A 51,487-nucleotide genomic window follows, 5' to 3' on the forward strand; every position below is an offset into this window, starting at 1 on the left:
GAGCTAACATAGGCCAAAAATACCACGCAATTATTCACCGTTACTTATGCGTGGCCACTTAAGTAGCACTTATACTGAGTGTGAGGCAGCACCGCTGCTACCGCTGTGATATGCCACGAAAAAGGCCCTGCTGTCGAGCAGGGCCTTTTTCGTGGCATATCACAGCGGTTGGGCCACATGCACGACCCAACCCCCGGAGCTATCTATTTTCTGGTTTCCGGCTTCTTTGCATCCAGCCCGGTAATCCAATCCCGTATGACTTCCTGGGCAACTGGTGAAAACACCGGTTTCATCTCGCCGTTCATCAGCACCCATTCCGTCTTAATGGGTTGAAACAGGTGGTTGACTCCGGGCAGGCGCTTGGCCGTCGTGTTACGGTTGACGCTTTTCAGTTCTTTCTCCAAGACGGTGAGGTGCAACTCGGCGGGGGCTTCCACATCGTCGGTACCGTTGAGCAACAGCACCGGGCAGCGCACCTGGTCAAGGTCGGCCACTGGGTCGAAGGCCAGGAAGTAGCGGCGCCAGGGCGTGAGGAGGGTAACGGCGGCGGCCTGGGCTTGCTCCGCGGTCAGGCCGGGCTGGTCCTGGCGCAGCATGTTGCTCACAATGGCTTTGGCCTGCGGCGGATTGGTTAGCCGGATGATGTCGTACATCGTGCGCTGCCGTTCATAGGCGGCTTGCACGGCCACTGGGTCTACTTTCTGGACCCGCTGCTGGGCCACATGTTGCTGCAGCAGCGTTTGCGCCCCCGTGAGGCCATAGCCGGCCAGCGATATCACGAAGGCGGGCGGCAGGGGCTGGCCAGCGGTCAGCAGGGCCACATTGGCTCCTTCGCCGTGCCCCACCACCCCAATCCGACCGATATTAACTTCCAGGCGAGAACGCAGAAAGTTCAGGCCGGCCTGCACATCCGTCACCAGCATTTCGGTGGTGGCCGTGGCCGTGCTGCCGCCCGATTGCCCCACGCCCCGGTCGTCGTAGCGCAGCACCGCCACGCCGCGCCGGGTGAGGTAGTCGGCCAGTGCGCCCAGCAGATGGTAGCCGCCGTCCATGGTGCCGTCGCGGTCGTGTGGGCCAAGGTCGCTCACGAGCAGCACGGCCGGAAACGGGCCTTTGCCCGGAGGCACGGTGAGGGTACCACTCAGGGTAAGCCGTGAGGTGGGGTTACTGAATACGACATCTTCTTCCCGGTAGGGTGGGGCCAGGCGCGTGCCGCCATTGCCCGTAGTGGGCATGGGTGAGTACTGCAGCCGCAACGCCGAATGCACGCCGGACTGCGTCCAGGTACCGGTCATTTCCCGTTTGGCGGCATCAAAGCGGGCCGCATAGCGGCTGCCGGCGGCCGGCATCCACAGCAGCACCGAATCGCCGTGGACGGTCACCTCCGTCACCATGCGGCTCACTTTCTGCGCGGGCACATCGAGGGCCGCAAAATAGCCGCCGCCCGACAGCGCTACCATGCTGATTGTTAAATCTAATTGCCCACCCAATACGGGCAGTTTCCCTTTCCACAATCCTCCCAATGGCAATGTTTCTGCGGCGGTGGTGCAAGGCGCGGCCCAGGCAGCCTTGGCGCCTGAGACACACAATAGCAACGCAGCCCAAATCAAGTGCCTTTTCATTGTCTAGTAACTGAAATCAACCTACGGAACCCGAAAGGTAACTGCGGCGAATGGTATATAGCGGATTGGTATAAGGACCGTTTGAAACCTAACTGTCGAGCCTTTGCACAAAGTAAGGTTTTATAGATGATATGTAGTACAATTATTTTATTTATTTGTGTTAAATAATTAAAGCAATAGCTTCACTAAGCATTAAACGATGTGCCGGACCCGCTGATTTTCAACAAAAAGCCCCGTACAGAAGACTGCACGGAGCTTTTTGTTGAAACAAGACAATGATTCAGCGAATCAATCCGCTACTTGGTGCGGACGGCAATTTCAACGCGGCGGTTTTCTTGCCGGCCGGTGGCAGTCGCGTTCGTTGCTACGGGCATGGTTTCACCCATGGGTTCTACGCTCACGCGGGCCGCATCAATTTTGCCGTTACTCACCAAGTAGTTTTTCACGGCCTCGGCGCGCTTTTCGCTGAGCTCCCGGTTGTAGCTTTTGTCGCCGCGCGAATCGGCAAAGCCCATCACGCGTACCTGGCTGGTGCCGTAGCGCTGGCCAATAGAGCCTGTGATTTGCTGCAGCGCCTCCGCGGCGCCGGGCTTAATTTCAGCCTTTTCGGTGTCAAACAGCACCCTTTCCTCTACGCTGTAAATGTTGTAGGTGCTGTCGCCGCGGACGATGACGCCGGAAGAAGTGATTTCACTGAACTTCACGTCGTTCAGCTTAGCCGTGGTCATGTCCCAGTTGTCATAGGCCATGGTGCTAGCCGAGCGGCTATCGCGGGCCATAACGGCCGTGTCCTGACCGGCTTCTGCCAGCTGGTCTTTGGTTTCAGAACGCTTGGTTTCGCAGCTAGTCAACAAGATGGTGACGGCGAGCAAAGAAAGAAGAGTAGTTTTCATAGGAAAAATGGTCAATTTGAAAGGTGATACCGAAACCCATTACGGATTCTGCTTAAAGTATGTTAATTTTTTTAGCAGCGTTTTTTTTAGTTCATCACCAGGCAGAAGCGCCTGCATCGGGTGGAATTGCTTACCCTGGCAATAAATTTGGCTTAAATCCGTCGCCGGGCCGTGAAAAAAAATCAACTAAACCAGATATAGACGCTCATCATTGACCGATAATGATATGAGAGTGAATCAGAATTTGTAAATTTGTCAGCCTACCATTCATTTATAATTATTTCGGCGATGATAAAACGCATACCTTTTCTCGCACTGTTTATTCTAATGCTATTCCCGGCATTAAGCCAGGCACAGGAAAACCGCATTACGGGTCGTATTGTAGATGCTAAAACCAAAGACCCCGTACCGTTTGCTTCTATTGGCTTGCGCGAAGAAGGCACGGGGGCGCTCACCAACGAATACGGTTATTTCCAGTTGGCCGGCCTGGAGAAAACCAGCCAGGACTCCCTTATCGTGATGACGCTGGGCTACGAGCGCAGCGCTATTTTCATCAAGCGCGGCAGCACCGAAGACCTGATTATTGAACTGAAAAAGCGGGAGATTAAACTGGGCGAAGTGGTAGTGAAGAGCGGCAAGGTGAAGAACCTGGAGCTGGGCTCGAACTCCAACAGTCCCGGCGAAGGCATGATTCAGGGCCTGCCCGGCAGCCAGTACGCCTTCTTCGTGAAGAACGAGAAGCAGAAAAAGCTGGGCAACGTGCGCACGGTGTCCTTCTACATCGGCGAGAACGGTTTCCCCCGCGAACCCTTCCGCGTCCGCATTTACAAGGCCGATGGCAACTACAACGCCCCCAACACCGACTTGCTCACCGAAAACGTGGTGGTATCGGCAGCACGCGGCGGCGATTGGTACACCATCGACCTGAGCACGTACAACATCGCGGCCCCCGAAGAGGGCTTCTTCGTGGCCATGGAGTGGATTGTGGGCGGCGACAAGTTCTACACCACCAACTTCATGGACAACTACACGCCCTACGGCCAGATTATGCGCCCCACTTTCGAGTTTAAGGAAAGCCGCACCTGGAGCTACACCATCGGCAAGGGCTGGAACCTGCTCACGCTGGCCAACAGCCAGGGCCGTCGCTACAACGCCATGATTAAGGCTGAAGTAGATATGATAAAGTAAGCACTAATTATCACGGATTAACCGTGATTTCGCGGACAGTAAAAAGGCCCTGACTTGAGAAAGTCAGGGCCTTTTTACTGTCCGGATGAAACAGTATCCGTGCTTACTTCTTGGTTTGGGCCACAATCCACTCGCGAATGGTTTCCTGGGCTTCGGGCGAGAAATTGGGCTGCTGCTGGCCGTTCACGATGGGCCACTTGGTGGGGTCGGGCTGAAAGAGGTGGTTGGCCCCGGATATCTTCTTCACGGTGACATTTTTATTCAGCTTCAGGCCCTTCGATAAGGCATTCAGGTTGGCCTCGGCGTTGATGGTGAGGTCGGACGTGCCGTTGAGCAGCAGCACCGGGCAATTGACGCCCGTGAGCTTTTCAATGGGATTGAAGGCCAGGAAATAGCGGTAGTGGGTCGACGTCATCTCCGATGCACTCGACTGAGCCGTGACGTTGTCGATGGCGGCGTTGTTCTGCTTCAGCATGTTGGCCACAATGGCCTGCGCCTGCGCATTATCAGTGGTCTGCCGAATGATTTCGAGCATGGCCATCTGACGCTTGGTGGCAGCTTCAATCTGGTTGTTTTCGGTGCCCAGCGTGCGCAGCGTGGTTGCCTGCTGCTGCACCACAATGTCGCGGCCCGGTAGGCCGTAGGCAGCCAGGGCCACCACAAAAGCTGGGGGCAGCGGTTGCGCAGCGGCCAGCAGGGCCACGTTGCCGCCCTCGCCGTGGCCAACCAGGCCCAGGTGCGAAAGGTCAATTTCGGGGCGGGTGCGCAGGTAGTTCAGGCCAGCCTGGGCATCACTCACCAAATCGGCGGTGGTGGTGGCGGGGGTACCGCCGGATTTGCCCACGCCCCGGTCGTCGAAACGTAATACGGCTACCCCGCGGCGGGTGAGGTAATCGGCCAGTAAGCCCAGGGTAGCAAAGTCGCCCACGGCACCGTCGCGGTCCTGCGGGCCACTGTCGCTGATAAGCACCACGGCCGGGAAGGGGCCCGCGCCGGCCGGTACGGTGAGCGTGCCGCTAAGGCGGGTATTCACCGTAAGGTTACTGAAGGTCGCTTCTTCCTCGCGGTACGGCGGGGTGAGGCGCACGTTTTTGGCCGTCATGGACTGTATGGGGCTGAAGTTGAGCACCAATGGCACCTTATAGCCGGGCGCTTGCCAGATACCGCTCATCTGCTTGCTATCGGCCGAGACGCGGCCCACGAAACGGGTAGCCGCTTCTTCGGCAAACAGGCGCACGGTGTCGCCTTTCACATCGGCTTTCACATTCATGCGGCTCACCTTTTGCAGCGGCACGTCAAGCACACTGAAATACTCGCCACCAGCCAGTTTTTGCAGTCGAAAAATAACTTCAAGCTGGCCCCCAGGCACTTTCAGCTGGCCTTTCCAAAGACCATCGAGGGTCGGCGCGGGCGTATTGGCCGCCGCCGAAACGGCGGGCTGCTGCCGCTGACCGGCCCACGCGGCACCGGGCAGCATGAGGCAAGCGACCATTCCACTAAGCAGAATAAAAGAACGAAACATGCTGATTTTTATACAGAATAAAGGATTCATGCGGCACCAATTTGCCCCAAAGTTATTCGGGAGACAGCAGGCCAACTGTAAAGTAGCAAAATAAATACCTTGCCAACATTAGACATACTGACAATTAAATAAAAAAACGCTTTCCTCAACAATCAAATCCCAGCTTCCGGCTATCGAAGTACAGGCGCAAACGAAACTTCGCTGTTGAGCTTACCAGTAAGTCTCAATGGCTGAGGCCAGAGTTGAGCCAGCGTTACGCTGCCCCTCATTAGCAGTAGTCGGGGCTGAGATGCAAAGTGCCAAGGAGACTCATTCGCTCACAAATACGCGCTTCACCCGCTCGCTCACGTTGGTAAGCAGCTCGTAGGCAATGGTGCCGATGCGGCTGGCCAGCTCGGGCAGCGGCAGGCCCTCGCCGAAAATGAGGGCCACATCGCCCGCCCGGGCCTGGGGAATATTTGTGACGTCGGCCATGCACATATCCATGCACACCGAGCCCACCAGCGGCGCCGCTTGCCCGTGAATGAGCACCGCGCCCGCGCCGTTGCCGAAGCGGCGGTCGTAGCCATCGGCGTAGCCAATGGCCAGGGTGGCAATGCGGCGCTCGCCGGTTGTGGCGGTGCCGCGGCGGCCGTAGCCCACGGTGTAGCCCGCGGGCAGGGTTTTTATTTGGGAGATGGTGGTACGCAGCTGGCTCACCGGCCGCAGGGCGGCGGGCGCAACGGTGTTGCTAGCATCTACTCCGTAGAGGCCGATGCCGAGGCGTACCATGTCGAACTGCGCGTCCGGGAAACGCAGGATGCCCGCCGAATTGAGGGCGTGCTTGAGCACAGAGTGCCCCAACGCCTCTTCCAGCGTTGCGGCCATGCGGCGGAAGGTCGCCAGCTGCTCCTGGGTAAAGTCGTCGTGGTCGGAATCATCGGCGGCGGCCAAGTGCGTCATGATACTGGCCACGGGCAAGTGGGCGGCGTGCTCCCGCAGCAGCTTGACCAAGGCGGGTAAGTCGGCTTCGTCGAAGCCGAGGCGACGCATGCCAGTGTCGAGCTTGAGGTGAATTCTGGGCGCGGGGAGAAACGGTTGGGTAGGTTGGGGAGCCTCAGTCGCATAGAATGTGGCCAAGTACTCGGCCAGCATTTCGAAGGAATAGATTTCAGGCTCGAGACGGTAGCGCCGCAGGGTGTCGAATGAGTCTGGAGCGGCGTTCATCACCATGATGGGCAGGCTGATGCCGGCTTCGCGCAGGGCCACGCCTTCGTCGGCGTAGGCCACGGCCAGGTAGTCGGCGCGCTGAAATTCGAGCAGGCCCGCTACTTCGTAGGAACCCGCGCCGTAGGCAAAGGCCTTCACCATCACCATGAGCTTGGTGCCGGGGCGCAGCTGGCGGCGGTAGTGCTGCAGGTTGTGGCTGAGGGCGTCGAGGTTGACTTCGAGCACGGTACCGTGCTGCTGCGCTTGCAGCGCGGCCACGATGCGCTCGAAACCAAAGCGGCGCGCACCTTTAATAAGTACGGTTTCGTGCGCGAAATCAGCGGAGCTGAGCTGCGCGAGAAAGGCTTCGGTGGTGGGGTAGGTTTGAATTAAAAATTGAGAATTAAAAATTAAGAGCGGGTTGGAAACAGTAGTCGAAGCGGCTGCATCGTCCTGTCCTTTTAATTCTTCATTTTTAATTTTTAATTGTGATAACTGCTCCGAAATCTCCTCCCCAATGCCCACCACCCGGCTCACTCCGGCAGCCGGCAGCAGCCCGGCCACGCGGGCGTACAAGTCGGCTGCGTTCAAACCCGATTCCAATACGTCGCTCAGAATCAGGGTGCGGCGGCCGGGGCGGCTCTGACGGGCCAGGGCATTGAGCGCCAGGGCTAAGCCGGCGAGGTCGTTATTATAAGTGTCGTCGAGTAGGTAGGAGCCGTGGCGGCCCAGCTTCATTTCGAGGCGCATGGCCACGGGATGCAGGCGGGCCAGCCGGCGCTGAATCTCGGCGGGCTCCACCTGCCGGTGCAGCAGCACGGCCAGGCAGTGCAGGGCATTTTCAACCGACGGCTCATCGGCGAAGGGCAGGGTAAACTCGGCAGTAAGGCCTGGGGCGAAGTAATCAGCGCGCAGACGTGTGTGGTCGCTGGGGCTGGGCTCGGCGGTGAATCGGATATCGGCTGGCTGCTCGGGCTGGCGCGTCCAGCTGAAGGCGGGGAGCTGCCTGGCTGCCACGGCGGCGCGCACCAGCGGCTGGTCGGCGCAATAGAATAGGCGCTGAAACTGCGAGCCAGCGAATAGCCGCAGCTTCTCCTGCAGCTTCTCTTCAGCCGAAGCAAAGCCGGCATCGTGAGCGGTGCCGAGGGTAGTGAAAATCCCCTCCGTGGGCTGGATAATGGCTGCCAACCGAGTCATCTCCCCTACCTCCGAAATGCCGGCCTCAAAAATTCCCAGCGTATGGCGGGCCGGGTTCAGCTCCCACACGCTGAGCGGCACGCCCACCTGCGAGTTGTAGGAACGGGGCGAGCGGCAGATGTCCTCATCAGCACTGAGCAGCTGGGCCAGCCACTCTTTCACGATGGTTTTGCCGTTGGAACCGGTGATGCCGATGACCGGGCCGGTGAACCCAGCGCGGTGAGCGGCGGCCAGCGTTTGCAGCGCAGCCAGGGGGCTGGCTACCGCTAGTAGACCGGCTTCGGGGTAAGCCGCCAGGCCGCCGGGCAACGCAACGCCTTCTTCAATGATGAATAGCCGCACGCCTTGGGCGTAGAGGTCGGGCAGGTAGCGGTGGCCGTCGTGGCTGGGGCCGCGCAGGGCGAAGAATACGGCCCCGGCGGGCAGGCCCACCCGGCGGCTGTCCAGCAGCAGGTGGCGGACTTCAGCTGCCGCATCGGCGGGGGCTTGCAGCAGGTGGCCGGCCAGCAGGGCCGGGAGGGCGGGGAAAAGATGAAATGGCATGGCGGAACAAAGGTCCGGCAAAAACCGGCCGTTTGCCGTGTTTCCTGCCACCGGGTCGAGACAGCCTGAGAAGAACACGAAAAAGCCGTTTCGATTGCTCGAAACGGCTTTTTCGTGTTCTTCAAATTCTATAATTACACCGCCAGCGAAGGCTCGGGCGAGTGCTGGGTGGGCATCTCAACTTCCACGCCCAAGCCTCTGGCCACGGCCATACCCAGGCGGATATCGGCGCGGAACCAGTGGCACAGCTGACGCTGCGTGATGAGGTCTTTCTTCGGGCCGCCGATGCCCGACATGGCTCCTACGATGTTGGTGACAAGGTCTTTTTGAGCCGCAGGCGTCATCAGGCGGAACAGGTTGCCGGGCTGCGTGTAGTGGTCGTCGTTGCCGGGGCCTTCGTTGCGGTCGTAGCGGGCGGCAAAGCCGTCGAGCTGCTGAGCGGGCTCGCCCTGGGTTTTGTCCTCCACCGGGCCGTCGAACGAGTTGGGGAAGTAGTTCGGGCCGGCGCCGCCGTTGTTGCCGAGGGCCATCTGGCCGTCGCGCTGGTAGTTTGAGAAGCCAAAGGGGCAGGCGTTTACGGGCAGGTGCTCGTAGTTCGCGCCGAGGCGGTAGCGCTGGGCATCGGGGTAGCTCAGAATGCGGCCCTGCAGCATTTTATCGGGCGAGTAGCCGATGCCGTCCACCACGTGAGCGGGGGCGAAAGCGGCCTGCTCCACGTGGGCGTGGTAGTTCTCGGGGATGGCGTTCAGCTCCATCACGCCCACTTCCTGCATCGGAAATTCGGCGTGGGGCCACACCTTGGTCAGGTCGAAGGGGTTCCAGCGGAAGTCGCGGGCCTGCTCCTCGGTCATGGTCTGGATGAACATGGTCCACTTCGGGAAATTCCCGTTGTCGATGGCATCGATGAGGTCGTGCTGCGCAAAATCAGCATCCTCGGCCTTCATGTTCTTGGCATCGGCATCGGTGAAGTTTTTGATGCCCTGCTGGGTGATAAAGTGGAATTTAACCCATGTCCGCTCGTTGGCGGCGTTAATCAGCGAGAAGGTGTGCGAGCCGAAGCCGTGCATGTGGCGATAGCCGTAGGGCGTGCCGCGGTCGCTCATCAGGATGGTGACCTGGTGCAAGCTCTCGGGGTTCAGGCTCCAATAGTCCCACATCATGGTGGGCGATTTCATGTTGCTGCGCGCCTCGCGCTTTTGGGTGTGGATGAAGTCCATAAACTTCAGCGGGTCTTTCACGAAGAACACCGGCGTGTTGTTGCCCACCAGGTCCCAGTTGCCGTCCTCGGTGTAGAATTTCATGGAGAAACCGCGGGGGTCACGCTCGGTATCGGCCGAGCCTTTCTCGCCGCCCACGGTGCTGAAACGGGTAAACATCTTGCACTCGTTGCCCACCTTGCCGAACAGCTTGGCGCGGGTGAGGTGGGTGATGTCGTGCGTCACGGTGAACTTGCCGTAGGCGCCGCTGCCCTTGGCGTGCACCACCCGCTCCGGAATGCGCTCGCGGTTGAAATGGGCCGACTTCTCGTGGAAGAAGTAGTCCTGCAACAGCAGCGGGCCACGCTCGCCGGCCGACTGTGTATTCTGATTATCGAAGATGGGGCGACCCGCAGCGGTGGTCAACTTCTTCGGTTGGGTTGATTCTTCCATGATAATAAATTCAGGACTTTGGATTGATGAAAAGCAATGAGGAAAGGGTTTCGCAGGAGGACATGACAAATTTACGAATCGGCTATTTATAATCAAAATCTATTTTGTCAATGAATTTATAATCTGTGCTTATATTTGACCTATGAACCTGCAACAACTCACCTACTTGGTAGCCCTGGATACGCACCGCCAGTTTGGCCTGGCCGCCGACAAATGCCACGTGAGCCAGCCGGCGCTCAGCGTACAGGTACAAAAGCTGGAGGAAGAACTGGGCGTCCTGCTCTTCGACCGCACCCAGCGCGGGGCCGAGCCCACTGAGATAGGCACCAAAGTCATTGCCCGGGCCCGGCTGGTGCTACGCGAAGCCCAACAGCTGCGCGAGCTGGTGCAGGCCGAAAAGGGCGAAGTAGTGGGCGAGCTGCGCCTGGGCGTAATCCCCACCTTGGCCCCCTACCTGGTGCCGCGCTTTCTGGTGAGCCTTACCGCGGCTTACCCCAACCTGCGGGTACACATCGAGGAGCTGCGCTCGGAAGAAATTATGCAGCAGCTCAAAGACCACCGCCTCGACGTGGGCCTGCTGGTGACGCCGTTGGATGACCGGCAGCTGCACGAGCTGCCCCTGCTCGATGAGCCGTTTCTGGTGCTGGCTTCGGCCAACCACCCGCTGGCGGCGCAGGCCACCGTGCAGCCCGCCGACCTGCAAGCCCCCGGCCTGTGGCTGATGCAGCAAGGCCATTGCTTTCGCAACCAAGTGGTTAACCTGTGCGGCTCGGCGTCCCCTACCGGAGCTGTTACCTACGAAAGCGGCTCGATTGAGACGCTAAAGCAGCTGGTGCGCCGGCAAAGCGGCTATACGCTGGTACCCGAATTGGCCGTGCTCGATGAAGTGGATAATAACCCGTTGCTCAAGCGCTTTGAGGCCCCGGCCCCAGTGCGGGAAGTGAGCTTGGTGGTTCACCACGGCTTTGTGCGGACCACCCTGCTGACAGCTTTACGCGATTTGATTCTGGCCAGTGTGCCGGCGCGGCTGCACGCGGGCAAAGCCGGCGACAAAGTGCGCTGGCGCTAAAAGCCGGCCACTGGGGTTAGCAAGCTCACCAAACCAAAATCAGCCATTTTCTGCTGGTAGCTGATTGGGATGCGCCCAAAATCTTGTTGAATACGAAGGCAATAAGCCCAAAATTAGAATTACTGCGTATTTGTGAAACCTTTCGCGCGGCGGCAGTCTGCTCAGGCCGAAAACAACCTGCCACCCTTCTGCATTAGCAGCGCTGTTCGTTGGTGCCCTCATCCTTCGCCCAATCTGCTGCCACTTTCACACGCGCTTATCACAATGGCAAAGCGCGCGCCTTCCCTCCTTCCTTCCTTTCCAGTATTACTTATGTCACTCTTCGCCCTGCGACTGCTGCCCTTGTGGCTGCTCTTGGTTGGGTTGGCGTGTCCGGTTCAGGCCCAAAACGCTAGCACCGATAGCCTGCGCCGGTTGCTGGCCCGGGCGCCGTCGGACACTAGCCGAGTGCTGTTGTTACTGAAACTGGGGTACACCTACCGGGCTTCGCAGCCCGACTCGACCATGCACCTGGCCCAGCAGGCCTGGCAGCTGGCGCAACAGGTCGGGTTCGACAAAGGCCGGGGCCGGGCCCAAAGCATGATAGGAGCCGCTTTGCGCGAACAAGGCGAATTGCCGAAAGCCTTTGCCAACCAACTTATCGCCTTAAATATCAGCCAACGCAGCAAGGACCTGGAAGGCGAGGCCAACAGCCATAATGCCTTGGGCAACATCAGCTTCGACCTGCGGCAGTACCGGCAGGCCATCTACCATTACTCGCAGTCTCGGGCCCTTTTTACCCGCCTCAACATGCCCCCTTGGCTGGCCGGCTCCGCCACCAATATTGGCAGCTGCTACGAAAAGTTGGGCGTGCTGGACTCGGCGCTACTGCGGCAGCAAGAGGCCGAAAAGCTTATTACCGAGCACCCGCGCCCGCGCCTGGCGGCGGCACTGGCCCTGCGCAACATGGGCGTGGTGCAGGCCCGCCTGGGCCACCTCGCCGAGGCTATGCGCTACTACCGCCGCGCCCTGCGCGAAACCTACGCCAACAACGACCTGCGCAACCGGGCAATGACGCACTACCACCTGGCTATGCTATACCAGCGCCTGCGCCAGCCCGACTCCAGCCTGGTGCACGCGCGACTGGCCGTGCACGCCGCCCAAAAAGTATCGTTCCGCCTCACGATGATGGAGGCCAGCAGCTTGCTGGTACGCCTTTACCAGGCGCGCCGCAACGTGGACAGCGCTTTTTATTACCAGGCCTTGTACATCGCGGCCCACGACCGGTTGTTTGGGCCCGAGAAGTTTAAGCAGCTGCAGCTGTTGTCCTTTAATGAGCAGCAGCGGCAGGTGCGGCAGCGCGAGACCGGCGAAAGGCAAACGGCGCGCTATCAACGCGCAGCGCTGCTGATTGGCTTGGTTTTTTTGTTATTGATGGCGCTGCTGTTCTGGCGCTCCAGCCAGCAGCAGCGCCGGGCCAATGCCCAGCTGAACGAACGCAATAGCCACATCAAAGCCCAGCGCAACGACCTGAGCAAGGCCCTGGAGGAACTACGTGCAACTCAGACCCAGCTGGTAGCCGCCGAGAAGTGGGCATTTGTAGGCGAATTGTCGGCCGGCATCGCCCACGAGCTCCAAAACCCCTTGGCCTTCATGCAGAACTTCGCCAACGTGAGCGTGGCCCTGCTCGACCCCGACCCCAAGCAGATGTCACGTAATCGCGCCCCGGGCCTGGAGCAGGAAATACTGGTGGGCCTGCGCCAAAACCTGCGCGAAATCAGCCAGCACGGACAGCGCGCCTCGGCCATCATTGCCGATATGCTGGTCCATGCCCGCACCGGCACCAGCCAGCAAGAGCTGGTTGACCTCAACGCCTTGGTAGAAGAAAACCTGCGCCTGGCTTACTACGGCTCGCCCGTGCTGGACGGCACCCCGGCCATTGAGCTGCACACCGATTTCGGCACTGATATGGAGATGGTGCCCGTGGTTCCCAGCGAGCTGGGCCGAGCCTTGCTCAATCTGTTTGCCAACGCGCTGTATGCCGTGCGCTGCCGCCAGCAGCAGGGCGAAACCGGCTACCAGCCGCTGGTGAGCGTGAGCACCCGGCGCGTGGGCACGGAAGTAGAAATCCGGGTGCACGACAATGGCACCGGCATGTCGGAGGCGGTGGCAGCCCAGGTTTTTCAGCCATTTTTCACCACCAAGCCGGTGGGCGAGGGCACCGGGCTGGGCCTTTCGCTCTCGCACGACATCGTGGTGAAGGGCCACCGTGGTACCTTGAGCGTCGAATCGCGGGAGGGGGCGTTCACCGAGTTCACGGTGCGCGTGCCGGCCTGACGGTTCTGCCCGTTGCTTGCCCCACCCGCCCGCATGAAATTTCTCCGCGTCTTTTTCGGCCTGAGCCTGGCCCTGCTGCTGACAACCTGCGCCCGCCGCCCCACTAAGCTGCCAATTTATGATGTGGTAATCAACCACGTAACCTTGGTGGATGTGCTCACCGGGCAGCTGACGTCCAACCAGGTAGTAGCCATTTCGCGGGGCAAAATTGTGGAAGTGCAGCCCGCCGACAAGGACAGCTACGCCGCCAGGCAGTACGTGAACGGCAACGGCCGCTACCTCATCCCGGGCCTGTGGGACATGCACGTGCACTTTCGGGGCGGCGACAGCCTGGGGGCGGCCAATAAGAAAACCCTGACGCTGTTTCTGGCCCACGGCATCACGACGGTACGCGACGCGGGCGGCGACCTCACCCCCAGCATCTACCAGTGGCGGCAGGACATGGACGCAGGCGTGCTGGCCGGCCCGCGCATCTTTACTTCCGGCCCCAAGATTGACGGCCCCAAGGCCTATTGGCCCGGCTCGCTGGAAGTAGAAACGCCAGCTCAGATTCGCCGGGCGCTCGACTCGCTGCAACGGCTGAAAGTGGACTACGTGAAGATTTACGACAGCAAGATTTCGGGCGCGGCCTACCTCGAAACCATCCGGCTGGCCCAACGGCGCGGCCTGAAAACCACCGGCCACATGCCCTACTCCGTGACGCTGGGCGAGGCCGTGAAGCGCGGCCTCGACGCCACCGAGCACCTGTATTACGTGTTTAAGGCCTGCTCAGGCCGGGAGGACAGCCTAACGGCGCTGGTGCGCAACAGCCTGAATACGCCCAAGCCGCTGGGCCTGTTTCCCATGCTGCCCGCCGTGTATGACACGTACAGCCCGGCTGCCGCCGCCCGCATTTTCGCGCTCATGGCCAAGCACCATACGGCCGCCGTGCCCACGCTCTACATTCAGAAAACCCTGGCCGAACTGCCTGAAAACGACCACATCCAAGATTCTCTGCGCGCTTACATTGACCCCAAAATCCAAGCTACCTACCAGCGGCGGCTGGCCAGCGCCATGCAGCAGCCACTGGCCGCCCGCAATTTTAGCAAGAAGCTTAACGCCAAATTCATGAGCCTGGTACCGCAGATGCAGGCCGCTGGTGTTCCCATCCTGGCTGGCTCCGATAGTGGGCCGTTCAACTCCTTTATTTACCCCGGAGCTTCGCTGCAGGAAGAGTTGGTGCTGCTGGTGCAGGCCGGCCTCACCCCGCTGCAAGCCCTGCAGGCAGCTACTATCAACGGGGCCCGCTTCATGGGCGTAGCCGAGCGCACGGTCGCAATCGCCCCTGGCAGGGATGCTGATTTGGTGCTGCTGACCGGCAACCCCTTGGAGAACATCGCCAACATCAGGAAGATTGATGCAGTGATATCGCGGGGCAAGGCCTACCCGGCCGCGACGCTGACCAACATGATGCGCGCAATCAAAAACCGCTAACCCGGCACCTGGTCACGCAACCAGAGCGGTTCCTGGCATAGCTCCTACAAGCCACTGAATTTTCGATAAAGTCATGCGTTGGTCACGTAAGGGCAAGCCCCTGCGTGACTTTTCTTATATTTATTTGTCGCTCACTCAGCTATTTATTAACAGTATAATGTCGTGTTTCAGTAATATAATGTCGTACTTACATTTCGTACTAAACCTATTGGAAGTACCGTTCCCCTTTTCTGGTGTCTGAGGCCATTTTTGCTTCGGTTGCAGCAATGGTCAGGCGCAACAAAGCATACCCAACTGCTGCACAACCGAATAAATGATTTTGAATGTTTTTAATAGAAGCATCGAGCAGTCTATTTTGACATGTCAAAACATTTATTTAATGTTACATGTCTGAATGCTTCACAAACACCTCACCCTTTAACCTTTTGAGACCAATGTTACACCCTCTTTTCAACCTTGTAGTCATTCCGGTTGATGACCCGATTGCCTTCACGTTCTTTGTTGGCTACATGGCCATGCTGGCCGCGTCTGTTTTCTTCTTCCTCGAAAGGGGTAGTGTGGAGGGCAAGTGGAAACTCTCGCTTCTGGTGTCGGGATTGATTACCGGTATCGCGGCCATCCACTACTACTACATGCGCGACTACTACCTGACAACGGGCAAAACCCCCACCGCCCTGCGCTACATCGACTGGACGCTGACCGTGCCGCTGATGTGCGTAGAATTCTACCTGCTAACCAAAGCAGCCGGAGCCAAAATAAGCCTGTTGTGGAAACTCATTGCGGCCTCGTTACTCATGCTCGTAGCTGGCTACATCGGCGAAGCCTTCAACCCAGTGGGCGGCTCCACGAGCCACTCGGTGCTGTGGGGCACTATTTCCACGGTGGGCTACGTCTACATTGTCTACACCGCCTGGTTCGGTGAGGTGGCGCAGCTGGCCAACAGCACCGGCGATGCCATCGTCATCAAAGGCATTCGGGCCCTTGGCTGGTTCGTACTGGTGGGCTGGGCCGTTTACCCCGTCGGTTACATGTGCATGGAAGGCGGCTGGCTGAACACCGGCTTGGGCTGGAAGGCTTCCAGCGTCGACTTGTTCTACAACGTTGCCGATGCCATCAACAAAATCGGCTTTGGCCTGGTAATCTACGGCATTGCCGTAGCCGGCAAAAGTGCCGCGGCCGTGAACGAAACCATGCCCACGGCACCCACCGGTGCCCGGGTATCGGCCTAACGGCTTAGCAAACCCGACTTCGGACGGGTAGTGCTTTCTTGCCAAATACAACTCATTCCCGCCCTCCATCAGCGCTTTGCGGGGGGCGGGAATGAGCGTTATTGGCCTTTTTGCTTGCTGATTTTTCAACAAGGTTATGCGCCTGGGGAAGTCCCCACCAAAACGTATGTTGACGCTCCCTTCTCTTCTTCCTGCTGTCCGGAGCCGGGCGGCCGCACCCCTGCGTTACTCCTACGCGGCGGTGTTGGTAGCCGTGGCCGTGGGCTTGGTGGCACCGGCCGCGGCCAACTGGCTGCTGGGGCCGGTGCTGCTGGTGGGCATGGTGCTGCTGGGCGTAGCCCACGGGGCCTGCGACCAGTTTGTGGTACCGGCCATCCACCCGGCTCTGGCGGGCAGCCGGGGGCGGTACTGGGCCGGTTTTTTGGGCGGCTACCTGGGGCTGGCAGCGGCGGTGGGCCTATTGTGGTGGTGGCAGCCGGGGGTGGCCGTGGCCGGGTTCTTTGGGCTCACGGCCTGGCACTGGGGCTCAGCCGATGCCCCGCTGGCGCGGCACCGCGTGCAGTGGGTGGCGCACAGCCTCCTGCGGGGCGGGTTGATATTTGCCGTGCCGCTCTGGCACCGGCCCATCGAAACGCAAAGCACCGTGAACGGTCTGCTCACGCTGGCTGGGGCCGCTCCGGTAGGGGCGGCGGCCATGGCCGAGGCCACGGCGGTGCTGGTGCCGGTGGTGGTGTTAGGACACTTGCTGCTGTGGGGCAGCTACTTATGGCAGCAGCAGGGCCACCTGGCCCGCACCGATGCGCTGGAAGTGCTGCTGCTCAGCGTGCTGCTGGTGGTGCTGTCGCCGATACTCTCGGGTACTGTATACTTCGTGTGCTGGCATAGCCTCCAGCACGTGCTGCGCATGAATCAACTGATGGACCGCGGACCAGGTACCCAACGACCAGGCCTGGGGGCCGAGCTGCGCTTCTTTCTGCGCCGTTCGGCTCCGCTGCTGCTCATCAGCGTGGCAGGGTTGGCGGTGTTGTTCGGCCTGGCCTGGGCGCGGGCGGCCAGCGGTCCCGTGCTCGTGAGCCTGACGCTGCTGGCTGCTTCGGTGGTGACGCTGCCCCACGCCCTGCTCGTGACCCTGGGCATGGACGCCGCCCGCTGGCGACGCAAGAGCCAGGCCGGGGCCTGAGAAGCTGTTCCGAGCGAGCAGTCAACAGTTGATTTTGAAAGAGGCCGGAACCGGAGGGTTCCGGCCTCTCTTGCTTGCTGATGTTACACAATTGGCGCTGGCGCGCTTCTCTGGCGCGCTTCTCTGGCGCGCTTCTCTGGCGCGCTTCTCTGGCGCGCTTCTCTGGCGCGCTTCTCTGGCGCGCTTCTCTGACGCGCTTCTCTGACGCGCTTCTCTGACGCGCTTCTCTGACGCGCTTCTCTGACGCGCTTCTCTGACGCGCTTCTCTGACGCGCTTCTCTGACGCGCTTCTCTGACGCGCTTCTCTGACGCGCTGCCGCTTGGTTTCGCGTCTCTGACGCGGAGGCAAACGACGGGCGGGAGGGCCGTGCAATGGGCGAGTCGGAGACTCGGAACCAGTGGGCAGCGCGTCAGAGACGCGCGCCAGCACCTTCGTGCGCAACACTACTCATAATATGTGTATCCCTTTGTTACTTGCTGAAGGAATCAACAATCTTGTAGACAGCTAGTTACGAATCCGGCGTTTTACCTTTTCTGCTTTAGTACATTCCCTTTCTTCTCATGACGCACTCGTTACGGCTTCCTCGGGGTTTAATGCTGACCGGGTGGCTGCTGGCCGCCACGACTGGGGCGCAGCCCGTGGTGACGGGCCTGGTGCCGACGGCGGCGGCAACGGCTTTGCCAGCGCCACGCTCATCGCCCTGAACGGCCAGTTCCCCGAAGGCCCCGTCGATGTGCAGGACCTGAACGCCGATGGGCGGCCCGACCTGCTGGCCATCACCGCGGCCGGCAATACGCAACAAGGCGCAACCGTGCAACTGGTGGAGCTGCGCAACAACGGCACCGGCTTCGACCCGCCCATCGTGCTGCTGACCGAGCGCCGGCTGGGCCGAACCGTGGCCGATTTTAACCAGGACGGGAAGCTGGATATTTTGCTGTTCGGCCCCGACCAGTTTGCGTCGCCGCTCCCGTATAAGCTGCTGCTGCTGACCCGCAACGCCGCCAATACCGGCTACGATGCCCCAGTGGTCAGCCCGCTCAACGCCTTTACCATTGGCGAGTCGGTGGTGGCGGACTTCAACGCCGACGGGCGACCCGACGTGGCAGTGGGTACGTCGGGCAGCAGTGGCCGGGCTCCGGTAGTGGTGCAGCGCACGGCGGCGGGCTTTATTTTGCAGGGGCCGTTTCCGGCGTTTTCGTCCACTAGCGAGCTGCAGCTCGTGGCCGATGCCGACGGCCTGCCCGACCTGGTGGGCAGCCTCTCCAACTTCACCGCCGGGGGGTTCGGCGTGCTGCCCGGGCTGGTGGGGGGCGGCCTCGGGCAACCCGTGAGCTACAACCTGGCGGGCACCAACTTCGTGGCCGGCGACTTCGACCTCGACGGCCGCACCGACCTGGCCGCCTACGACCTCACCAGCGGCAACCTCATCGTGTACCGCTACACCGGCCTGAGCGCGAACACCAACAACCCGCCCACCCTCAACACCCTGACCGACCTGACCCTGGCCGAGGACGCGCCCCAACAAACAGTGGCCCTCACGGGCATCGGCAACGGGGGCGAGCCGGGGCAGGCCGTGACCATCACGGCCACCAGCGACAACCCCGCCCTAGTGCCCAACCCCAGCATTGCCTACTTTAGCCCCACCAGCACCGGCACTCTGCGCCTGCAGCCCGCCCCCGATGCCTTCGGCAGCTGCCTCATCACGGTCACGGCTTCGGATGGGCAGCCGCAGAACAGTACCGTCGTCCGCACCTTCCGGGTGACGGTGAGCCCGGTGAACGACGCACCCACGCTCGATGCCATCCCGGACGTGGTCGTGACGCAGGTTATTCCGTCCAACGCACCCCAACTAATTGCCGTGCCCCTATCGGGCATTACCTCGGGGGCTGCTAACGAGAATCAACTGCTCACGCTGAGCGCCACGGTGTCGCTGGTCGGCCCTGGGTCCATTTCTAACGGCACGTTCGCCTACATCAGCCCTTCCACTACCGGCCAGTGTAACCTGCTCATCTTAGCGGTTCCGCCGGGGCTTTTCGCCACCGTTACCATTACCGTAAACGACGGACAACCCACCAACAACACGACCAGCCGCACCTTTCGCGTCTTCTACAACCCTAGCGGCACACCGGGGCTGCCCACCACCGCGCCCACCCTCAACGCCATCGCCGACGTGACGGCCGACCGCGCCCTTGCCGCGCAGCTACCCGTGGCCCTGGCCGGCATCGGCGACGGCGACCCCAGCCAGGTGCTGCCCCTCACGGTGGTGGCCGTGAGCTCCGACCCGGCCCTGGTGAGCTTGGGCGCGGTGAGCTACACCAGCCCAGCCGCCACGGGAAACCTGCCCTACACCATCAGCAATACACGCGGCGGCACGGCCACCGTGCGCGTGACGGTGAGCAACGGCCAGGCCCAAAACGGCAGCATCACCCGCTCGTTTCGGGTGACGGTGCCGGCAGCTCCAGTCATCAGCGGCAGCCGCGGAGGCACGGGCAACACCGCCGTGGCCCTCTACCCCAACCCCGCGCCGGGCGGGCACTTCACCCTGGCCGGAGCAGCCCCCGGCCCGCTCGACGTGACGGTGCTGGACCTGAGCGGCCGCATCGTGCTCCAGCAGCAGCTGGTGGCCGGACCGCAGCCGCTGCTGCTGGCGCTGCCGGCCACGGCCGCAGCCGGCGTGTACGTGGTGCGGGTGCGCTCGGCCGGAAGCATGGTGGTGCGCCGCCTGGCGGTGGAGTGAGTAGCCCGTTTGGCAATGTTGGGTTCGTTGCGCACATTAATCGGCGGATGTAAAGACGCATAATTGCGTCTCGTCGTTGAACGGTGCGACCGGCGCGGTTCAAACAACGACGAGACGCAATTATGCGTCTCTACACTCAAAACCCCACGCCGACCCGGAAGCCGGTGCCCAGGCGCTGCCCGCTTTGCAGGGCCGAGTAGAAATCGACGCGCAGCACTTTCAAAATGTGCTCGACACCGGCACCCAGCTCTACGTAGTGACCGGCCTGGGCAGTGGTCAGGTAGTTGAGCGAAGCTACTTCCTGCCATTTCAACTTGCGGAAGAGGGGGACTTTGTTGAAGATGAAGCCATTGAAGTGGTGGTCGTAGTGGGCCTCGAGGTAGGTGTTATTGGTACTGAAGCGGTAGTAATCCAGCAATTGAAACTCACTGAAATTACCGGAGAGCAAGGTTTGGTTGCCTGCAAAGTGGCGGTAGTCCACGAACGTCAGGCCCTCCTGCCGGCCCACGAAGCCGCCCACGTTCACCCGGAAGTTGCTGGTACCCAACAGCCCCAGCGGCACATTGTCGCGCACGCCGGCCTGCAGCAGCAGGTAGCGCACATCGGCCCCCAGCACGCTAGGAATAGCCAGGCGGCCCTGTGCGTTGAAGGTGGGCCACTTCGAGCCGAGGTTGAACTTGCCATCGGGCCGGTTGATGTAGCGCTGGCCGGGCTTGTAGTCGGCCGACACCCCCAAGGTGAGAATCTGACTACGCCCGAAGCCGGTATCGGCCAGTTCGTCGCTCACCGGCTGGTTCGGGGTGAAGGCGCGGCCGGGCACGTCGTGCAGCAAGCGGCTGGTGGTGTTGTAGAGCTGGCGGCGGTCGAAGTAGGCCACGGCGGCGCGCAGGTTCAGGCCGTTCACAGGCTCGGAGAGGTAGCTGAGCTCGGCTCCGTCGCGGCGATAGAGCTTGGCGTAGTTGCGGTTATCGAGCAGCGTATACACCGTATTGATGAGCGGCGTAAGCTGGGAGTTCTTGTCGAAATTCTCGATGGTACGGCCGGCTAACAGACCAAGCTGCTGGCGTTTGGCCGGGTGCAGCTGCCAGCTGGCCAGCAGGCTGGGGCTGAGCCGCTCGCTGCTGAAGCCGTAGCGCAACACGGGCGTGAGGCTAAAAAACCGCCGGTCGTCGGTGCGCTGGCTGACAGTGGCCTGGGCATTGAGCACGGCCCCTTCCACGGTGTTGTACTGAAAAATCTGGGGGATGGGCAGCACCGACACCGAACGTTTTCGGAAGGTATTCTGGTGCGTGTAGCCGCCCAGCACCAGGTTGATGGGCTCAAATTTGTTGCGCTTGCGGTCCATCGAGTCCTGGTAGGGGCGCGAGCGGCGAATGACTTCGGTGCTGTCCTTGGTGCGGTAATCCTTCGTTTCCTCGTCGGTGAGGGGCACGGGGCGCACCTGGTCCCAATAGGCGGAGTCCCGCTCGTTCACGCCTTTTTCCACCAGCTGCACCTCATTGCGGCCCATCTGGGCGAAGGGGTCGTTCTTGAGCGTGTCGCGCTGGGCCTGCTTCACCTTCTTGCGCACCTGGCCGCTGAGGCCGCGCAGGTCGGGCTTGCGCTTGCGAATCTGAGCGGCGGTTTCCTGGCCGACGGGGGCCGCATCCTTGCCCTCGGCCACTACGGGCGGGGCGGCTTTGGCGACTGGCGGCGTGGGATAGGTGGGCACCACGTTGGAATAGTTGGACAGCACGGCATTGATGTAGCCGGAGCCTTTGAATCCCAGACCTGAAAGGTTGGCCGTGACCTGCTGCGACTGAATGAGCCACACGTTGGCGTTGCCGGGCGCGGGCGCGTACTGCTGGGCAATATGCAGGTTATCAACGTAGTCAATCTGAGCATCCTGGTCCAGGTTCAAATCCACAGAGTGAATGCGCCACGACTCATCCACGATGTAGATGAAGCCGGAAAAAACCGGGTCGGTGCGGCGGCGCGGAATCACCCGGATTTTGTGCACCGTCACACCGCCCTGCGGGGTGCTGCCCACCAGCTCGTACTTGTAGAAGAGCAGGGCGTTGGTCGCGATGGGCGACACGAAGCCGCGCTCCGAAAAGGCGGGCTTTATCAGGTTTTCGTAGAACCCCAGGTTGCGCCCGGCGCTGGCCCGGTTGAAACTCAGGCCCCGCGAGTCGCCGCTCACCCGGCTCGATATCATGCGCTCCTTCACGATGTTGGGCTGCGTGAAGCTGAAGTCGGACAAGCTTTCGGAGAGGTAGAAGATGCCCTTTTTAATGTCGGGCCCCAACTTGAAAAGGCCCATGATTTTAGCCGGTGTGTCGTTGATGCGGCCCAGACTTTTGATGTAGATGCGGGCGCGGTAAGCCGCCACTTCGCGCTTATGGTAGGCCCGCCACTGCTGCGCCTGCTGAATGATGGCGTAGGCCGGGTCGCGGTCCGAAGATTTCACCAGTACCTCGCCCAGGTTGTAGGCCTCGGGCTGCAGGGTGATATTGGCGGTCACCGTTGAGTCGCCGCCCGGCACGCGCACCGGCTCAATGTGCGGCCGGTAGCCCACGTACTGAAACACCAGCTCGTACTGCCCCGCCGGCAGCCGCAGCTGAAACTGGCCCTGCTCGTTGGCCCCGGTGCTGGTAGCGGCACCGCGCACGGCCACGTTGGCGAAGGCCAGGCCCTCCTTGTTGGCCCCGCGCACCGTGCCCTTGATAACGCCAGCGCGGCTGATAAACGACGCGCTGGTCAGCAACAATACAAAGGCCGTAAAACGTAGCGTATCGAGAAACATAACCATTAACAATTGGCAGAAAAGGCTCAACCAAGGTACGGCCTGCCCGCTACTGATGCTTCCGCAACGCCAACGGTTGCTTTGCACAAGTCAGACCACCACTTCTTCGGCCAGCGGTGGCAGCGCGGCGGCCCGGGCATCGGCCCGGGCCGCATACCAGGCATTCAGGCCCACGCCCAGCAGCACCAGCGCCATGCCGGCGTAGGCCAGCGGCCCAAAAGTCTCGGCAAAAAACAGGTAACCCAGCCCTAATGCGTAGAACATGCCCAGGTAGTTGAGCGGGGCCACCCGGCTGAGGCGCTCCAGCTGATAAGCCCGGGTCATGGTGAGCTGCGCGCCCTGCGTGAAGGCCCCGCAGGCCAGCAGCCAGAGCCAGTCGGTGCCGTGCGGCGTTTGCCAGTTGAAGAGGCAGGCCACCGCGGCGATGGGCAGCGAAATCAGGGGGAAATAGAACACGATAACCAGTGGGTGCTCGCGCCCGCGCAATTTGCGAATAGCGTTGTAGCTCAGCCCCGACACCAGCGCCCCCACCACCCCAATACCCAGGTAGAGCAAGCCTGCGCCCGGGGCCGCTTGCGCCACGTGCGCCACGGCGGTTCCGCCCTGCTGCACCAGCAGCACCCCGCCAAAGCTCAGCCCAAAAAACACCCACTGCCAGCCCAGCACCGGCTCGCGCACCAGCCAAATGCCCAGCACCGTGGCAAAAATGGGGGCCAGGTACTGCACCGTAACGGCCGTGGCCAGCGGCAAATTTTGCAGCGCCAGAAAGTAGCAAATCAGCGCCAGCGCGCCGGTGCTGCCCCGGCTGATGAGCAGGCGGTGATTGTTGCCGAACGGGGCCACGCCCAACCGCCGCAGGGCCACATAGCTGGCCACGATGGAGAAAATAGAGCGGAAGAAAATAATTTCCAGCGCCGGCAGGTGGTGCAACTGCTTCACGCAGGCATTCATGCCCGCAAACAGCAGGGTGCTGAGCAGCATTTGGCGCACGCCAGGAGTCAGGTTATTCAGCATTTATCGATTAGCATTCGACAACCCTCATCCATCGTTTGGGTATTTCCGTCTGGCAAGTAGGCACCGGTAACGAACTTCGGCCGGCATTGTTAGAAATGAGCTGCTTCAGACATCCATCACGCACCGCGTGATACCAACCAATTGTTACCTGTTAATTGCTACTTGCTGCATGTTCAAATCTTTCGACAAAGCCCCCAAGCAGTACACGCCCGGCGAGGCCCTGCAAAAAATCGCCGCCTTCTGCGCCTACCAGGAGCGCACCCAAAAGGAAGTGGAGCAAAAGCTAAAGTCCTACGGCCTGGACGAGGACGAGGCTGGCGAAATCATCATCCGCCTGAGCCGCGAGAAGCTGCTGGATGAGGAGCGGTTTGCCCAGTCCTTCGTGCGCGGCCACTACCGCCACAAGAAGTGGGGCCGCCGGCGCATCCTGCAGGAGCTCAAGCAGAAAGGCCTCAGCGAATACTGCATCAAGTCGGGTATGAAGGAAATCGACGGCGAGGAATACTACCAGAACCTGGTGGATTTGATGGAGAAGAAAGACCGCCAGGAAAAAGAGAAAAACCCGCGCGTGCGCCGCATGAAAATCTCGCAGTACCTAACCGGCAAGGGCTACGAGCAGGACTTGATAAAAATGGCGCTCGATGACCTGGGCAAAGCGCCGGAGGACGACGAGTAGCACGCAGAATAAACGTCATGCCGAGCGCAGCCGAGGCATCTTGCGTGGGGTAGTAACTCAATCGATTGGTTTACTGCTGCACGCGAGATGCCTCGGCTGCGCTCGGCATGACGGGCGGGCTTTCGTGCTGTACTACTGTTTAGGGCCCACCTTCGGCATCATTAATTGCTGGCCCAGCACTACGCGCCGCCCGGTGAGGGTGCGGAGCATGGGCAACAAAATCTGCTGGGCGTTGCGCTGGGTTTCGGCCAGGATGCCCGCCTGCAACGCGGCGTTGCGAACCTGCACTTCGGCGTATTTATAGCCTTGGTCCACAAGGTCGGCATCCTGAAAAAAGCCATTTTCGGTGCTGAAAACGCGGCTTTGGTCGTGCCGCACCTGGAAGGAGCACAGTTCTGGCGCGGGCAGGTACACGCGCACCACGGTATCGCCTTCGAACACTACGTCTTGCGGGCGAATTTTGCGTAGGTCGAGGCAGCCCACGGCTTCGCCTCCTACTACGAGGGCTACTTTGGCATCGGGCAGCAGCGGGTAGCGGCTGGCCTTGCGGTACTCCACTATGTCTTTGAACTTATAGCGGACTAGCTCCAGCTTGCCCAGCGCCTCCACTTGGGTGAGGATAGTGTTGTGTGTCACAGTGACTTTGGGCTCGGCCAGCAGCGGGTTGAGGCCGGCGAGCGTGGGGCCGACTTTCTGCCACAGAAACCACCCCAGACCCACTAAAAACAACAACGGCAGCAGGCGACGAACGAGGCGAATAAGATTCATAGGCTGTAAAGTACGCAGGTTGGGGCGCGGCGTTGGGCCGGGCAGCGGGCTAGCTTTGTGGCTTGATGCGCATTCCTGACTCTGTTCGCGGGCTGGCCCAGCGCCTGTGGCCCCACCACCGGGTGCTGCTGGCGGGACTGTGGGTGCTGGTGCAGCTGGTGTTTCTGCGCAAGTTTCACGGCCCCCATTCGGCCAACGACAGCTCCCGTTACCTGGCCTACGCGGCCAACATTGCCGAGTGCGGCTACTTCGAGCCCGGCCACAACCTGCGCTACGTACTCTACCCGCTGTTCCAAAGCCTGTGGCTCTGGCTGGGGCTGGGCTGGTGGGGCATCGTGGCGGGCCAAATGGCCATTTCGGCGCTGGCTACGCGGGCCATCTACCGGGGCACGCGGCAGCTGGCGCACGGGGGCAGTGGCGCGGCCGCGCTGGCTACCCTGCTCTATATCGGTTGGCCCGATATTCAGCAGTTCAACGTTTTTCTACTCACCGAGTCGTTGTTTATCAGCCTGGTAGCGTTATCGTTCGGGGCGTTCACCCGGATACAGCGCGGGCGGCCCCACGATTGGGCTTTGCTCGTACTTGTGCTGACGCTCACGGCGCTGGCGCGGCCCAACGGCTTTATGGTGCCGTTGGCCGCCGCCCTGGCCGGCCTCGACGCCCTGCGCCGTGCCCCCAATCGCCGGCCGTGGCGGGCGGCGCTGCTGGGTCTGGTACTGCTCGCGCCGCTGCTGTGGGCTGCCCTCAATCACCAGCTCGCCACGTATTATCTGATGGACACCTACCAGCGCGGCGAGCTGATTTTCCGCTACCAGCTCTGGGCCGTGCACCAGGCCGCACCGCTGCAAATGCCGCCCAACGGCACCGGCCCCGTGGCGCGGGTAGTCTACTTTGCTGTTCACAACCCTGCGTACTTAGCCCGCCTGATGCTGGGCAAGCTGTTCGTATTCATCAGCTACCTCAAGCCGCATTATTCGCTGGCGCACCGGGCCGTGGGGGTGCTGGTGCTGTGGCCAGCTTATTGGCTGGCGGCGCGCGGCACGTGGCGGACCATTATCTGGCGGCCGGCGCGGGTGTTTCTGGCGGCCGTTTTTCTGCTGCAAGCCGCCATTGTCATGCTCACGGTTGACGACTGGGACGTGCGGTTTCTGGCCCCGGTTCTATCAATGGTATTCGTGCTGGCCGCGCTGGAGCTGCAACGATTTCGGAAGGCCAGGTAGAGACGCATATTTGCGTCTCGTCGTTGAACGGTTTAGGCCGCACCGTTCACATTGTTCAACGACGAGACGCATATTTGCGTCTCTACCTCGTTCTTCCCCCAAACCTGGCCTCCCAACCCGCCCACGCCTGCAAGCCCCCCGTGTGAATAGCCACCACCGTGCTGCCGCGCCGGAAATGGCCGTTCCCAATCATATCCAGCACGGCAAGGAGCAGCTTGCCGGTATAAATCGGGTCGAGCAGCACCCCGTGCCGCGTCCGGAACTGTTCGATAAACGCCAGCAATTCTGCCGAATATTTGGCGTAGCCGCCGCAGTGGTAATCGGTCTGTACAGCGTAATTGGTGAATTTTTCGCTCGTGGTTCGCTGCGTCAGCGCGTCCACTTCGTCGCGCAGGAAACCGCCGTTTTTTAGGGCCGCCACACCCACGGCGTGGGACTCGCCGGCGAGACCCGTGAGCAGGCCCGCCAGCGTGCCACCGCTGCCCACCGCCACGGCCAGCACATCGAACGTCACGTGCTGCCGGATTTCAGCTACCAGCTCGGCGCAGCCGGGCAAAGCCAACTGATTGGTGCCACCTTCGGGCAGCACGTAGGCCGGGCCAAATTGGGCTAGCTGCTCAGCAATGAACGCCGGCTCGGCCCGGCGGCGGTAGGCCTGGCGGTCAAGGTAGTGCAGCGCCATGCCATCGGCCACGGTCTGGGTTAGCGTGGGGTTGAGCGGAGTGCCAATTACAGGTTCATCGCCCCGAATCAAGCCGATGGTTTTGAAGCCAAACAACCGGCCCGCCGTGGCCACGGCCGCAATGTGGTTGGAATACGCCCCGCCAAAGGTGAGCAGCGTATGATGGCCCTGCTGCCGGGCGGCGGCCAGGTTGTACTTCAGCTTCCGCGCCTTATTGCCGGGCAGGTCGGGGTTGGCCAGGTCATCGCGCCACAGCAATAGCCGCACGCCGTGGGCCGCCGCCACAGGTTCGGGCAGTTCCTGCAGCAACGGTGAAGCAGCAGCCATAAAATGAATTACACCGCTACTGCCAGTTCTTCCGCGGTGCGCTCCCGGCGGCGGGCCACGTACACGGCCACGCCCAGCAGCACCAGCAGCAGCGCGATGCTGGCCGCCAGCGAAACCCCGTTGCCTACGGCGTAGGATTTGGGCTCGAATTTGAAGTCAATGGTGTGGGGGCCGGCCGGCACTTGCAGGGCCCGCAGCACGTAGTCGGCCCGGATGTGGGGCACCGGCTTGCCATCGATAAACGCCTGCCAGCCGTCGGCATAATAGATTTCGGAGAACACCACCAAACCCGCTTGGGTGGCATTGTAGCGGTATTTCAGCTCGTCGGGGCTGTAGGCGGTGAGGGCGATGCTTGAGCCGGCGATGTTGTAGGTCGCGGCTTTTTGCTGCGGAAACTTGCTGGCATCCACCACCGCCACGGTGGCCGGGCTGATGGTACTCAGGGCCGCCATCTCGGCGTCGGGGCTGGCCACGGGCTGCACTTCGCTCACAAACCAGGCATTGCCCAGCGCGCCGGGGTTGCGCTGCACCGGCTGCTTGGCGTCGCCGGTGATGAGGTAGCGCATATTCAGCATGTTGAGCACCTGCTGGTTATTGGTCGAAATCTGACGCTCGATGAGGTCCTGGTAGCGGCGCAGCTTGGCTCCGTGGTAGCCGCCAATGCTTTTGTGGTAGTACGACGTCTGAGCTTCGTTGAAGGGGTTTTGCAGGTTGAGCACACGGTAGCTCAGGTCTTTATCCTGCAAAATCAGCTGGTCGGCCGGGCTGGGCTGAAACTCTTCGGCGATGGTTTCGCGCTGGAATTTGTTTTCGCCGAGGTAGCGCTTGTCCACGCCCCACAGGTCGACTAGCACCAGCGCCACCATCAGGGCCGCCGCTGGCACCATTTTCAGCTGGCCCCGGAGGTGGAAGTAGAGCACGCCCAGCGCGCCTCCAATGAACAGCAGCCCGCGCCACACGTCGTTGCGGAGCAGGTCGGCGCGGTCGGCGCGCAAGGCCCCTAGCAGTTCCGGCGTGAAGCCTTGCTTAGTCAATTCCCCATCAATCGGAGCCGAAAAATCGAAGCTGAAGCTGGCCAGATAAGCCAGCACGCACAAGCCCGCCGCGATGGCACCGGCGTACAGCACCTTGGGCAACAGCGCCAAAGCCTCGGCCGAAAGCGGAGCCTTCGTGCCCGGCAATGTCGGAGCTGGAGCCAGCCGGGGCCGCAGCACTCGGCTCAGGGCCAGCGCGCCCAGAATGGGCATGGCCAGCTGCGCGATAACCAGCGCCATGCTCACCGCCCGGAATTTGTTGTAGCCGGGCAGCAGGTCGAAAATCAGGTAGTTGAAGGTTTCAAAGTTCTTGCCCCAAGCCAGCAGAATCGACAGAATAGTGCCCGCCAGCAGCCAGTAGCGCGTGCGCTTATCCACCACAAACAGGCCCAGAATAAACAGAAAGCACACCACCGCGCCCATGTACACCGGGCCGGCCGTGAAGCTCTGCTGCCCCCAGTAGGTGGGCATGCCCGCCAGGTATTCAGTGGGCAAACCGGCTTTGGCCAGGTTCGAATCAGTGCTGAGCGGCATCTGGCTGGCCCCGCCGTAGAAGTTAGGAATCAGCAGGGTAATGGTTTCGCCCACGCCGTAGCTGTACTGAAACGCGTAGTCGCGGTCGACGCCCGAACCCGCCTCCGCAGGGTTGGCGGCCGGGGCCTGGCCGGGGGCGGTTGGGGCGGCAATTTTCAGCTCGCTGGGTCCCCGGTTGCTGTATTTGCTGTATTCGGCCGTGGTGTAGAGGCGGCCAAAGCTCACGCCCACGGCCAGCGCCGCGCCCAGTCCCAACAGCGCCGTACGCTTGAGGAACTCCGGCAGCCGGCCGGTCCGGGCGGCCGAAACCAGCTCGATGACACCAAAAATGGCCACCAACAGCAGCAAGTAATAAGTGATTTGGAGGTGATTGACGTGCACGTTCAGCGTGAGGCCCACGGCGAAGAGGGCCGCGCCCAGCCACTTATCGCGGCGGTAGGTGACGAGCAGGCCGCCCAGCACCAGCGGGGCGTAGGCCAGAGCCAGACTCTTGGTGTTGTGGCCGGCAGCCAAAATAGCCAGGTTGTAGCTTGAAAAGCCCAGCGCTACGGCCCCTGCTACCGCCACCAGCGGCCGCACGCCCAGCGCCACCAGCAGAATGTAGCCACAGAGCAGGGCCAGAAACAGGTTGGCCACCACGGCGGGCAGGCCCAGCGTCAGGGCCTTTTGCAAGTAGGTCGACCAGTCGCCCGGAAAGTGCAGGCTGATGAGGTAAGTAGGCATGCCCGAGAACATGGAGTTCGTCCACAGTGCCTCTTTGCCCATCGCCTTGGCGTATTCCTGGGCTTCGTGCGCGCCGCCCTGAAACTGGGTGATGTCGTGCTGCGCCAGCGTTTTGCCCTCGAACATGATGGGCGAGAAGTACACGCAGGCCAGCACCACGAAAAACAGCACCGCCAGCACGTGCGGCAAAACTCGCTGCCACAGGGGCGCGGACGAAACAGGGGCAACAGAAGCAACAGCAGCCATCAGGGCAATTTTGGGGAAAATGAAAACGTGCCCGAAGGTACAGTAGAACCGTGTGAAGGTGCCACCAGCAGTTATCAGAACGGTCATGCGCAACTGGCGTCCGCGCAGCCGAAGCATGACCGTTCAGCTTCTCCTACCGCTTACTTCACTTCCTCAAAATCAACGTATTCCCCGCCCTTAAAGCCGGCCGGCTTGTCCCGCTCCGGAGCGGTGGGCGGCACGTAGTCGACGCGGATTTCGCCGGGTCGGGTGGCGGGGTCGCTGCCATCGGGCCGGGCCGGGGGCGGCACCACAAATCCGCCATTGCGCATTTGCTTGCGCACGAAACTGCTCAATACCAGCCGCAACACGATGGGCAGCAGGTAACGAACCGCAAAAAATATCAGAATAGCAATGAGCCAGAAACGCATAAATCCTCAAACGTAAATGCCGCCACAAGGTACGACCACGGCCTGCTGACGGGCCGGCTTACCCACTACTACACAGCCGCGCCGCAGTCCGGTTGCCAACCGAGAAGCCCGACGCGGTGCATAGCCCATTCCCGAACAATGAAAAACACCCTTTTATTGGTTTCCTCACCAGCTAAACTTTTATGACGGACTGGTTGCGCGGCTTCCGGCGCGGTGCTTATCTTTGCAGCCCCTTCCAAAACCGTTGGTGGGCAATAAGCCTCTTTAGCTCAGTTGGTAGAGCAGCTCATTCGTAATGAGCAGGTCGTTGGTTCGAGTCCAATAAGAGGCTCCCTCATTTAATCGAAAAGCCCGAAAAACTTCGCTGCATCTGGCAGAAGTTGTTTTTCGGGCTTTTTTACGTTTCAACGAGTTGGTAACTTTATCAGGGGCAGCCCTGCTTTTCGGCCGGGCCGGCCACGTCGGGGCAATTATCGAGCTTGTCGGGAATACCGTCGGAGTCGGTATCGGGACAGCCCTTGAACTTGGCCAGACCGGCCACGGCGGGGCATTCGTCAGCGGCATCGGGCACTAAGTCGCCGTCCTGGTCCGGGCAGCCTTTTAGTGCCCAGGAGCCTTTCACCTTGGGGCATTTATCGAGGCTATTGCTCACTTGGTCACCGTCTTTGTCGTGGTGCCGATGCTTGTGCAGCGCCAGGCCCAGGCTCACATACACGTCGGCCCCAGTGGTGGTGGTGAGCCCAAAAAGGCCACCCAGGTTATCGGAGCCCACTACCAGCGGCCCCAGCCGAGCCATTGCCCCCAGTTGAAGCTTGCGGTAGTTGTTGGCCAGTATAATCGGCATCGCCATCTCCAGATGGCTAAATTCGATGCGCGGCGTGAAGGCCAGACTGCTAATGCTGCGCTGGCCAATGGTACCGACGGGCAATAGATTCTGCGTCCACAGCAGGCCGGCAAAAAGGTGTTTCACCAACCGGTAGTCGGCGCTGAGGCGCAGGGTGGTGGGCAGGTAGCTGGTGAATTGGCGGCTCTGGCTTTCCAAGCCTATCAGGCGTTTGATTTGCGGCCCAATATCATCGGCGGTGCCGATACTAATGGTATCGAGCTGGCCCAGCTGCAGGGTCCGTCCGTTGGCCAGCTTGGCCTGCCGCACATATCGCTCGTTGCCGTAGCTGATGGCCCCAATGTCAGTCAGGGCCAGCCCCAGGCGCAGGCGGTATTTGTTGCGGGAAGCATCGTCCCAGTCCTTGCCATCCATGTGGTATTTGTACTTCTCGTATTCGGGCCGCCATTCGTAGGTCACACCCAGGTCGGTGCCAAAGCCCCGGCCCAATTGCTCCCCACCGTAAAAAGTGCTCTGGTTAAAACCAGTCTGGTCATAGAACGTGGGGCTGACGAAGCCGTAGCTCAGGTCGCGGCTCCGGAGCTGAATACTGTCGCGGTCGTACACCTGGTACTCGGTACCGTTGTTGAGCAAGTAGCCGCCGCCCATGCCCACGAGGTATTTCACAGTGGCCCCGGCTTTCCAAAAATGCTCCTGGTTGGGAGTGAATGTGCGGGCGTAGCTCAGGGCAAACTCGTGGTACGCTCCTACGCTGACATTGAATTGGTTATCGTTCAGCAACCGGTTGGCCAAGCCCAACTCATCGGCTTGGCCGAGGCCGTAGCGGGCCAGGCGCGACAGGTTTTCGCTCACGTTGCTGGCCTGCACAAAAGCCCGCATCCGGTTGGTAAGGGCCAACCCCGATTTCGGGCCCAACGACAACACCAGGGAAGGTAGCCGCCCCTCGCCCGTGATGCTGGCAAAGGTAGTGCCGCCCGAAATCTGCTCGTTCAGGTATTCTTTCTTGAATGTCCGGGTACCATTGATGAAATCGCCCACCGGCCCCGGCAAATCCAGTTGCAGATAGGTGTTATAAAAATTGATGTTGGCCCCGGCCACGTTCAGGTAAAACTTGTGGCGGGCGTCGGCAAGGTTGGCTGGGTTAATATATAAGTTGTTGGTGCCGCCGTAGTTGCTTTGGGCCAGCCCTGTCCAGCCCTGGCCGGCCCCCGTGTGGGCCACGCCCAGCAGGGCCAACAGCAAGCCCCCAAAAATGGCTGAGCGACGAAGCAACGCGGAGCCCCCACTAGAGTTAATGTGCATCATAATAATCCAGGTAAAAAAGTGAACGAAAAGCTAACGGATTGGCAGGAACTAGCCGAAGAACCCAAGCGGGTAAAACAGAACCGCGATAATCACCGCTGGAATGCCCAGATATAACTGGTTATCAGGCACTGGTGATTGATACACTCGTGCTTGGGGCCACGTCGCATTCCCATAGCCGAAAAAAGCCCGTTCAATCCTTTCTGGAAGCGCGTGAGTACGGTCCTGAAATCCCTGACAGAGCTTCGTGATTAACCATCACAAAGCTTCTGCTTTGACTTCGTATTTGCAATACCTAATTTTAGCTATTTTTATTACTAAAAATAGCTTAATATCTATAAACTAGGCACAGTCAGCACCCTAAATCAGACAGATTTTTGATTTTAAAAAAATAATTTTTCCGGGTTTTGATTATCTGGAACACATAACCTGGGTGGGGCAGAGCGGGTTGGGACACGACTATCCACCAACGGGGCAGCAGTGTTCAATTCGCGTTAGCCATTCGCCCGAGATTAAATCAGGTCGAACGCTTGGGCGTACTCCACCAGCTCGTAGCTGGTTTGGGTGCCGAGCTTGCGCCGCAGGTTGCGCCGGTGGGTTTCCACGGTTTGCACCGATAGAAACAGCGCCACCGCGGTGTCGGGTGCACTTTCGCCCAGGGCCAGGCGACGCAGCACTTCGCGCTCGCGGACAGTGAGCTGGCCGAAACGGACCGCGTGCTGACGCAGGAAGTTGTTTTCCTGCAGCAGCCGGTTCACCTTGTGGGTGACGTGGTGCAGCGGGTCGACGGGACAGGCCGTGGTGATAATGAGCAGCGCCGTGCCATCATCGGCGCGCAGCAGAACTCGAAGAGATGAGAAATACCAGGAGTATTCCGGGTTTTCAGTGGTGCGCACCTGCTGGAAAAAACTCGCCACCTCGTTTGAGTCCATCGACTGCACCATCTCGTAGACTTTCGGCAGGTAGTCGGCGGCATCAGCCGGATTGAAGTAGAACGCGTGGTAGCCGGCCCCAAGGGCCCGCAGCGCCGGCATGGTGGTTTGCAGCAGCGCCAACCCCCGGCGCGACATGTGCTCGACCGAATCGGTGAGCATATTGTGGATAATGGTAACCCCCGGGTGCAGGTCAGCGGTAGCCATAATCTCGGCCACGGCTTGGTCGATTAAGTCTTGCTGCCTGGCGTTAGCCTGCGCCTGCTGAACGGAAGGAACCAGTGTCAGGGACGAATTGATGGTATCAATTGCAGCCATATAAACATAGTTGGATATAAGTCCCGCAAGCTACTCGTAGTTACCACCGTTTCCAAGTCAGCGTGAGTTATACTCTTGGCCTTTCGCCTCACCCCCGGCCCCTTTCCGGCTTTGTAAGCCAAGACTAAGACTGCGAATAAAAAGTATTGAATTAACCAAATCTGAGAAAATATAGAAAAATACCCGAAAGTGGGTATTGCGCCTACGGAGTAAAAGGACAAGATTTGTGCTCCTCGCCTTCCTGTTTCAATTCGTTCGGTCTCTCAATTAGACTATTCTTGCTTTTCTGCGGCTTTAATCCTCCGATCCTGGCCTGGGGGCCAACGGACAGGTATCCGGTGAAACCGACCGCTGATTTTCGTCCTTACTCATGAAACAACTGGCGCATTCATCCTGGCTTTTTATCTTGCTCAGCTTGCCCGTAGCCACCGTGGGCTGGTTCCTAAAGTTGGGTGGGCAGGCGGGTGCCGATGCTTACATCATCATCGGCACCGGTTTGGTGGTGGTGTTTTGCGCCCTGGCACTGCAGCGGCTGGTGCGCCGGCTGGATTTGCCCGTACTGGCTCCATTGGGGCTATTTGGCATGGGCCTCGCGCTGTTAACTTTTGAGACGCTTGCCCAGCCTTTGTCCTGGGCCGCAAGCCTTACCCTACGCATGCTGGGCGAACTACTAGCTGCCTCGGGCACCGGCTGGCTCCTGATAAGGCTAAACCGGGTGTGGGACCAAAAAGTGGCCGCGCTACGGCGGCTGCGGCGGCGCACCAGCCAGCCCTATTAGCCTGGTAGCTGGGTGGCTGGATGGCTACTGTACCTCTTCCCGCACGGGCACCCACTGATTGAACGAGGCCACCACCCCCGCCACTTCGGCCAGAAATTCCGGCTCGGCTTCAATATGGTTGCCTACCACCACCACATCTGCCCCAGCGGCCAGGGCAGCGTACACTTTCTCACCCGAGTTTAAGCCGCCGCCCACGATGATGGGCGTGCTCACGGCCTCGCGCACGGCCGCAATCATGGCCGCCGACACGGGGTTTTGGGCCCCGCTGCCACCGTCGAGGTACATCAGTTTCAGGCCCAATTGCTCACCGGCCATAGCGGTGCAGGCCGCAATGCCGGGCTTATTGTGCGGCATGGGCGTGGTGCCGCTCATGTAAGAAGCCGTGGTCGGCTGGCCCGAATCGACGAGCATGTAGCCGGTGGGCAGCAGCTGCAGCCCGCTGGCTTTGAGGCGCGGCGCGGCCACTACGTGCTGGCCAATCAGGAAATCGGGGTTGCGGCCCGAGATGAGTGAGAGCAGCAGCAAGCCATCGGCGGGGCCGTCGAGGTGCATGCTGTGGCTGGGAAAAAGCAGCACCGGCACCTCCGAATGGGCTTTAATTAACGTGATGAGGGCAGCCTGGTGCGAACTAAGCACCAAGCTGCCCCCCACGAAAAAGTAGTCGACCGGGTGCACCTGGCTCAGGTGGAGCAGGTGCAACAGGCTGGTTTCGTCTAGGTTGTCCGGGTCGAGCAATACGGCCAGCGCCTTGCGGCCGTGCTGCTGCCGGGTGTGCAACGCGTCATATAGACTGGGGGGGATTGGACGCATCCGAGGAGACAGAAGGAGCAGACGAGGCGACGGGAGAATCCCCATTGGCGGCAGCGGCGCTACCGGGGGAAGCCGCAAGGTCGGAATTTTTGGTCGCCGGGAAAAACTCGCCCACCTTTTTTGTCACGAGGGCCAATACTACGGCCCCGGCCTGCGCCACCAATACCTTACCGGTATCAGATTGCAAAAATGCCTGCAGCACCGTACCCAGCATGCGCGAGCGGGAGTTGCGCGCCGCCGTAGCCCGGATTTCGGCGCGGGCTTCCTTGTCATCATCGAAAGCGTGTGAGGTAGCCAGACGGCGGCTGTCATCGTAGGGCAGGTCCTCGAAAGGGTCGGCCTCAAAATCGGGGTCAGCGAAGGCACCGGCGTTGGAAGTTGCCGTGTAGTCAGCCGGCTCCGCATGGACATTCTTATAGGCAACCGAACCAAAGCCCAGGTCGTCAGACTCGTGCTGATTCTCGTGGTATTCATTAAATACTTGCGCTGACGCAGCGGCCGACTTACGTGGCTCAGAGCTCTTGTTGGGCTTGCCGTTGGCAGCCGGGTAGTACTCGCCTGCGTGGTCGGCGGCAGCTTGCCCGGCAAGCTTCTTCTTGCGCTTTTTGCTACCAAAAGCTTTAATAATCAGCCAGATGCCGCCGGCCACGCCTGCGCCCATCAAAGCTACCTTGCCCACTATCACGGACTGCTCCTTGATGTGGTCCACGTCGCCGCGCAGGGCCCGCTCGTATTCGAGTTTTTTGCGTTCGAGAAATTCTTTTTCTTCGCCGAACAACGGATTTTGCAACTCACTCATGGCAGACTAGGCTTGGCGTTTGTCAGATTTATAGATAGTGTCCTTGAGAACTTTGTTGGCCACGCCCTGGAAGGTGGCTTTGTCGACCCCAACCAGCACCAGTATCAGCAGCAGCAGGTAGAAACCTGCCACGATGCCGAAGCCCCAGTACGCGCTGTCCATGGCAGAATTAAGGGCCAGACCGGCGAAGATGCTGACAAAAACAACAAACAGCAACCCCAGCAGGGCCAGCGTCACCCCGTGAATGGTGCCGACGAGCGCGGAGGACATTTTTTGCTGCAGCTCAAGGCGCACCAGGTCGATGCGGGTATCGAGGTAGCCGGTCAGGTTGCCAATCAGGCTGTCGTTGCGGGGTGTTTTAGAGGAGTCGTCGTCGGATAACATACGGCGCGAGAAAGGAGTGGCGAAAAGTAAAAGCGCTGGCTCTCGAACGGTCCGAATACCAGCAGCGGCAACAGCGGACTGAGCCGGTTCTACGGAAAATTCCGGCGCGTGGCTGACTTTTGTGGGGTCCTTCGTGTTTGCTGCCCAGCGTGAGTCAAAATCATTACCAAGTCCTTGGCGTAGCCCCCACTGCCGCGGCCGCCGACATCAAGCGGGCCTACCGGCAGCTGGTGGTGCGGTTCCACCCCGACAAGCACGGCGGCGATGTCCGCTATGAGGACCAGTTCAAAGCTGTGGCCGTGGCTTATGGCGTGCTGGGCGACGCTGGCCGCCGCGCCGCCTACGACCACCAGCTGGCCCAGGCCAGCCGCCGCGCCCAGGAAACCCAGCGTCAGCAGCAATACCGCCCCGCCTCGCAGCACGTGTACGGCGTGCCCATGCCGCCGCCCACACCCCTGCGCACCCGCCCGCCCGCCGGAGCCCACGAGCGCCACTACCAGCGCATTCCGCAGCAGCGCCCCCGCTTCAACGCCCGCGACTGGCTGCTCACGCTGCTCTTCATTGCGGGCATAGTGCTGGCCGCGCTGGCCGTGAAGGTGACCATGGACCGGGTATCGGCCAGTAGCAACTACGACGACGGCCTGCGGGCCTATGCTCGCGGCGACTTTTCGGCGGCCTACACGTTTATGGACGAAACGCTGCATTTCCGGCCCGACTACGCGCCCGCCCTGCAGCGCCGGGGCGAGCTGGAGCTGTTCATCTTAAAAGACAGCCGTGCCGCCCACGCCGATTTCCAGGCGGCCCTGCGGCAGCCCCTGCCCCGGCGCGTGGCGGCCACTACGCTCTACCACCTCGGCCGCTGCGAAACCGCCCTGGGCCGCCCCACCGCCGCCGAGCTGCGCTACACCAACGCCCTGCAGCTGGACACTGCCCTTAGCGCCGCCTACCTGGCCCGTGGCAAAGCCCGCCTGCTCGACCTGCGCCAGCCCGCCCTGGCCCTGGCCGACCTGAATCAGGGAATTGCGCAGCGCCAGCGGGCCCACTTCCCTACGCCCTGGCACTACCTGCAGGTGCGAGGCGTGGCCCTCACCTCGCTGGGTGACTATGAGGCGGCCCGGGCCGCGTACTTTCAGGTTTTGCAAGCCCACCCGCGCGATGGCCGCACGCACTTCCTGCTCGGCCGGCTGGCCGCCCACACCCGCGACTCGGTAGCGGCCTGTGAGTTTTACCGCCGTGCCGTGGCGCTGGGCTACGAGTATGCCCGCCCGGCGCAGGAAGCCTGCAAATAGGATTGGCCGAAACGCAAACAACCGCCGCTGGCACGAGGCCGGCGGCGGTTGCCGTTGTTAAATTCAGTAGCTCAGAAAGCTCTACTGAGGCATCAGCACAGTGTTGATGACGTGGATGACACCATTGCTCTGCATTACGTCGGCGATGGTGACGGTCGAAACGCCGCCTTTCTCGTCTTTCAGCTCAATGGTTTTGGAGCCTTTCATCATAGCCGTCAGGGTGCCGCCGCTCACAGTTTTGAGAGTAGCCGTGCCTTTGCCGCCTTTGATGGCCTTCATGAGGTCCTTTGAGGTCATGCGACCAGCTACCACGTGGTAGGTCAGGATTTTGGTGAGGGTGGCCTTGTTCTCGGGCTTCACCAGGGTTTCGACCGTGCCAGCAGGCAGCTTGCCGAAGGCATCATTGGTAGGTGCAAATACGGTGAAAGGACCAGCGCTTTGCAGCGTTTCGACCAGGCCGGCGGCTTTCACAGCGGCTACCAGCGTGGTGTGGTCTTTCGAGTTAACTGCGTTTTCTACGATATTTTTCGTGGGGTACATGGCGGCGCCCCCTACCATCACCACTTTGGCCTTAGTCTTGGTTTGAGCAGAAACAGTAGTGGTAGCACCAACGCTGAACATGGCAACGAGGGCGAGGGAGAACAAGGTCTTTTTCATCGGTATAGCTAAATGATTTGATGTTTTGAATGATGACCCACCTACGCCACTCCTTCCGTGAGTGGATTGCCTAAACAGTAAGATTTTTTGAATGACCTGTGTATATCCATCGTGCCATAGGCTTGCAAGAGCCTCCTGCTGCGCCTGAGCAGGAGTGCTCCCTTCCTGCTCAACTCAAACATTTCTCCGACCCGGTACTTCCTGTTTCATGCGAATATTTACCCTGCTCCTTTTTCTGCTTCTCACCGTATCGGCCCGCGCCCAGAACCCCGGCACGGTGGCCGGCACCGTGCGCGACCGCGCCACCCAGGAGGTCCTGCCCGGCGTGAGCGTTACGCTGGACGGCACCAGTTTCGGCACCGCTACCGATGCCGAGGGGCGCTACCGCCTCACCGGCGTACCGGCCGGGGCCTACAACCTGCGGGCGGCATTTGTGGGCTACGACCCGCTGCTGCGCGCCGACATTGCCGTGAGCAGCGGCAACGTGAATACTATCAACCTGGAAATCAACAAGGGAGCCCAGGCGCTGGGCGAAGTAACCGTGACGGCCAACCGCGCCATTCGCGTGGCCACAGCCGAAACGCCGCTGAGCGTGCAGCGCCTCACCACCGAAGAAATCAAGAGCAACCCGGGCGGCAACTTCGACATTTCCAGGGTGGTGCAGAGCCTGCCCGGCGTGGGCGGCGGGGGCAGCGGCGGCACGGCCGGCTTCCGCAACGACATCATTATCCGGGGCGGCGCACCGAACGAAAACGTGTATTACCTCGACGGCATCGAGGTGCCGGTCATCAATCATTTTGCTACGCAGGGCAGCGCGGGCGGCCCGGCCGGCATCCTCAACGTGAGCTTTATTGAGGACGTGACGCTGAGCAGCTCGGCCTTTCATGCGCGCTACGACAACGCGCTGAGCTCGGTGCTGCAGTTCCGGCAGCGCGATGGCAATGCCGAGCGCATTCAGGGCAACCTGCGTACCTCGGGCACGGAAGTAGCAGCCACATTGGAAGGGCCGCTAACCAGGAACACCACGTTTCTGGCCTCGGCCCGGCGCTCGTATTTGCAGGTGCTATTTAAGCTGATTGACCTGCCCATCCGGCCCGATTTCTACGACTTTCAGTTCAAGACCACGACCAAGATTTCGCCCAAAACCACGCTGACCACGCTGGGGCTGGGGGCCATCGACCACTTTGAAGTAGTGCCGCCGAAGAAAAGCTCGCCCAGCAAGGAATTCATCCTGCGCAACAACCCCGTTATCGACCAATGGAACTATACCGTGGGCCTGAACCTGCGCCACCTCGTGGACAACGGCTACCTGAACCTGGCCCTGAGCCGCACCCAGCAAGCCGCCGCCGCCGACCAGTTCCAATTCGGCTACGCGGGCCAGGAAGCCTTCCGCAAGCTGCGCGCCCGCACCACCGAAATCGAAAACAAGCTGCGCGCCGACGTGAACAAGCGCGTGGGCCGCTGGCAGTACAGCTACGGCGTGGTGGGCCAGCTGGTGCACTACGATAACAACCTGAGCAACCGCATTCGGGCCGAAGTGCGCGACGCCGGCGGCGCGCTCGTGAGCCCAGCCGTGACGGTGCGCTTCGTCACCGATTTGGACTTTGTGCGCTACGGCGCGTTTGCCCAGGCCACGCGCACCTACGGAGCCGATAACCGCCTCACCGTCTCGGCCGGCCTGCGGGCCGACGGCACCAGCGCCCTGCTCCAGGGCTACCGCCTCGACCGGACGCTCTCGCCGCGGGCATCATTGAGCTACGCGCTGCGGCCCACGCTGAATTTGAACGCCAGCATTGGGCGCTACTACAAAATCCCGCCCAGCACGCTGCTGGGCTACCGCGACCCGGTCGGCATTCGCCTGAACGAAGGCAACCGCTACATCCGGTCCGACCATTATGTGGCGGGGCTGGAGTGGCTGCCCGGCGCGGCCACCCGCTTCACGCTGGAGGGCTTTTATAAGAAGTACGCCTACTACCCGGTGAGCGTGCGCGACGGCATCAGCCTGGCCAACCTGGGCGGCGACTTCAACGCCATCGGCAACGAGGCCGTGACCAGCACCGGCCGGGGCCGCGCCTACGGGGCCGAGACGTTTTTTCAGCAGAAGCTCAGCGGCAAGCTCTTCGCCATTGTGTCGCTCACGGCTTTCCGGTCCGAATTTACGGGTCGCGACGGCCTGTACAAGCCCACAGCCTGGGACACGCGGTTTCTGGGCTCGGCGCTGCTGGGCTACAAGCTGGGCCGGGGCTGGGAGCTGGGCGCTAAGTTTCGCGTGGGCGGCGGCGGCCCCTACACGCCCTACGACGAAGCGGCCAGCCGCGCCAGCTACCAGGCCATCGGCCAAGGCATTCTCGACTACAGCCGGCTCAACACGCAGCGCCTGGGCTCCTTCCAACAGCTCGACCTGCGCCTCGACAAGAAAATCAGCCTGCGCCGCCTCAGCTTCGATTTCTACATCGACGTGCAGAATGCGCTGCTGACCAAGCCCGTGTCGGTGCCCACCTACACCTTCGAGCGCCTGGCCGACAACTCCGGCTACGCCACCACCGACGGCCAGGCCCTGCGCCCCGATGGCCGCAACGCCGTGCCCGTCCTGTTGCCGGACAGCGACGCGCTGGTGGTGCCCACCATTGGGTTTATCGTGGAGTTTTAGGGCTTGGGCAATAAGTCGGCACTCAGGAAAGCCGACTTGGGCGAACTACGTCTACGGCATACTGAAACTGGTCGAAAAAATTTCCTGTAGCTCGGGCCTTCCTTTTACTTCGGTGCATTCAAAGCAACTAAACCGAGAAAGTGATGTGGACGAGAACCGCTATTTGCCTGTTTTTCCTCCTGTGGAAAACGCTTCCCACCGTCCAGGCCCAGGTCGTTGAGCTGCGCGGCACGGTCACGACGACCAGCCGGCAGCCCGTTGAGTTTGCTACCGTGCTGCTGTTGCGGGCGCAGGATTCTACCAGCGTCCAGACCACGGTAGCTGATGCCAACGGGGCCTTTTTCCTGCCCGGCGTAGCTCCAGGGGCCTACCGCGTGCGCGCCATGTTTATTGGCTTGGTGCCCAAAACGCTGCTGCTGGAAGTACGGGCGGGCGAAGCCCCGGCACCCATTGAGCTGCAGCTGCTGGCGGCCCCACAGCAGCTGGGCGAAGTGCAGGTAACCGCCAACCGGCCCCGCATCACCCAACTGCCCGACCGCCTGGTGATGGACGTGGCCAGCGGCCCCCTGGCGGCGGGCTACACGGCGCTGGAAGTGTTGGAAAAAGCCCCTGGCATCTACATCGACCCACGCTCGGAAAGCATTTCGCTGAACGGCAAAGGGGCCATTATTATCGTGGATGGCAAGCGCACGTACATGTCGGGCACCGATTTGGCGGTGTTTCTCAAGGGGCTGGCCAGCCAGGAGCTGCAAAAGGTGGAGCTCATCACCAGCCCCGGCGCGAAGTACGACGCGGAGGGCTCGGGTGGCATTGTGAACATTATCACCAAGAAAAACCTGCTGAACGGTACCAAAGGCAGCCTGACGCTGGGCGCGGGCGGCACCACTAACAGCCGCCAGACGGTCGGTATCTCGCTCAACCACAAGCACGGGGCCGTGGCGCTTTACAGCGGCTACACGCTGTCGGGCCGCCAGACTTCCGTGTCTGACGTGTCGCAAACCGACTACCTGGCCGGAGGCGAGGGCCGCATTGTGGCCACCCACCTGACCACTGCCGGGTCGCCCACCGAACAACTGTCGCACAACCTCAAGGCGGGCCTGGACTGGCAGCTGACGCCCAAAACCGCCCTGAACCTGTACCTGCGCGGCCTGCGCACTGACCGCAGCAGCACCACCGACGCCTCGACGCGGCTGTTGCGCGCCGCCGCGCCCGACTCCACCCTGGCCAGCTTCACCACCGCCGACTACTACTCCACGCAGTACGCCGGCAACCTGGGCCTGCGGCAGCAGTTGGATTCGATAAGCACGCTAACCGCTGATTTGGACTACTCCAACTATCAGTCGGCGGGCGACAACCGCATCAGCAATACGTTTCTCACATCCCAAGGCAACGTACCCAGCCTGGGCGTGCAGCTGCGCAACCACCTACCTACCACCATCAACATCCTGGCCGGGCAGATGGACTACGAGCGGCGGCTACCCAGCGGCACCATGGCCCTGGGGGCTAAGCACAGCTACGTGAACTCGGCCAACGATGCGCGCTACGAGCTGCTGCGCGAAAGCACCTGGCAGAACGATGCCACTCGCACCAATTTTTTCACTTACCAGGAAAATATCACGGCGGCGTACGCCACTTACGCCGGCAAGCTCCGCCACCTGGAGTACCGTTTGGGCCTACGGGCCGAGCACACGGCGTCGACGGGCTACCTGCTAACCACGGATAAGGAGAACGTGCGCGACTACACCAGCCTTTTTCCGTCGGTGCTACTGAGCCAAGCCGTGGGCAAAAACAACTACCTCAGCCTGGCTTACGCCCGGCGCATTCAACGGCCCGGCTACCAGTCGCTGAACCCGTTTATTTATTTTCAGGACGTCTACACCTATTCGCAGGGCAACCCCTTTCTGCGGCCCGAATACACTCACGCGCTGGACCTAACCTACACCCTGAAAAGCGCGTTTGTGTTCGTGGGGGGCTATTCGCAGACCGCGGACGTCATCTCCTGGGTAACCCAGCGGGAAAGCCCGGGCTCGCTGGTGACGCAAACGCGGGCCCAGAATCTGGACCGCCAGCAGCGCTGGACGCTGAGCGTGACGGCACCGTTCACGCCCTGGAAATGGTGGACCATCAATAACTCACTCAATACCAGCTACACTACGTACTTCCTGCGCTCAGTGCCCAATGCACCGCGCACGGTGCAGGGTGTGGCGGGCGTATACAGCATCTCCAATGATTTTGCCCACAAAAGCGGCTGGCACCTGAGCCTGTCGGGCTACTTCCAAAGCGCCATGCCCAGCGGGGCCAGCCGGGTGCAGGGCCAGTATTCGGCCAATGTGGGCGTTCAGAAGAAATTTATGCAGGACCGGCTGGCCCTGCGCGCCGTGTACAACGACGTGTTGCGCACGGCCCGCGCGGTATCCATTCTGGAACTCGACAACCTGCGCAGCCGCGACACCTACCGCTGGGACTCCAATTTCTTCCTGGTCACGCTCAGCTACCAGCTAGGCAACCAGAAAGTAAAGGCCGCCAACAAAAACCGCAACGTGACGCAGGATGAAGAAGGACGCATCCGCTAGCCTGCTCCAAGCGGCACCAGCCTTGACCACGCCTCAGGCCAAACTTCAGCAGATTGCCGCTTGCCTGCAGCAACCCCTGCCGCTGGCCAAGCGCCCCGGCTTTTCGGGCGGCCAGCTTGGGCCTTTTCTATTCCTGTACGCCTACGCCACTCACACGGGGAGCGAGGCGGCGGCAATCGCCGCCCAAGGGCTGCTGCACGCCGCCGTGCGACAGTTCACGACCCTGGCTCCGAGCCTTACCTACTACCGCGAGCTGGTCGAGTTTGGCACTATGTTACTGTATTTGCGCGAGCAGGAATACATCGACGACAGCTTTGAGCCACTGCTGCAACAAGTGGACCTGCGCGCCACCCATGGCCTACAAATACTGGCCCAACAGCAGCAGTACGACCCTTTTGTGGGCTATCTGCCGATGGCCTGGTACTTTCTGCGGCGCGGTGCCACCGCCCCGGCCAGTATCCCCGCATTGCACTTGGTAGCCGATACGCTGTTGCGCGACTATCAGCCCGTGGACGATGGCGCAGCGGGCTTTTGGTATTCGGGGCTCTTTGGCAAGCGGCAGGTATACCTGGGCTGGAGCCACGGACAGGCGGCTATCATGCTATTTCTGACGCAGCTGCTGGCTACCGATTTTGACCACCGCCGAGCCGAACTGCGGCATATGCTGGCCGGAGTGGCCCACTACCTTATACTGCCTCACGAGCACACCGGCCGCAATCAGCACCCCGACATTGTGGGCCAGCCCGGCCCGTCGGATACCCTCAACCTGTGCTACGGCGACTTGGGCATTGGCTTTGCGCTATTGCAGGCCGCTCACTCCCTAGCCAACAACGGCCTGCGGCAGCACGCCCTACGCACCCTCACGCTGGCCGCCGCCCGCCGCCATCCCGCCCACTGCAACGTACACGATGCTTCGCTTATCTACGGCGCCAGTGGCAACGCTTTGTTTTTTAAGCACCTCCAGCGGGAATACCCGGCGCAGCCCACCTTTGGCGAAGCGGCCACCTATTGGTATGAGCAGGCTCAACAGCTAAGCCAGCACCCAGAGCTGGTGGCCGGTTACCAAAACCACTACAACCAGCACGATGCCAGCGCCCGCTACTCCCTGTTCGAGGGCCTGGCGGGGTTTGGGCTGGTGCTGCTCGAATTTGAGGTCGACACCATTCATTCCATGCCCTTGCTAGGCTACCCTTCCTGCTTATGAACGCAGCCCCCGTCCTCACTATTTCTCCTTCTATCACCGATGCTATTCTGAGCGGCCTGCACTCGATGAAGCAATTGCAGGCCCCGGAGGAGGATATTACCTTCCATACCGGCGATATGGGCTACGCGCTGCTGTATGCCTACGCCCACCGACTCACGGGCGAGGACAGCCATTGGGATGCCCTGATGAAGACCCTGGATGCCACCCTGGCCCGGCTGCAAAGCCCGGAGCTGGCCCAGTTCCTCACCCGGCCGGGGCTGCTGCCCAACTTAGGCCTGCTACTGCAAATCCTCCAACGCGATGACATTGTGGAAGTAGACCTGGGCGAGGAAACGCTGGCCCAGTTCGACGACATCATCTATAATCAGACGCTGGGCTACCTGCGCGTCCGGAATATCGACATGCTGTACGGGGCCACCGGGGCCCTGCACTACCTAAGCACGCGGGCGGCCCGGCCCCAGGTAGTGACCTACCTGCAGAAATTGTTCGATGAGCTGATGCTCACGAAAATCGAGGACGAGCGCGGCATTCGCTTCTTCAACTCTCACATCAACTTCCTCAATGGCAACACCGATGTGAACATGGGGCTGGCCCACGGGCACTGCGGCCTGCTGCTGGTGCTGCTGCAGCTGCACGATGCCGGCGTGCTGCAAGCCGAAATATCCGCCCTGACCAGCTCCATGGTCGACTACCTGCTGGGCCTGGAGCTGCCGCCGGAACCGGAGTTGGACCGGGTGTCCTACTTCCCAGCCCGGCATCAGGATGCCCTGCCGCTGCACAATGCCCAAAACCGGCAGGCCTACAACAACCGCATGGGCTGGTGCTACGGCGACCTGAACGTGGTGCAGGTGCTCTACCAAGCCCAGCGCGTGCTGCACCGGCCGGAGCTAACGGCCATTGCCGACCGCGTGGGGGCGCACGCCTGTGGCCGCCGCAGCCTGCACGCCTCGGGTATTGACAGTGCCCACCTCTGCCACGGCTCGGTGAGCCTGGTGCTCTATTACCGCCGCCTCTACCAGCTGCGCCCGCTGCCCTGCTACCGCGAAGCCCGGCAGTACTGGCTCGACCAAACCCTGGACCAACTCCCCACCACGTTCGAGCAAGCGCCCACGGCCTTCAAAGGCACCAGCCTGCTCATGGGCTTGCCCGGCGTACTGCTGGTGCTCATTTCTGAAGCCCTGGACGAGCCGCTGGCTTGGCCCGAGTTGTTTTTGCTATAGTTCTTCTCCTCTTCCTAACCTCTCTTTCTGATGAAAAAGCTAGCCATTGGGTTGCTCGATTTTGGTATCCGACATCAGTCGGTAAACAGCCTGCTGCGCATCAACGACCTGCTCGACTACGCCAGTCAGGCCGACCGGCTGGGCTTTTCGCGCTTGTGGCTCAGCGAGCACCACATTCCCTCGGCGGTGCAGGCCTGGAGCAGCCCCACTATTCTGCTGCCGCTGCTGGCCGGCATGACCAGCCGCATTCGGGTGGGCGTGGCCGGGATTCTACTGGGCATTCATCAGCCCTACCACGTGGCGGGCGAGTACAAGATGCTCAACAACCTCTTCCCCAACCGCATCGACCTGGGCCTGGCCAACGGCGGCGTGATGCCCACCGTGGCCGAGCTGGCCACCGGCATTGCCGGGCTCAACATGCCGGAGTCGTTTGCGCAAAACCTGGCTAAGCTCTTTTTCTGCCTCAACGAAGAGGAGGAACTACTGAAGCTGGGCACGGTGCTGCCGCCCTACAAAGGCTCGGTGCCGCCCACCTGGGCCCTGAGCACCAACATGGGCAAGAGCCTGCACCGCGCCCTCGACCACAACATGAACCTGGCGCGCTCCATTTTCCACAAGGGGGCCGACCGGGAATTTCACAAGGATACCCTGCTGGATTTTAAGGAGGAGTTTTATGCCCGCCACCAGCGTTACCCCCAAACGACGCTCGTGATTGCGGGCGCCGTGCATCGTTCCACGGCCAAAGCTTACGCCGCCGCCGCACCCATCGAAACCGGCTACGACTACAACATTGTGGGTACGCCCACGCAGTTTCACGAAACCCTGCTGCAATACCAGCACGACTACGGCTTCGACGAAATCATCATTCAGAATGTGGCCCTCAAGCCCAAAGACCGCGCCTTGGCCCTGGACCTGTGGAGCGACGTGTTTGACCTGAAGCACAGCACCGCCGTGCCCACGGCTAATACCATGGCCTAGCGCGGTGCCGATGAGTTAAAAAGAACGTCACTAAAAAGAACGTTCATGCTTATCTGGCGTCCGCGTAGTCGAAGCATGACGGCCTGACCACCAAAAATACTACGCTACCCACTTGCTGAGCTTTCGATTTTTAACCGCCGCCTTATGTCCGCCTTTCCTTACTATCGCCAATTGGAGACCATGGATTGTGGCCCCACTTGCCTGCGCATGATTGCGCGCTTTTACGGCAAGAATTTCAGTCTGGAAACGCTGCGCCACAAAACCCGCCGCAGCCGTAGCGGCGTATCGCTGCTGGGCATCAGCAAGGCCGCCGAGCAGATTGGCTTCCGCACGGTGGGGGCCAAGGTCAGCTATGAGGCCTTGCAGAGCACTACCAACCTGCCCTGCATCGCACACTGGAATCAGGACCATTTCGTGGTGATTTACAAAATCAAGCGCGGGCGGGTGTACGTGGCCGACCCCGGCCGCTCGCTCCTCTCCTACCAGAAAAAAGAGTTTCTGGAGAAGTGGCGCATCGGCCAAAACACCACCGCCGACGAGGGCATCGTCCTATTTATAGAGCCCACACCGTCATTCTACACGGCCGAGGAGGAAATCAATTCCTCTATCGGCATCACTAAGATTGTGGATTACCTGCGCAGCCACCGCCGCCTGTTTGCGCAGCTGGTACTGGGCCTGCTGGTAGGAGCCCTAATTCAGGGCCTGATGCCGTTTTTCACGCGGGCCATTGTCGATATCGGCATCAGCACGCACGACGTGAAATTTATTTACACGGTGCTAGCCGGGCAGCTGCTGCTATCGGTAGGCCAAACGGCGGTAGAATTTATAAGGGGCTGGATACTGTTGCATATCAGCACGCGCATCAGTATTGCGATTCTGTCCGATTTTCTGATGAAGCTGCTGCGACTGCCGCTCTCCTTCTTCGATGCCAGCATTACCGGCGACATTATTCAGCGCATCAACGACCAGCGGCGCATCGAGCTGTTTCTCACCAGTACGCTGCTCAACACGCTGTTTTCGCTGGTCAGCCTAGTGGTGTTTGGCAGCGTGCTGTTCAATTTCAGCCGGCCTATTTTCAGCATCTTTCTGGTGGGCAGCCTGCTATACATGGGCTGGGTCATGTTTTTCCTGCGGTTTCGCAAGCAGCTCGATTACAAACGCTTCGATGTAGCCAGCAGCTCGTACAACAACATCACGCAGCTCATCGGCGGCATTCACGAGATAAAGCTCAATGACTGTGGCAGCAACAAACTCTGGGAGTGGGAGCGGATTCAGGCCAAGCTGTTTAACTACAATACCCAGTCGCTATCGCTAAGCCAGTACCAGCAGGTAGGCGCGTTCTTCATCAACCACACCAAGAACATTCTCATCATCTTTTACGCGGCGCAGGCTGTGTTGCAGGGCACGCTTTCGCTGGGCGAGATGCTAGCCATTCAGTTTATTGTGGGGCAGCTCAACCTGCCGGTCGAGCAACTCATCCAGTTCACCCAGAGCGCCCAGGATGCGAAAATCAGCGTGGACCGCCTCAACGACGTACACCGGGTGACCGACGAGGAGCCCGACGACAAGCTGCTCATCAGCAGCCTGCCCGACGACAAATCCATCTCGCTGCGCGACGTGAGCTTCACCTACCCCGGGGCCGGCAACAAGGCCGTGCTGTCGGGGCTGGATATCGACATTCCGCAGGGCAAGATTACGGCCATTGTGGGCGACAGTGGTAGCGGCAAAACCACTATTCTCAAGCTGTTGCTTAAGATTCAGCAGCCCGAAAGCGGCCGCATCGCCATCGAGGACACCGACTACAACACCCTCTCGCACGCGGCCTTGCGCAGAGACTGTGGCGTGGTGATGCAGGACGGCTACATCTTCTCCGACACCATTGCCAACAACATCATGGTGAGCAGTGAGGAAAAGAGTCCGCAGCGCCTGCTGCATGCTTTGCGCATGGCCAACATCGAACAGTTTGTGAAGGACTCGGCCCTGGGCCTGAACACCAAAATCGGGGTCGACGGCAACGGCCTGAGTCAGGGGCAGAAGCAGCGCATTCTCATTGCCCGAGCCATTTATAAAAACCCCAGCTACCTCTTTCTCGACGAAGCCACCAACGCCCTGGACGCCAACAACGAAAAAGCCATCATGGAAAACCTGAACCTGTTTTTTAAAGGCCGCACCGTGGTGGTGGTGGCTCACCGACTGAGCACGGTCAAAAATGCCGACCAAATCATTGTGCTTCAAAGAGGCAGGGTTACCGAGCGCGGTACCCACGATGAGCTGGTGCGGCAGGAAGGACCCTACTATCAGCTCGTGCGTAACCAACTCAACCTTGGCAATTAGCGCCTGAAGTCTGCTATATATTCCCGCCTTCTTGTACATTTAGCAGCCCAGCGGTCTGCCTCCGCTTCTGCTCTTCCTTTCCTGCTATGTTGGATAAGTCTAAAGGGATTTCGGCGCTACTTTCCGGCACCAATACCGACAAGCGCCTGACCATCGTTCTGCACGTCCTGTTCTGGATGGTGGCGTACAGCTGGTTCGTGTTTCAGAGCCGCTGGCTGAGCGGCAACCAGCACCCCGAGGTGACCACCCTCATGGCCCTGAGCCGCAACTTGGTCGTTATCATCGCCTTTTACCTGGTTTCTTATTGCATCAGCGCGCGCCGCTACACGCAGCTTACGTGGCTGCTGGTGCTGCTGCTGCTGCTGGCCGCCGTCGTGGCCTACTGCCTAGTGGCCTACTACCTCTACAATTACATCAACGTGGCATATCCCGATATGCCACCATTCTTCAAGAACCTGGTAGCCAGCATCTCCAAGCAAGGACCCTGGACGTTTCTATTCGATTCGGAGGTGATGTACTTCCACGGAATTCAGCTCATCATTGCCTTCTTCATTCCGTTTATTGTCAAGACGTTTCGCTCCATTTTCCAGGCGCGCGTCAAGAGCATTGCCCTCGAAAAGGACAACCTGAAGCTGGAGCTCGACTTCCTGCGGTCTCAAATAAACCCCCATTTCCTGTTCAATACCCTCAACAGCGTCTATTCGCTGATTGAGGACAAGGACAAAACGGCAGCGTCCATCGTGCTGTCGCTCTCGCACATGATGCGCTACGCCCTCTACGATTCGGCCACCACCGAGGTAGAGGTAGATAAGGAACTGGCTTTCATTCAGAACTACATCGAGATTCAGAGCATCCGGCACCGACGTCGGCTCGATGTCGACCTCGACATTTCGCACCAGCTCGGGTCGCAGCGCATTCCGCCGCTGCTGCTCATCAACTTCATCGAAAACGCCATCAAACACGGCGTTGATAAGCTCCTGCGCAAGGCCTGGATTCGCATTCAGGCCTATCGTGATGATAATGGGGCATTCTGCTTTGTGGTGGCCAATTCCAAGCCGCACCAGCCCGAAGAAGGGCCCATCGAAGGCATTGGCATCAAAAATACCCGACGACGACTCAACATTTTGTATCCCAACGCCCACTCCCTGCAAATCAGCCACACTGAGACGCAGTACGAAATTCTACTACGCATATGGCAATAGAAAAGCGGCTTTCCTGCATCATCATCGATGATGAGCCCCTGGCTCAGGACCTTCTGAAGAAGTACACCAACCGCCTAAGCTTCTTGGAACTGACCACCATTTTCGACAATGCGGTGGAGGCCTTGAGCCAGATGGAAACTCTGCGCCCCGACATCATCCTGCTGGACGTGAATATGCCAGAGATGAGTGGCATCGAATTTCTAAAAACCTTCTCTAACTTCCAGCCAGCCGTCATTCTTACCACGGCCTATTCCGAATATGCCCTAGAAGGTTTTGAGCACAACGTGGCCGACTTCATCCTCAAGCCCATTGTGTTCGAGCGGTTTGTGAAGGCCATTAATAAAGCCCGCGAAAAAATTGGCGCGGGCGCCGCGGTGCTGGCCGAGCCTCAGCGCATGCTGCTCATCAAGGAAAACAAGCGGTTCATCCGCGTCGCGCTCGACGATGTGCTTTTTGTGGAGGGCATGAAGGACTACTTGAAAATCCACACCAAAACCAAGGTCATCATCACCCACATGACCATGACCAAGATGGAAACCATGCTGGACAAGGCCACTTTCCTGCGCGTCAACCGCTCCTACATCGTTCAGAAAGCTGCCATCAAGGCCATCACCGGCAACGTCATCGAGACCATCAACAACGCGGAGCTGCCCATTGGCGTGAATTACCGGGAGTCCATCCGGAAGATGACCGAAAAGGGAATATTGTAAGCGAATTTTTGTTCTTCGCTTTCAAAACGTCATGCTGAGCGCAGTCGAAGCATGACGTTCTTTTTTGCACCCTCTACACATACTTCTTATTGCTGGCCGCTACTCTACCCTACTAAAAATCGGGCATAAAAACGGGAAGGTTCGACCTTTGTAGTTCCTCAACTGCCAAAAGCGCCCCCTCCCAGTGAAGCAATGCCTCGTTGCCAAAATTACGACCCTTTTGCATTCGGCACCGCTGGTGCGGAACCTGGCCTGCAAGAAGTTCATTGCCCGCTTC

At 60.4% G+C, this 51,487-nt stretch carries 36 protein-coding genes and 1 tRNA gene; 20 read left to right on the forward strand and 17 right to left on the reverse strand.

Going from position 1 to position 51,487, the window contains the following annotated elements:
- Window positions 1-203: 203 nt before the first annotated feature.
- On the reverse strand, window positions 204-1,460 hold the full coding sequence (locus IEW17_RS14985) for an alpha/beta hydrolase family protein (RefSeq protein ID WP_188562871.1): 1,257 nt from the start codon (window positions 1,458-1,460) through the stop codon (window positions 204-206).
- 458 nt (window positions 1,461-1,918) lie between these two features.
- On the reverse strand, window positions 1,919-2,515 hold the full coding sequence (locus IEW17_RS14990) for an OmpA family protein (protein WP_188562872.1): 597 nt from the start codon (window positions 2,513-2,515) through the stop codon (window positions 1,919-1,921).
- Window positions 2,516-2,842: 327 nt separating this feature from the next.
- Between IEW17_RS14990 and IEW17_RS14995 the strand changes: the two genes are divergently transcribed.
- On the forward strand, window positions 2,843-3,703 hold the full coding sequence (locus IEW17_RS14995) for a carboxypeptidase-like regulatory domain-containing protein (RefSeq protein ID WP_229749029.1): 861 nt from the start codon (window positions 2,843-2,845) through the stop codon (window positions 3,701-3,703).
- Window positions 3,704-3,806: 103 nt separating this feature from the next.
- On the opposite strand, the gene IEW17_RS15000 is transcribed toward IEW17_RS14995, so the two are convergent.
- The 3 genes from IEW17_RS15000 to IEW17_RS15010 form a co-directional block, all read right to left on the reverse strand.
- Complete coding sequence (locus IEW17_RS15000; protein ID WP_188562874.1) at window positions 3,807-5,195, reverse strand: alpha/beta hydrolase family protein; 1,389 nt, start codon at window positions 5,193-5,195, stop codon at window positions 3,807-3,809.
- 339 nt (window positions 5,196-5,534) lie between these two features.
- Window positions 5,535-8,153 carry a bifunctional UDP-N-acetylmuramoyl-tripeptide:D-alanyl-D-alanine ligase/alanine racemase gene (locus IEW17_RS15005; protein WP_188562875.1) on the reverse strand — a complete coding sequence of 873 codons (2,619 nt, stop codon included), beginning with the start codon at window positions 8,151-8,153 and terminating at the stop codon, window positions 5,535-5,537.
- 134 nt (window positions 8,154-8,287) lie between these two features.
- Window positions 8,288-9,802 carry a catalase gene (locus IEW17_RS15010; RefSeq protein WP_188562876.1) on the reverse strand — a complete coding sequence of 505 codons (1,515 nt, stop codon included), beginning with the start codon at window positions 9,800-9,802 and terminating at the stop codon, window positions 8,288-8,290.
- 142 nt (window positions 9,803-9,944) lie between these two features.
- Between IEW17_RS15010 and IEW17_RS15015 the strand changes: the two genes are divergently transcribed.
- From IEW17_RS15015 to IEW17_RS15040, 6 genes are all read left to right on the forward strand, one after another.
- Window positions 9,945-10,871, forward strand: coding sequence for a hydrogen peroxide-inducible genes activator (locus IEW17_RS15015; protein ID WP_188562877.1), 927 nt, complete (start codon window positions 9,945-9,947; stop codon window positions 10,869-10,871).
- Between the two features lie 312 nt (window positions 10,872-11,183).
- Window positions 11,184-13,187, forward strand: a complete 2,004-nt coding sequence (locus tag IEW17_RS15020) for a tetratricopeptide repeat-containing sensor histidine kinase (RefSeq protein WP_188562878.1) — start codon at window positions 11,184-11,186, stop codon at window positions 13,185-13,187.
- Window positions 13,188-13,220: 33 nt separating this feature from the next.
- Complete coding sequence (locus IEW17_RS15025; protein WP_188562879.1) at window positions 13,221-14,660, forward strand: amidohydrolase family protein; 1,440 nt, start codon at window positions 13,221-13,223, stop codon at window positions 14,658-14,660.
- A 434-nt stretch (window positions 14,661-15,094) separates the two neighbouring features.
- Window positions 15,095-15,889, forward strand: a complete 795-nt coding sequence (locus IEW17_RS15030) for a bacteriorhodopsin (RefSeq protein ID WP_188562880.1) — start codon at window positions 15,095-15,097, stop codon at window positions 15,887-15,889.
- 166 nt (window positions 15,890-16,055) lie between these two features.
- Window positions 16,056-17,069, forward strand: a complete 1,014-nt coding sequence (locus tag IEW17_RS15035) for a Brp/Blh family beta-carotene 15,15'-dioxygenase (RefSeq protein ID WP_188562881.1) — start codon at window positions 16,056-16,058, stop codon at window positions 17,067-17,069.
- 605 nt (window positions 17,070-17,674) lie between these two features.
- The gene (locus tag IEW17_RS15040) at window positions 17,675-19,807 is read left to right on the forward strand and encodes an FG-GAP-like repeat-containing protein (RefSeq protein WP_188562882.1); all 2,133 of its coding nucleotides are present in this window, start codon (window positions 17,675-17,677) and stop codon (window positions 19,805-19,807) included.
- Between the two features lie 136 nt (window positions 19,808-19,943).
- Here IEW17_RS15040 and IEW17_RS15045 read toward each other — a convergent pair whose 3' ends face one another.
- Both IEW17_RS15045 and IEW17_RS15050 read right to left on the reverse strand, forming a co-directional pair.
- Window positions 19,944-22,598 (reverse strand): DUF5686 and carboxypeptidase regulatory-like domain-containing protein, encoded by a 2,655-nt coding sequence (locus tag IEW17_RS15045; RefSeq protein ID WP_229749030.1) that lies wholly within the window; start codon window positions 22,596-22,598, stop codon window positions 19,944-19,946.
- An 84-nt stretch (window positions 22,599-22,682) separates the two neighbouring features.
- Entirely contained in the window at window positions 22,683-23,606 is a 924-nt protein-coding gene (locus IEW17_RS15050; protein ID WP_229749031.1) for a DMT family transporter, read from the reverse strand.
- Window positions 23,607-23,775: 169 nt separating this feature from the next.
- Between IEW17_RS15050 and IEW17_RS15055 the strand changes: the two genes are divergently transcribed.
- The gene (locus tag IEW17_RS15055) at window positions 23,776-24,282 is read left to right on the forward strand and encodes a regulatory protein RecX (protein WP_188562884.1); all 507 of its coding nucleotides are present in this window, start codon (window positions 23,776-23,778) and stop codon (window positions 24,280-24,282) included.
- 132 nt (window positions 24,283-24,414) lie between these two features.
- Here the strand turns inward: IEW17_RS15055 and IEW17_RS15060 are convergent, their stop codons facing one another.
- Window positions 24,415-25,050 (reverse strand): DUF4230 domain-containing protein, encoded by a 636-nt coding sequence (locus tag IEW17_RS15060; protein ID WP_188562885.1) that lies wholly within the window; start codon window positions 25,048-25,050, stop codon window positions 24,415-24,417.
- A gap of 65 nt (window positions 25,051-25,115) precedes the next feature.
- Between IEW17_RS15060 and IEW17_RS15065 the strand changes: the two genes are divergently transcribed.
- On the forward strand, window positions 25,116-26,270 hold the full coding sequence (locus IEW17_RS15065; protein ID WP_229749032.1) for a hypothetical protein: 1,155 nt from the start codon (window positions 25,116-25,118) through the stop codon (window positions 26,268-26,270).
- Window positions 26,271-26,352: 82 nt separating this feature from the next.
- Here the strand turns inward: IEW17_RS15065 and IEW17_RS15070 are convergent, their stop codons facing one another.
- The 3 genes from IEW17_RS15070 to IEW17_RS15080 form a co-directional block, all read right to left on the reverse strand.
- Window positions 26,353-27,279 (reverse strand): 1-aminocyclopropane-1-carboxylate deaminase/D-cysteine desulfhydrase, encoded by a 927-nt coding sequence (locus tag IEW17_RS15070; RefSeq protein WP_188562887.1) that lies wholly within the window; start codon window positions 27,277-27,279, stop codon window positions 26,353-26,355.
- An 8-nt stretch (window positions 27,280-27,287) separates the two neighbouring features.
- Window positions 27,288-29,816, reverse strand: coding sequence for a YfhO family protein (locus IEW17_RS15075; protein WP_188562888.1), 2,529 nt, complete (start codon window positions 29,814-29,816; stop codon window positions 27,288-27,290).
- A gap of 140 nt (window positions 29,817-29,956) precedes the next feature.
- Entirely contained in the window at window positions 29,957-30,226 is a 270-nt protein-coding gene (locus IEW17_RS15080; RefSeq protein WP_188562889.1) for a DUF4834 family protein, read from the reverse strand.
- A 258-nt stretch (window positions 30,227-30,484) separates the two neighbouring features.
- On the opposite strand from IEW17_RS15080, the gene IEW17_RS15085 reads away from it, so the two are divergent.
- Window positions 30,485-30,557 (forward strand) — tRNA-Thr (locus IEW17_RS15085).
- A 93-nt stretch (window positions 30,558-30,650) separates the two neighbouring features.
- Here IEW17_RS15085 and IEW17_RS15090 read toward each other — a convergent pair.
- Together IEW17_RS15090 and IEW17_RS15095 are read right to left on the reverse strand one after the other, a co-directional pair.
- A complete protein-coding gene (locus IEW17_RS15090; protein ID WP_188562890.1) occupies window positions 30,651-32,375 on the reverse strand; it encodes a DUF5723 family protein in 1,725 nt (574 codons plus the stop codon).
- 509 nt (window positions 32,376-32,884) lie between these two features.
- Window positions 32,885-33,622 (reverse strand): response regulator transcription factor, encoded by a 738-nt coding sequence (locus tag IEW17_RS15095; protein ID WP_229749033.1) that lies wholly within the window; start codon window positions 33,620-33,622, stop codon window positions 32,885-32,887.
- A gap of 370 nt (window positions 33,623-33,992) precedes the next feature.
- On the opposite strand from IEW17_RS15095, the gene IEW17_RS15100 reads away from it, so the two are divergent.
- Window positions 33,993-34,400: a hypothetical protein gene (locus IEW17_RS15100; RefSeq protein WP_188562891.1), complete on the forward strand. Its 408-nt coding sequence runs from the start codon at window positions 33,993-33,995 to the stop codon at window positions 34,398-34,400.
- A gap of 24 nt (window positions 34,401-34,424) precedes the next feature.
- On the opposite strand, the gene IEW17_RS15105 is transcribed toward IEW17_RS15100, so the two are convergent.
- The 3 genes from IEW17_RS15105 to IEW17_RS15115 are packed head-to-tail and all read right to left on the reverse strand — an operon-like array spanning window position 34,425 to window position 36,393.
- Window positions 34,425-35,210 (reverse strand): geranylgeranylglyceryl/heptaprenylglyceryl phosphate synthase, encoded by a 786-nt coding sequence (locus IEW17_RS15105; protein ID WP_188562892.1) that lies wholly within the window; start codon window positions 35,208-35,210, stop codon window positions 34,425-34,427.
- Entirely contained in the window at window positions 35,182-36,009 is an 828-nt protein-coding gene (locus IEW17_RS15110) for a hypothetical protein (protein WP_188562893.1), read from the reverse strand. Before IEW17_RS15110 ends, IEW17_RS15105 begins: the two co-directional genes overlap by 29 nt.
- 6 nt (window positions 36,010-36,015) lie before the next feature.
- A complete protein-coding gene (locus IEW17_RS15115) occupies window positions 36,016-36,393 on the reverse strand; it encodes a phage holin family protein (protein WP_188562894.1) in 378 nt (125 codons plus the stop codon).
- 149 nt (window positions 36,394-36,542) lie between these two features.
- On the opposite strand from IEW17_RS15115, the gene IEW17_RS15120 reads away from it, so the two are divergent.
- Entirely contained in the window at window positions 36,543-37,682 is a 1,140-nt protein-coding gene (locus IEW17_RS15120; RefSeq protein ID WP_188562895.1) for a J domain-containing protein, read from the forward strand.
- Window positions 37,683-37,763: 81 nt separating this feature from the next.
- Here the strand turns inward: IEW17_RS15120 and IEW17_RS15125 are convergent, their stop codons facing one another.
- Entirely contained in the window at window positions 37,764-38,339 is a 576-nt protein-coding gene (locus tag IEW17_RS15125) for a fasciclin domain-containing protein (RefSeq protein ID WP_188562896.1), read from the reverse strand.
- Window positions 38,340-38,547: 208 nt separating this feature from the next.
- Between IEW17_RS15125 and IEW17_RS15130 the strand changes: the two genes are divergently transcribed.
- The 8 genes from IEW17_RS15130 (at window position 38,548) to IEW17_RS15165 (ending at window position 51,210) form a co-directional block, all read left to right on the forward strand.
- On the forward strand, window positions 38,548-40,989 hold the full coding sequence (locus tag IEW17_RS15130) for a TonB-dependent receptor (RefSeq protein WP_188562897.1): 2,442 nt from the start codon (window positions 38,548-38,550) through the stop codon (window positions 40,987-40,989).
- Between the two features lie 143 nt (window positions 40,990-41,132).
- Window positions 41,133-43,562 (forward strand): outer membrane beta-barrel protein, encoded by a 2,430-nt coding sequence (locus tag IEW17_RS15135; protein WP_229749034.1) that lies wholly within the window; start codon window positions 41,133-41,135, stop codon window positions 43,560-43,562.
- Window positions 43,540-44,766 (forward strand): lanthionine synthetase LanC family protein, encoded by a 1,227-nt coding sequence (locus IEW17_RS15140; RefSeq protein ID WP_188562899.1) that lies wholly within the window; start codon window positions 43,540-43,542, stop codon window positions 44,764-44,766. Before IEW17_RS15135 ends, IEW17_RS15140 begins: the two co-directional genes overlap by 23 nt.
- The gene (locus tag IEW17_RS15145; protein ID WP_188562900.1) at window positions 44,763-45,986 is read left to right on the forward strand and encodes a lanthionine synthetase LanC family protein; all 1,224 of its coding nucleotides are present in this window, start codon (window positions 44,763-44,765) and stop codon (window positions 45,984-45,986) included. Before IEW17_RS15140 ends, IEW17_RS15145 begins: the two co-directional genes overlap by 4 nt.
- A 30-nt stretch (window positions 45,987-46,016) precedes the next feature.
- Window positions 46,017-46,964, forward strand: a complete 948-nt coding sequence (locus IEW17_RS15150) for an LLM class flavin-dependent oxidoreductase (RefSeq protein WP_188562901.1) — start codon at window positions 46,017-46,019, stop codon at window positions 46,962-46,964.
- Between the two features lie 144 nt (window positions 46,965-47,108).
- Window positions 47,109-49,298 carry a peptidase domain-containing ABC transporter gene (locus IEW17_RS15155; protein WP_188562902.1) on the forward strand — a complete coding sequence of 730 codons (2,190 nt, stop codon included), beginning with the start codon at window positions 47,109-47,111 and terminating at the stop codon, window positions 49,296-49,298.
- Window positions 49,299-49,384: 86 nt separating this feature from the next.
- The gene (locus tag IEW17_RS15160) at window positions 49,385-50,500 is read left to right on the forward strand and encodes a sensor histidine kinase (protein WP_188562903.1); all 1,116 of its coding nucleotides are present in this window, start codon (window positions 49,385-49,387) and stop codon (window positions 50,498-50,500) included.
- Window positions 50,491-51,210, forward strand: coding sequence for a LytR/AlgR family response regulator transcription factor (locus IEW17_RS15165; RefSeq protein ID WP_229749035.1), 720 nt, complete (start codon window positions 50,491-50,493; stop codon window positions 51,208-51,210). The genes IEW17_RS15160 and IEW17_RS15165 overlap by 10 nt, the downstream gene beginning before the upstream one ends.
- Window positions 51,211-51,487: the final 277 nt, after the last annotated feature.

This window comes from Hymenobacter frigidus (assembly GCF_014640435.1).
Lineage (GTDB): Bacteria > Bacteroidota > Bacteroidia > Cytophagales > Hymenobacteraceae > Hymenobacter > Hymenobacter frigidus.

What these genes read in the sequence shown, in the direction of transcription:
- IEW17_RS14985 (WP_188562871.1), bottom strand. Translation starts at nt 1,460, where the DNA reads ATGGTAGCGCTGTCGGGCGGCGGCTATTTTGCGGCCCTCGATGTGCCC.
- IEW17_RS14990 (WP_188562872.1), bottom strand. Translation starts at nt 2,515, where the DNA reads ATGAAAACTACTCTTCTTTCTTTGCTCGCCGTCACCATCTTGTTGACT.
- IEW17_RS14995 (WP_229749029.1), top strand. Translation starts at nt 2,843, where the DNA reads ATGCTATTCCCGGCATTAAGCCAGGCACAGGAAAACCGCATTACGGGT.
- IEW17_RS15000 (WP_188562874.1), bottom strand. Translation starts at nt 5,195, where the DNA reads ATGGTCGCTTGCCTCATGCTGCCCGGTGCCGCGTGGGCCGGTCAGCGG.
- IEW17_RS15005 (WP_188562875.1), bottom strand. Translation starts at nt 8,153, where the DNA reads ATGCCATTTCATCTTTTCCCCGCCCTCCCGGCCCTGCTGGCCGGCCAC.
- IEW17_RS15010 (WP_188562876.1), bottom strand. Translation starts at nt 9,802, where the DNA reads ATGGAAGAATCAACCCAACCGAAGAAGTTGACCACCGCTGCGGGTCGC.
- IEW17_RS15015 (WP_188562877.1), top strand. Translation starts at nt 9,945, where the DNA reads ATGAACCTGCAACAACTCACCTACTTGGTAGCCCTGGATACGCACCGC.
- IEW17_RS15020 (WP_188562878.1), top strand. Translation starts at nt 11,184, where the DNA reads ATGTCACTCTTCGCCCTGCGACTGCTGCCCTTGTGGCTGCTCTTGGTT.
- IEW17_RS15025 (WP_188562879.1), top strand. Translation starts at nt 13,221, where the DNA reads ATGAAATTTCTCCGCGTCTTTTTCGGCCTGAGCCTGGCCCTGCTGCTG.
- IEW17_RS15030 (WP_188562880.1), top strand. Translation starts at nt 15,095, where the DNA reads ATGTTACACCCTCTTTTCAACCTTGTAGTCATTCCGGTTGATGACCCG.
- IEW17_RS15035 (WP_188562881.1), top strand. Translation starts at nt 16,056, where the DNA reads ATGTTGACGCTCCCTTCTCTTCTTCCTGCTGTCCGGAGCCGGGCGGCC.
- IEW17_RS15045 (WP_229749030.1), bottom strand. Translation starts at nt 22,598, where the DNA reads ATGGTTATGTTTCTCGATACGCTACGTTTTACGGCCTTTGTATTGTTG.
- IEW17_RS15050 (WP_229749031.1), bottom strand. Translation starts at nt 23,606, where the DNA reads ATGCTGAATAACCTGACTCCTGGCGTGCGCCAAATGCTGCTCAGCACC.
- IEW17_RS15055 (WP_188562884.1), top strand. Translation starts at nt 23,776, where the DNA reads ATGTTCAAATCTTTCGACAAAGCCCCCAAGCAGTACACGCCCGGCGAG.
- IEW17_RS15060 (WP_188562885.1), bottom strand. Translation starts at nt 25,050, where the DNA reads ATGAATCTTATTCGCCTCGTTCGTCGCCTGCTGCCGTTGTTGTTTTTA.
- IEW17_RS15065 (WP_229749032.1), top strand. Translation starts at nt 25,116, where the DNA reads ATGCGCATTCCTGACTCTGTTCGCGGGCTGGCCCAGCGCCTGTGGCCC.
- IEW17_RS15070 (WP_188562887.1), bottom strand. Translation starts at nt 27,279, where the DNA reads ATGGCTGCTGCTTCACCGTTGCTGCAGGAACTGCCCGAACCTGTGGCG.
- IEW17_RS15075 (WP_188562888.1), bottom strand. Translation starts at nt 29,816, where the DNA reads ATGGCTGCTGTTGCTTCTGTTGCCCCTGTTTCGTCCGCGCCCCTGTGG.
- IEW17_RS15080 (WP_188562889.1), bottom strand. Translation starts at nt 30,226, where the DNA reads ATGCGTTTCTGGCTCATTGCTATTCTGATATTTTTTGCGGTTCGTTAC.
- IEW17_RS15090 (WP_188562890.1), bottom strand. Translation starts at nt 32,375, where the DNA reads ATGATGCACATTAACTCTAGTGGGGGCTCCGCGTTGCTTCGTCGCTCA.
- IEW17_RS15095 (WP_229749033.1), bottom strand. Translation starts at nt 33,622, where the DNA reads ATGGCTGCAATTGATACCATCAATTCGTCCCTGACACTGGTTCCTTCC.
- IEW17_RS15100 (WP_188562891.1), top strand. Translation starts at nt 33,993, where the DNA reads ATGAAACAACTGGCGCATTCATCCTGGCTTTTTATCTTGCTCAGCTTG.
- IEW17_RS15105 (WP_188562892.1), bottom strand. Translation starts at nt 35,210, where the DNA reads ATGCGTCCAATCCCCCCCAGTCTATATGACGCGTTGCACACCCGGCAG.
- IEW17_RS15110 (WP_188562893.1), bottom strand. Translation starts at nt 36,009, where the DNA reads ATGAGTGAGTTGCAAAATCCGTTGTTCGGCGAAGAAAAAGAATTTCTC.
- IEW17_RS15115 (WP_188562894.1), bottom strand. Translation starts at nt 36,393, where the DNA reads ATGTTATCCGACGACGACTCCTCTAAAACACCCCGCAACGACAGCCTG.
- IEW17_RS15125 (WP_188562896.1), bottom strand. Translation starts at nt 38,339, where the DNA reads ATGAAAAAGACCTTGTTCTCCCTCGCCCTCGTTGCCATGTTCAGCGTT.
- IEW17_RS15130 (WP_188562897.1), top strand. Translation starts at nt 38,548, where the DNA reads ATGCGAATATTTACCCTGCTCCTTTTTCTGCTTCTCACCGTATCGGCC.
- IEW17_RS15135 (WP_229749034.1), top strand. Translation starts at nt 41,133, where the DNA reads ATGTGGACGAGAACCGCTATTTGCCTGTTTTTCCTCCTGTGGAAAACG.
- IEW17_RS15140 (WP_188562899.1), top strand. Translation starts at nt 43,540, where the DNA reads ATGAAGAAGGACGCATCCGCTAGCCTGCTCCAAGCGGCACCAGCCTTG.
- IEW17_RS15145 (WP_188562900.1), top strand. Translation starts at nt 44,763, where the DNA reads ATGAACGCAGCCCCCGTCCTCACTATTTCTCCTTCTATCACCGATGCT.
- IEW17_RS15150 (WP_188562901.1), top strand. Translation starts at nt 46,017, where the DNA reads ATGAAAAAGCTAGCCATTGGGTTGCTCGATTTTGGTATCCGACATCAG.
- IEW17_RS15155 (WP_188562902.1), top strand. Translation starts at nt 47,109, where the DNA reads ATGTCCGCCTTTCCTTACTATCGCCAATTGGAGACCATGGATTGTGGC.
- IEW17_RS15160 (WP_188562903.1), top strand. Translation starts at nt 49,385, where the DNA reads ATGTTGGATAAGTCTAAAGGGATTTCGGCGCTACTTTCCGGCACCAAT.
- IEW17_RS15165 (WP_229749035.1), top strand. Translation starts at nt 50,491, where the DNA reads ATGGCAATAGAAAAGCGGCTTTCCTGCATCATCATCGATGATGAGCCC.